This is a genomic window from Candidatus Planktophila lacus (genome assembly GCF_002288385.1).
Classification (GTDB): domain Bacteria; phylum Actinomycetota; class Actinomycetes; order Nanopelagicales; family Nanopelagicaceae; genus Planktophila; species Planktophila lacus_D.
The window spans coordinates 627,645-685,315 of the sequence record NZ_CP016783.1; the positions used below are offsets into that span (position 1 = coordinate 627,645).

General features: G+C 49.0%; 55 protein-coding genes and 3 rRNA genes (1 of these 58 only partly in view). 50 read left to right on the forward strand and 8 right to left on the reverse strand.

What is annotated here, in order from left to right; translation table 11 throughout:
• The first annotated feature begins 59 nt into the window (after positions 1-59).
• Genes A1sIIB60_RS03125 through A1sIIB60_RS03165 form a run of 9 tightly spaced genes read left to right on the forward strand, consistent with a single transcriptional unit; the run spans position 60 to position 8,327 of the window.
• The gene (locus A1sIIB60_RS03125) at positions 60-794 is read left to right on the forward strand and encodes a helix-turn-helix transcriptional regulator (RefSeq protein WP_223298727.1); all 735 of its coding nucleotides are present in this window, start codon (positions 60-62) and stop codon (positions 792-794) included.
• Entirely contained in the window at positions 791-2,200 is a 1,410-nt protein-coding gene (gene sufB / locus A1sIIB60_RS03130; protein ID WP_095689091.1) for a Fe-S cluster assembly protein SufB, read from the forward strand. The genes A1sIIB60_RS03125 and sufB overlap by 4 nt, the downstream gene beginning before the upstream one ends.
• Positions 2,200-3,291: a Fe-S cluster assembly protein SufD gene (sufD, locus tag A1sIIB60_RS03135; protein WP_095689092.1), complete on the forward strand. Its 1,092-nt coding sequence runs from the start codon at positions 2,200-2,202 to the stop codon at positions 3,289-3,291. The genes sufB and sufD overlap by 1 nt, the downstream gene beginning before the upstream one ends.
• On the forward strand, positions 3,292-3,588 hold the full coding sequence (locus A1sIIB60_RS03140; protein WP_095689093.1) for a non-heme iron oxygenase ferredoxin subunit: 297 nt from the start codon (positions 3,292-3,294) through the stop codon (positions 3,586-3,588).
• A 12-nt stretch (positions 3,589-3,600) separates the two neighbouring features.
• Positions 3,601-4,353 carry a Fe-S cluster assembly ATPase SufC gene (gene sufC / locus A1sIIB60_RS03145; RefSeq protein WP_095689094.1) on the forward strand — a complete coding sequence of 251 codons (753 nt, stop codon included), beginning with the start codon at positions 3,601-3,603 and terminating at the stop codon, positions 4,351-4,353.
• Between the two features lie 20 nt (positions 4,354-4,373).
• Positions 4,374-5,618 (forward strand): cysteine desulfurase, encoded by a 1,245-nt coding sequence (locus A1sIIB60_RS03150; RefSeq protein WP_095689095.1) that lies wholly within the window; start codon positions 4,374-4,376, stop codon positions 5,616-5,618.
• Positions 5,618-6,058, forward strand: a complete 441-nt coding sequence (gene sufU, locus A1sIIB60_RS03155; RefSeq protein ID WP_095689096.1) for a Fe-S cluster assembly sulfur transfer protein SufU — start codon at positions 5,618-5,620, stop codon at positions 6,056-6,058. Before A1sIIB60_RS03150 ends, sufU begins: the two co-directional genes overlap by 1 nt.
• A 39-nt stretch (positions 6,059-6,097) precedes the next feature.
• A complete protein-coding gene (locus tag A1sIIB60_RS03160; protein WP_095689097.1) occupies positions 6,098-6,409 on the forward strand; it encodes a metal-sulfur cluster assembly factor in 312 nt (103 codons plus the stop codon).
• A 49-nt stretch (positions 6,410-6,458) separates the two neighbouring features.
• Positions 6,459-8,327: an ABC transporter ATP-binding protein gene (locus A1sIIB60_RS03165; protein ID WP_095689098.1), complete on the forward strand. Its 1,869-nt coding sequence runs from the start codon at positions 6,459-6,461 to the stop codon at positions 8,325-8,327.
• Here A1sIIB60_RS03165 and A1sIIB60_RS03170 read toward each other — a convergent pair.
• Both A1sIIB60_RS03170 and A1sIIB60_RS03175 read right to left on the reverse strand, forming a co-directional pair.
• Positions 8,268-9,014: an SURF1 family protein gene (locus A1sIIB60_RS03170; RefSeq protein WP_095689099.1), complete on the reverse strand. Its 747-nt coding sequence runs from the start codon at positions 9,012-9,014 to the stop codon at positions 8,268-8,270. The two genes, A1sIIB60_RS03165 and A1sIIB60_RS03170, sit on opposite strands and share 60 nt — an antisense overlap.
• A 39-nt stretch (positions 9,015-9,053) precedes the next feature.
• Entirely contained in the window at positions 9,054-9,347 is a 294-nt protein-coding gene (locus A1sIIB60_RS03175; RefSeq protein WP_095671059.1) for a DUF3099 domain-containing protein, read from the reverse strand.
• Between the two features lie 82 nt (positions 9,348-9,429).
• Between A1sIIB60_RS03175 and fabG the strand changes: the two genes are divergently transcribed.
• From fabG to A1sIIB60_RS03310, 28 genes are all read left to right on the forward strand, one after another.
• Positions 9,430-10,146, forward strand: a complete 717-nt coding sequence (fabG, locus tag A1sIIB60_RS03180) for a 3-oxoacyl-ACP reductase FabG (RefSeq protein WP_095689100.1) — start codon at positions 9,430-9,432, stop codon at positions 10,144-10,146.
• Entirely contained in the window at positions 10,147-10,914 is a 768-nt protein-coding gene (fabI, locus tag A1sIIB60_RS03185; RefSeq protein WP_095689101.1) for an enoyl-ACP reductase FabI, read from the forward strand. It abuts the gene before it with no gap.
• A 266-nt stretch (positions 10,915-11,180) separates the two neighbouring features.
• Positions 11,181-11,771: a translation initiation factor IF-3 gene (gene infC / locus A1sIIB60_RS03190; RefSeq protein WP_095671062.1), complete on the forward strand. Its 591-nt coding sequence runs from the start codon at positions 11,181-11,183 to the stop codon at positions 11,769-11,771.
• A gap of 64 nt (positions 11,772-11,835) precedes the next feature.
• The gene (gene rpmI / locus A1sIIB60_RS03195; RefSeq protein WP_095671063.1) at positions 11,836-12,033 is read left to right on the forward strand and encodes a 50S ribosomal protein L35; all 198 of its coding nucleotides are present in this window, start codon (positions 11,836-11,838) and stop codon (positions 12,031-12,033) included.
• 14 nt (positions 12,034-12,047) lie between these two features.
• Positions 12,048-12,407: a 50S ribosomal protein L20 gene (rplT, locus tag A1sIIB60_RS03200; RefSeq protein ID WP_095671064.1), complete on the forward strand. Its 360-nt coding sequence runs from the start codon at positions 12,048-12,050 to the stop codon at positions 12,405-12,407.
• Positions 12,408-12,450: 43 nt separating this feature from the next.
• Positions 12,451-13,230, forward strand: a complete 780-nt coding sequence (locus tag A1sIIB60_RS03205; protein ID WP_095689102.1) for a TrmH family RNA methyltransferase — start codon at positions 12,451-12,453, stop codon at positions 13,228-13,230.
• 57 nt (positions 13,231-13,287) lie between these two features.
• Positions 13,288-14,295, forward strand: coding sequence for a phenylalanine--tRNA ligase subunit alpha (gene pheS, locus A1sIIB60_RS03210; RefSeq protein ID WP_095689103.1), 1,008 nt, complete (start codon positions 13,288-13,290; stop codon positions 14,293-14,295).
• Between the two features lies 1 nt (position 14,296).
• On the forward strand, positions 14,297-16,753 hold the full coding sequence (gene pheT / locus A1sIIB60_RS03215; protein WP_095689104.1) for a phenylalanine--tRNA ligase subunit beta: 2,457 nt from the start codon (positions 14,297-14,299) through the stop codon (positions 16,751-16,753).
• Between the two features lie 60 nt (positions 16,754-16,813).
• Entirely contained in the window at positions 16,814-17,833 is a 1,020-nt protein-coding gene (argC, locus tag A1sIIB60_RS03220) for an N-acetyl-gamma-glutamyl-phosphate reductase (RefSeq protein ID WP_095689105.1), read from the forward strand.
• Entirely contained in the window at positions 17,830-18,972 is a 1,143-nt protein-coding gene (gene argJ / locus A1sIIB60_RS03225) for a bifunctional glutamate N-acetyltransferase/amino-acid acetyltransferase ArgJ (RefSeq protein WP_095689106.1), read from the forward strand. The genes argC and argJ overlap by 4 nt, the downstream gene beginning before the upstream one ends.
• Entirely contained in the window at positions 18,969-19,754 is a 786-nt protein-coding gene (argB, locus tag A1sIIB60_RS03230) for an acetylglutamate kinase (protein ID WP_095689107.1), read from the forward strand. Before argJ ends, argB begins: the two co-directional genes overlap by 4 nt.
• Positions 19,751-20,932 carry an acetylornithine transaminase gene (locus A1sIIB60_RS03235; protein ID WP_095689108.1) on the forward strand — a complete coding sequence of 394 codons (1,182 nt, stop codon included), beginning with the start codon at positions 19,751-19,753 and terminating at the stop codon, positions 20,930-20,932. Before argB ends, A1sIIB60_RS03235 begins: the two co-directional genes overlap by 4 nt.
• Positions 20,925-21,434 (forward strand): arginine repressor, encoded by a 510-nt coding sequence (gene argR, locus A1sIIB60_RS03240; RefSeq protein WP_095689109.1) that lies wholly within the window; start codon positions 20,925-20,927, stop codon positions 21,432-21,434. Before A1sIIB60_RS03235 ends, argR begins: the two co-directional genes overlap by 8 nt.
• Positions 21,434-22,861 (forward strand): argininosuccinate lyase, encoded by a 1,428-nt coding sequence (gene argH, locus A1sIIB60_RS03245; protein WP_095689110.1) that lies wholly within the window; start codon positions 21,434-21,436, stop codon positions 22,859-22,861. The genes argR and argH overlap by 1 nt, the downstream gene beginning before the upstream one ends.
• Positions 22,862-22,869: 8 nt before the next feature.
• Positions 22,870-24,150 carry a tyrosine--tRNA ligase gene (gene tyrS, locus A1sIIB60_RS03250; RefSeq protein WP_095689111.1) on the forward strand — a complete coding sequence of 427 codons (1,281 nt, stop codon included), beginning with the start codon at positions 22,870-22,872 and terminating at the stop codon, positions 24,148-24,150.
• 480 nt (positions 24,151-24,630) lie between these two features.
• Positions 24,631-26,143: ribosomal RNA gene (locus tag A1sIIB60_RS03255) — 16S ribosomal RNA — on the forward strand.
• Positions 26,144-26,444: 301 nt separating this feature from the next.
• Positions 26,445-29,536: ribosomal RNA gene (locus A1sIIB60_RS03260) — 23S ribosomal RNA — on the forward strand.
• 135 nt (positions 29,537-29,671) lie between these two features.
• Positions 29,672-29,788: ribosomal RNA gene (gene rrf, locus A1sIIB60_RS03265) — 5S ribosomal RNA — on the forward strand.
• The 16S, 23S and 5S rRNA genes sit together here, the layout of an rRNA operon.
• Positions 29,789-29,918: 130 nt before the next feature.
• Entirely contained in the window at positions 29,919-30,887 is a 969-nt protein-coding gene (locus A1sIIB60_RS03270; RefSeq protein WP_223298728.1) for a tetratricopeptide repeat protein, read from the forward strand.
• 105 nt (positions 30,888-30,992) lie between these two features.
• Positions 30,993-31,325, forward strand: coding sequence for a single-stranded DNA-binding protein (locus A1sIIB60_RS03275; protein WP_095689112.1), 333 nt, complete (start codon positions 30,993-30,995; stop codon positions 31,323-31,325).
• Between the two features lie 43 nt (positions 31,326-31,368).
• Positions 31,369-31,716 (forward strand): hypothetical protein, encoded by a 348-nt coding sequence (locus tag A1sIIB60_RS03280; RefSeq protein WP_095689113.1) that lies wholly within the window; start codon positions 31,369-31,371, stop codon positions 31,714-31,716.
• Positions 31,716-31,883 carry a hypothetical protein gene (locus A1sIIB60_RS07275; protein WP_190279226.1) on the forward strand — a complete coding sequence of 56 codons (168 nt, stop codon included), beginning with the start codon at positions 31,716-31,718 and terminating at the stop codon, positions 31,881-31,883. The genes A1sIIB60_RS03280 and A1sIIB60_RS07275 overlap by 1 nt, the downstream gene beginning before the upstream one ends.
• Positions 31,884-31,918: 35 nt before the next feature.
• On the forward strand, positions 31,919-32,707 hold the full coding sequence (locus A1sIIB60_RS03285; RefSeq protein ID WP_095689114.1) for a TlyA family RNA methyltransferase: 789 nt from the start codon (positions 31,919-31,921) through the stop codon (positions 32,705-32,707).
• Positions 32,707-33,561, forward strand: a complete 855-nt coding sequence (locus A1sIIB60_RS03290) for an NAD kinase (RefSeq protein WP_095677316.1) — start codon at positions 32,707-32,709, stop codon at positions 33,559-33,561. Before A1sIIB60_RS03285 ends, A1sIIB60_RS03290 begins: the two co-directional genes overlap by 1 nt.
• On the forward strand, positions 33,554-35,287 hold the full coding sequence (gene recN / locus A1sIIB60_RS03295) for a DNA repair protein RecN (RefSeq protein ID WP_095677317.1): 1,734 nt from the start codon (positions 33,554-33,556) through the stop codon (positions 35,285-35,287). Before A1sIIB60_RS03290 ends, recN begins: the two co-directional genes overlap by 8 nt.
• A 17-nt stretch (positions 35,288-35,304) precedes the next feature.
• Positions 35,305-36,939 carry a CTP synthase gene (locus A1sIIB60_RS03300; protein WP_095689115.1) on the forward strand — a complete coding sequence of 545 codons (1,635 nt, stop codon included), beginning with the start codon at positions 35,305-35,307 and terminating at the stop codon, positions 36,937-36,939.
• A 2-nt stretch (positions 36,940-36,941) separates the two neighbouring features.
• On the forward strand, positions 36,942-38,030 hold the full coding sequence (gene ald / locus A1sIIB60_RS03305) for an alanine dehydrogenase (protein WP_095689116.1): 1,089 nt from the start codon (positions 36,942-36,944) through the stop codon (positions 38,028-38,030).
• The gene (locus tag A1sIIB60_RS03310) at positions 38,020-38,943 is read left to right on the forward strand and encodes a site-specific tyrosine recombinase XerD (RefSeq protein ID WP_095689117.1); all 924 of its coding nucleotides are present in this window, start codon (positions 38,020-38,022) and stop codon (positions 38,941-38,943) included. Before ald ends, A1sIIB60_RS03310 begins: the two co-directional genes overlap by 11 nt.
• On the opposite strand, the gene A1sIIB60_RS03315 is transcribed toward A1sIIB60_RS03310, so the two are convergent.
• The gene (locus tag A1sIIB60_RS03315) at positions 38,940-39,350 is read right to left on the reverse strand and encodes a hypothetical protein (RefSeq protein ID WP_095671083.1); all 411 of its coding nucleotides are present in this window, start codon (positions 39,348-39,350) and stop codon (positions 38,940-38,942) included. The two genes, A1sIIB60_RS03310 and A1sIIB60_RS03315, sit on opposite strands and share 4 nt — an antisense overlap.
• A complete protein-coding gene (locus A1sIIB60_RS03320) occupies positions 39,347-40,231 on the reverse strand; it encodes a ParA family protein (RefSeq protein WP_095689118.1) in 885 nt (294 codons plus the stop codon). The genes A1sIIB60_RS03315 and A1sIIB60_RS03320 overlap by 4 nt, the downstream gene beginning before the upstream one ends.
• Positions 40,232-40,350: 119 nt before the next feature.
• Between A1sIIB60_RS03320 and A1sIIB60_RS03325 the strand changes: the two genes are divergently transcribed.
• From A1sIIB60_RS03325 to gcvP, 13 genes are all read left to right on the forward strand, one after another.
• On the forward strand, positions 40,351-41,259 hold the full coding sequence (locus tag A1sIIB60_RS03325; RefSeq protein WP_095689621.1) for a segregation and condensation protein A: 909 nt from the start codon (positions 40,351-40,353) through the stop codon (positions 41,257-41,259).
• A complete protein-coding gene (gene scpB / locus A1sIIB60_RS03330) occupies positions 41,252-41,803 on the forward strand; it encodes an SMC-Scp complex subunit ScpB (RefSeq protein WP_095689119.1) in 552 nt (183 codons plus the stop codon). The genes A1sIIB60_RS03325 and scpB overlap by 8 nt, the downstream gene beginning before the upstream one ends.
• A 149-nt stretch (positions 41,804-41,952) precedes the next feature.
• Positions 41,953-42,666, forward strand: coding sequence for a pseudouridine synthase (locus A1sIIB60_RS03335; protein WP_095689120.1), 714 nt, complete (start codon positions 41,953-41,955; stop codon positions 42,664-42,666).
• A gap of 281 nt (positions 42,667-42,947) precedes the next feature.
• A complete protein-coding gene (gene aroH, locus A1sIIB60_RS03340) occupies positions 42,948-43,313 on the forward strand; it encodes a chorismate mutase (RefSeq protein WP_095689121.1) in 366 nt (121 codons plus the stop codon).
• A gap of 12 nt (positions 43,314-43,325) precedes the next feature.
• Positions 43,326-44,408, forward strand: a complete 1,083-nt coding sequence (locus tag A1sIIB60_RS03345) for a prephenate dehydrogenase (RefSeq protein WP_095689122.1) — start codon at positions 43,326-43,328, stop codon at positions 44,406-44,408.
• A 76-nt stretch (positions 44,409-44,484) separates the two neighbouring features.
• Positions 44,485-46,437, forward strand: coding sequence for a ribosome biogenesis GTPase Der (gene der / locus A1sIIB60_RS03350; RefSeq protein WP_095689123.1), 1,953 nt, complete (start codon positions 44,485-44,487; stop codon positions 46,435-46,437).
• On the forward strand, positions 46,437-47,009 hold the full coding sequence (locus A1sIIB60_RS03355; RefSeq protein ID WP_223298730.1) for a CDP-alcohol phosphatidyltransferase family protein: 573 nt from the start codon (positions 46,437-46,439) through the stop codon (positions 47,007-47,009). Before der ends, A1sIIB60_RS03355 begins: the two co-directional genes overlap by 1 nt.
• Positions 47,010-47,038: 29 nt before the next feature.
• Entirely contained in the window at positions 47,039-47,413 is a 375-nt protein-coding gene (gene gcvH / locus A1sIIB60_RS03360) for a glycine cleavage system protein GcvH (RefSeq protein WP_095689124.1), read from the forward strand.
• Positions 47,414-47,525: 112 nt separating this feature from the next.
• Entirely contained in the window at positions 47,526-47,987 is a 462-nt protein-coding gene (locus A1sIIB60_RS03365; protein ID WP_095689125.1) for an FHA domain-containing protein, read from the forward strand.
• A gap of 71 nt (positions 47,988-48,058) precedes the next feature.
• Positions 48,059-48,778, forward strand: a complete 720-nt coding sequence (ftsR, locus tag A1sIIB60_RS03370) for a transcriptional regulator FtsR (RefSeq protein WP_095689126.1) — start codon at positions 48,059-48,061, stop codon at positions 48,776-48,778.
• A 29-nt stretch (positions 48,779-48,807) separates the two neighbouring features.
• Positions 48,808-49,338, forward strand: coding sequence for a bifunctional nuclease family protein (locus A1sIIB60_RS03375; protein WP_095689623.1), 531 nt, complete (start codon positions 48,808-48,810; stop codon positions 49,336-49,338).
• A gap of 128 nt (positions 49,339-49,466) precedes the next feature.
• Entirely contained in the window at positions 49,467-49,988 is a 522-nt protein-coding gene (locus tag A1sIIB60_RS03380; RefSeq protein WP_095671092.1) for a MerR family transcriptional regulator, read from the forward strand.
• Positions 49,989-50,118: 130 nt separating this feature from the next.
• Positions 50,119-52,926, forward strand: a complete 2,808-nt coding sequence (gene gcvP / locus A1sIIB60_RS03385; protein ID WP_420021914.1) for an aminomethyl-transferring glycine dehydrogenase — start codon at positions 50,119-50,121, stop codon at positions 52,924-52,926.
• Between the two features lie 38 nt (positions 52,927-52,964).
• Here gcvP and A1sIIB60_RS03390 read toward each other — a convergent pair whose 3' ends face one another.
• The 4 genes in view from A1sIIB60_RS03390 to A1sIIB60_RS03405 are tightly spaced (each overlapping or abutting the next) and all read right to left on the reverse strand, a layout consistent with a single transcriptional unit that may run on beyond the window.
• The gene (locus A1sIIB60_RS03390; protein WP_095689128.1) at positions 52,965-53,720 is read right to left on the reverse strand and encodes a polyprenol monophosphomannose synthase; all 756 of its coding nucleotides are present in this window, start codon (positions 53,718-53,720) and stop codon (positions 52,965-52,967) included.
• On the reverse strand, positions 53,717-55,102 hold the full coding sequence (lnt, locus tag A1sIIB60_RS03395; protein WP_095689129.1) for an apolipoprotein N-acyltransferase: 1,386 nt from the start codon (positions 55,100-55,102) through the stop codon (positions 53,717-53,719). Before lnt ends, A1sIIB60_RS03390 begins: the two co-directional genes overlap by 4 nt.
• A complete protein-coding gene (locus A1sIIB60_RS03400) occupies positions 55,096-55,998 on the reverse strand; it encodes a 5'-3' exonuclease (RefSeq protein ID WP_095689130.1) in 903 nt (300 codons plus the stop codon). The genes lnt and A1sIIB60_RS03400 overlap by 7 nt, the downstream gene beginning before the upstream one ends.
• Positions 55,995-57,671 carry the 3' portion of a DEAD/DEAH box helicase gene (locus A1sIIB60_RS03405; RefSeq protein WP_095689131.1) on the reverse strand. Its footprint extends 732 nt past the window's final position, so the window shows 1,677 of its 2,409 coding nt (coding positions 733-2,409); its start codon lies beyond the right edge, outside the window — the gene reads right to left on this strand; it ends in the stop codon at positions 55,995-55,997. Before A1sIIB60_RS03405 ends, A1sIIB60_RS03400 begins: the two co-directional genes overlap by 4 nt.

Here is a 57,671-nt window from a genome sequence, read left to right on the forward strand (position 1 = left end):
GCGGTCAAAGTCACGCCGTAGAAGTGGCGAGATGGCATGAATTAAGACACAATAGTGTTGTGAAAATCAAGGAACGTCCGAGCGCCGTGGTGGGAGATGATCCGCGTACCCGCGATGCCGTCGCCCGCTCAATCCTTGAAAATGGACCGTCAACCGCTGTTGCCTTGGGCGAGCGCTTAGGTCTTACTCCAGCGGGAATTCGCCGCCACTTAGATCTCCTTGTCGCAGATGGAATTCTCGAAGCGCGTGATCCACGAGTTGCACCATCACGCGGGCGTGGTCGACCATCCAAAGTTTTCGTGATGACAGATAACGGACGCGAGAAGTTCGAACATTCTTACGATGATTTAGCGGTAGCTGCCTTGAAATTTATGTCTGCACAATCTGGTGAGCATCTCGTTAGCGCTTTTGCACAATCACGTGCCGATGACATGGTTCGCAAAGCTGCCGGAACTATGGCAAAGAGCGAAGATAAAGTTACGGCGCTCGCTGAGTTCTTAACCGAACAAGGTTATGCCGCAAGTGTTGGCCCTCGTGGGACAGGTGAAGAACTTTGTCAGCATCATTGCCCGATTGCGCACGTCGCCGCAGAGTTTCCCCAACTATGTGAAGCCGAGACAGAGGCGCTTTCAAATCTGCTCGGAACTCACGTACAACGTTTAGCCACGATCGCCCATGGCGATGGTGTTTGCACTACTTACATCCCTCAACTTAACAAGCAAGTTATAAAGCAAGATATAAAGCAAAACCTAAAACGAAGCACTCAAGCAACAGCCGGAAAGGCGCAAAAATGACAACAGCACATCCAGAGCTCGAAGGTCTTGGAAACTACGAATACGGTTGGTCAGATGGCAACGATGCTGGCGCAAACTCAAAACGTGGTATTAACGAAGATGTTGTTCGCGATATCTCTTCCAAGAAGGACGAACCACAATGGATGCTAGATCTACGCCTTAAGGGCTTGTCACTCTTTGAAAAGAAGCCAATGCCTTCATGGGGTTCAGACCTTTCCGGAATCTTCTTCGACACCATCAAATACTTCGTCCGCTCAACCGAGAAGCAGGCGGCAACTTGGGATGATCTACCTGAAGAAATCAAGAACACTTACGATCGCTTGGGTATCCCAGAAGCAGAAAAGCAACGCTTAGTCTCTGGCGTGGCAGCGCAGTACGAATCAGAAGTTGTTTATCACTCAATCCGTGAAGATCTAGAAGCACAAGGCGTGATCTTCCTTGATACCGATAGCGGGCTAAAGCAGCACCCAGAACTCTTCAAAGAGTATTTCGGTTCAGTAATTCCAGTTGGCGATAATAAGTTTGCAGCACTGAACACTTCTGTATGGTCTGGTGGTTCATTCATCTATGTACCAAAGGGAGTTCACGTAGACATTCCTTTGCAGGCATATTTCCGCATCAACACCGAAAACATGGGTCAGTTTGAGCGCACCTTGATCATTGCCGATGAAGATTCATACATCCACTATGTAGAAGGATGCACAGCGCCAATCTATAAATCAGATTCTCTACACTCAGCTGTAGTTGAGATCATCGTAAAGAAGGGTGCACGCGTTCGTTACACCACGATTCAAAACTGGTCTAACAACGTTTACAACCTCGTAACCAAGCGCGCTACCTGCGCTGAAGGTGCAACGATGGAATGGGTCGATGGAAATATTGGCTCTAAGGTAACCATGAAGTACCCAGCAGTTATGTTGATGGGTCCTCATGCCAAGGGTGAAACACTCTCCCTTGCATTTGCGGGAGCCGGACAACATCAAGATTCTGGTGCAAAGATGGTGCACGCAGCTCCTTACACATCTTCATCCGTAATCTCTAAATCTGTTGCACGTGGCGGCGGTCGTACTTCCTACCGTGGTCTCGTACAGGTTCAAGAAGGCGCACATCACTCAAAGAGCACCGTAAAGTGCGATGCGCTCTTGGTTGACACAATTTCACGTTCTGACACATACCCATATGTCGATATCCGCGAAGACGATGTTTCAATGGGACACGAAGCAACAGTTTCGAAGATCAGTGATGATCAACTCTTCTACCTAATGTCACGTGGACTTACTGAAGATGAGGCTATGGCGATGATCGTTCGTGGCTTTATCGAACCAATCGCTCGCGAACTTCCTATGGAGTATGCACTTGAGTTAAACCGACTAATCGAACTTCAGATGGAAGGTGCTGTCGGTTAATGTCAACACTTACCACTAACTACTTAACGCCGACCGGGCGTGAAGAAGCCTGGCGCTTTACCCCGCTAAAGCGTTTAGGTGGACTTCATGATGGCACTGCAGTAATTGCAGATCGCAAATCACTTTCACTTAAAGGTGCTGCAGCAGATGGCGTGAGCTTCGAAAGAATCTCGCGCGAACTGGCTGCACCCCTAACGGAAAGCGATGATGCCGTCGTTGGACGTATCCGCGAAAACGCAGCAGATGTCGCCGTTCTAACCATCAAGGCGAATACTGAAGTTGCGGCTCCTATCTTCTTAAATCGCAGCTCTGGCGCAACAGATTCTGCTGAACTTTCACGAGTTCAGATCCGCATCGAAAACCACGCCAAGGCAACAGTGATTATCGAGAACTCAGGCGACACTCATCTGGCAGAAGATCTAGAAATCTCAGTTGCACCTGGTGCCAACCTGACTCTAGTTTCACTTCAAGAGTGGGATGGAAAGACTATTCATGCTGGACGCCACCATGCAATTGTCGATCGTGATGCAACTTTTAAATCAATCGTTGTAACCGTTGGCGGTTCACTGGTTCGCTTACTTCCAACAGTTGACTTCATCGCACCTGGCGCATCTTGCGAGCTATTAGGCGTTTACTTTGCAACATCTGGTCAGTTCTTCGAACACCGTATGTTTGTTGATCACAAAGTTCCTAACGCAAAATCTCGCGTTAACTACAAGGGTGCACTTGCTGGGGATGGAGCGCATACCGTCTGGATCGGCGATGTATTTATCCGCGCTGCGGCAGAGGGCACTGATACCTACGAGCTCAACCGCAATCTCTTGCTCTCTGATGGAGCGCGCGCAGACTCGGTTCCAAACTTAGAGATCGAAACTGGCGAGATCGTTGGCGCAGGACATGCCAGCACAACTGGTCGCTTTGATGACGAACAACTCTTCTACTTGATGTCACGAGGGATTAACGCGGCTGATGCACGTCGCTTAGTTGTTCGCGGTTTCTTCAATGAGATCGTCTCTGAAATCGGCGTTGAAGAGACTCAAGAGCGCCTTATGGATCGTATCGATGGCGAACTTGCTAAGGCTGGTTCATAAATGAGCGATCTAAAACTTAGTGATCTAACTACAGGCAAGCCCGTCAAGATCGAGAAAGACGGGCGCACAATCTGCGTTGCACGTGTTGGCGATGAAGTCTTCGCCGTTGATGACACTTGCTCGCACTCAGATGCCTCTCTGTCGGAAGGTGATGTCACAGATTTCAAGATCGAATGCTGGTTGCACGGCGCAGAGTTCGATCTACGTACCGGTGAAGCGTTAACTCCGCCAGCAGTTGCACCACTAAAGACTTATTCAGTAAGCGTTGACGGAGACTCCGTCACGGTAGATGCGTAGCGAGGAAAGTTGATGAGCACTCTAGAAATCCGCGGACTTAAAGTCTCTGTTGAAACCGAAAGCGGTTCAGTAGAAATTCTCAAAGGCGTAGACCTTACTATTAAATCAGGTGAAACCCACGCGATCATGGGACCAAACGGTTCAGGTAAATCAACGCTTGCCTACTCAATTGCGGGGCATCCTAAGTACACAATCACCAGTGGCACAGTCACGTTAGATGGTGCAGATGTTCTTGAGATGACCGTCGATGAGCGGGCTAAGGCCGGTCTTTTCTTGGCGATGCAATATCCAGTAGAAGTTCCTGGCGTATCTGTCTCTAACTTCCTGCGCACTGCAGCAACTGCACTACGCGGTGAAGCGCCTAAGTTACGTACTTGGGTCGGCGAAGTTAAAGGCGCGATGGAAGCGTTAAGCATGGATCCATCATTTGCACAACGCAATGTCAACGAAGGTTTCTCTGGCGGAGAGAAGAAGCGCCACGAAATTATGCAGCTAGAACTACTCAAGCCAAAGATGGCGATTCTCGATGAGACAGATTCAGGCCTAGACGTTGATGCACTTCGCATCGTCTCTGAGGGCGTCAACCGCGCGAAGGCTGCCAATGATCTGGGCGTTCTATTGATCACGCACTACACCCGAATCCTGCGCTACATCAAGCCTGATTTCGTTCACGTATTCGCCAACGGCAAGATCGTTGAACAAGGTGGACCAGAACTTGCAGATAAGCTCGAAGCAAATGGCTACGCGGAGTATGTAACTGCGTAATTTCGCAATTACTTATATACATGTCATTTGATGCAGTCGCTATCCGCGCGGATTTTCCGATCTTTGATCGCAAGATCCGCGATGGAAAGCGTCTGGTCTATCTAGATAGCGGTGCAACAAGCCAGAAACCGAACGTTGTTATCGATGCGGAGAGCAATTTCTACCGCTTACATAACGCTGCCGCTCATCGCGGTGCTCACCAGTTAGCTGAAGAAGCTACTGAAGGTATTGAGTCTGCACGGCGGATTGTTGCTGACTTCCTTGGTGGGAAAGAAGATGAGATCGTCTTCACGAAAAGTTCAACGGAGGCGCTCAACCTCTTGGCCTATTCGATCGGCGCTGCACCTGTTGGAAATAAGTTCCATCTAAAAGCTGGTGATGAGATCGTGATTTCCGAGATGGAACATCACGCCAATTTGATTCCTTGGCAACAACTAGCAGCGCGCACAGGTGCGGTTCTTAAATGGTTTGAGGTAACTCCTGAGGGACGCTTAGATCTCTCAAATATCGATTCTGTGATTACGACGAAGACCAAGATTGTTGCGCTAACTCACCAATCAAATGTTCTCGGAACTATTGTTCCATTGGATGATCTGGTAAAGCGCACCCACGATGTAGGCGCCGTTTTCATCCTCGATGCTTGTCAATCAGTGCCGCATATGCCAGTTAACGTGGCAGATCTAGATATCGATTTCTTAGCCTTCTCTGGCCATAAAGCAGTTGGACCAACTGGAGTTGGAGTTCTCTGGGGAAGAGCGAAGTTGCTAGATGAACTTCCGCCATTCCTATTTGGCGGATCGATGATCGAGTCAGTGACTATGACTGAAGCAACTTGGGCACCAGCACCTCGTAAATTTGAACCAGGCGTTCCAAATATGGCGCAGATTGTTGGTTTAGGGGTCGCACTCAAGTACTTAACAAAGATTGGAATGGGTGCGATCCATAAACATGAAATCGAACTCACTAAATATGCGCTAGATGCAATGTCTGGTATTGATTCACTTCGTATTCTCGGCCCTCTAAATACGGATATGCGTGGGGGAGCGGTTTCCTTCACACTCGGTGAAATTCATCCGCATGACTTAGGACAATTTTTAGATGATGCGGGAATCGCAGTTCGCACGGGACATCACTGCGCCTGGCCGCTAACTCGCAAGATGAACGTTGCCGCTACAACCCGTGCAAGTTTCTATCTCTACAACACCACCGAAGATATCGATCAACTTTGTCAATCGATCCTTGCTGCGCAGAAATACTTTGGCTAATGCAACTCGATAACCTTTATCAAGAAGTGATCCTTGATCACTACAAGAACCCGCAGAACAAGAAGCTATCAGCGACTTACGACGCACAGGTTCACCACGTAAACCCTTCATGTGGCGATGAGATCGATCTAAATATCACCGTTAAAGATGGTGCAGTGGCAGCAATCACTTGGGATGGCGTTGGTTGTTCGATCTCTCAAGCCAGCGTCTCGGTTCTCACAGACCTGCTAATCGGTAAGAGCATTTCAGATGCTTACCGAATATTTGATGAGTTTGTCGCTCTAATGCAGAGTAAAGGTGCGGTGACTGGAGATGAAGATCTCCTGGAAGATGCAGTCGCCTTTGCTGGCGTCTCTAAATATCCCGCACGAATCAAATGTGCCCTGTTGGGCTGGATGGCATTTAAAGATGCCAGCGTTCAAGCCCAATCCAAGGGCTAGTAAGATCTAACCAGAGCAATCTACAAAATGGAGAAAATAATGGCTGCAACAGTTGATGATGTAACAGAGGCGATGAAGGATGTCGTCGATCCCGAGCTCGGAATCAATGTTGTGGATCTTGGCCTTATCTACGATGTAATGGTCGACGATAACAATATCGCCGTACTAAATATGACTCTGACATCTGCGGCTTGTCCATTGCAGGATGTAATCGAAGATCAAACTCGTCAAGCACTCGCACCTCATACTACGGATGTAAAGATCAACTGGGTATGGATGCCGCCTTGGGGTCCAGATAAGATTTCAGATGATGGGCGCGAACAACTACGTGCGCTTGGTTTTACCGTCTAACCTAAATTAGCGTTAGCGATCTAGCAAGTTATTTGATCGGAAGCTTTTTATGTCAATGCATGCTGGCTGGATGGCGCTTCGCACTTTAAGTTCTGATCAATCTGTAAAAAACGCCAAGTTAAAGCCCGGCACGTTAAAGCGAATATTTGCCTATGCGATCCCATACAAATCGGTCTTTGCGCTCTTTCTAATCTGTTTAATTGCCGACGCGGTTCTAACCGTGGCCACCCCGCTTCTGCTTCGCGAACTTATCGATAACGGAGTAATTCCCAAAGATCGCTCAGTCGTAACAACTATGGCGATAGCGGTTGCGCTCCTTGCTATCGCCAGCGCTCTGGTAAATATCGTCGTACGTTGGATTTCAGCGAAGATCGGCGAAGGTCTTATCTATGATCTTCGCTCTCAAGTCTTTCGCCATGTTCAAGAGCAGTCGATCGCATTCTTTACGCGCACTCAGACTGGTGCGTTAATTTCCCGAATTAACTCCGATGTTATTGGAGCCCAACGCGCATTTACATCCACATTTTCCGGAATCATCAGCAATGTTCTGACCCTGGTCTTGGTAGTTGGAACTATGTTGGCGCTTAGTTGGCAGATCACCGTAGCCTCGCTTCTCCTGCTGCCAATTTTCTTAGCTCCAACAAAGTGGATCGGTTCGCGCTTACAGGGCTACACCCGAGATTCATTCGAAGTAAATGCCCAAATGTCATCGACGATGACCGAACGTTTCAACGTATCCGGGGCGCTCTTGGTAAAGCTTTATGGTGATCTGAATCAGGAATCAAAAGAGTTTAAGACCAAAGCACGTAAAGTCGCCGATATCGGTATCTCAATGGCGATGCTCAACACCTTCTTCTTCATTGCGTTGATAAGTATTGCTGCTCTTGCCACTGCAATTGCTTATGGCATCGGCGGACATCTAGCGATTGATGGTTCGATAACCGTTGGAAGTTTGATTGCAATAACCACTTTGCTCGCTCGGCTTTACGGTCCACTGGTTGCTCTGGCCACAGTGCGCGTGGATGTTATGGGCGCACTGGTCTCTTTCGAGCGAGTCTTTGAAGTCTTAGATCTCGAGCCAATGGTTAAAGAGATTGCAGCACCGAAGAAGCTGGAAAGTAAGACTCCCGCAATTACTTTTAGCGAAGTGCGCTTTACCTATCCGAAAGCACAAGAGATCTCTCTTGCCTCCCTTGAAGCCGCTTCTCTACCTGAGGTAAAGGACTCTGAAGAGATTCTCAAAGGAATCTCATTTGAAGTAAGACCTGGAACGGTAACAGCGCTAGTTGGTCCGTCGGGTGCAGGTAAGACAACTATCAGCGCGCTACTTCCAAGACTTTACGATGTTACAGGTGGCTCTATTTCGATTGATGGTGAAGATATCCGTAACTTCACCCTTAATTCACTTCGTGGATCTATTGGTGTTGTTATGCAAGATTCACATCTTTTCCACGCAACAATTACCGAAAATCTAAGATATGCAAAGAGCGATGCCACACTCGATGAGATGAAGGTCGCTTGTGAAGCAGCGCAGATTTGGGATCTAGTCTCATCTCTTCCAAACGGATTAGAAACTATGGTTGGAGAGCGCGGCCACCGTTTATCAGGCGGCGAAAAACAACGTTTGGCAATTGCGCGGTTACTGTTGAAATCTCCAAGCATCGTAATTCTGGATGAAGCAACCGCTCACCTTGATTCTGAAAATGAAGAGTTAGTTCAAAAGGCGCTAGCGCAAGCGTTATATGGACGCACCAGTATTGTGATTGCGCATCGCTTGAGCACCGTCATGGGCGCAGATCAGATAATCGTTCTTGAAAATGGATCCATCGCCGAACACGGAAAACATGAGGAGCTAGTGCTAACTGGTGGGCTCTATTCCGAGCTCTTTGCTCGTCAAGATTTGACCACGCCTAATTAAGATTCTGCCGTAGATAATTAGCCCGGCGAAGAAGATCCATTGCAGCGAGTAAGCAATATGTGGCCCATCGCTTAGTTCAGGCACTTGCGCAGGCACAGCTGGAGTTAGTGATGGTTGCGAACCGCTCAGTAAATCTAAGTAGAAACCTTCGGATGTCGAATCTGATTGGGCATTTAACTTCGAGATCATTCCTGCGCCACTTGCAGGAAGTGCGAAGAAAGCGCCTTGTGGAAGTGATCTATCTAAGCGCAGTCGTGCAGTTAGAGAAACTGCACCGGTCGGGGCAGTAGAGACAACTGGTGCGGTAGCTGCATCCTTGCCAGCTTTTACCCATCCACGATCAACCCAGAAAGACCGGCCATCGCTTGCGGTAAATCTAGTTAGTACCTCATAGCCATAGACGCCTTCAAAGTATCGATTCTTAAGCAGAATTTGATTGGTTGAATCGAAAGAACCTTCTACCGTAACCGTGCGCCACTCGTACTTTACAAAATTATCTTTTATCTCATTCAATTCGACTGGAGTAAGAGTTAACTGCGCCTCAATACCTTGGTTACGATCTTGGCGATCTATACCGCGCTGAAACTGCCACTGACTGGCCCAGAGACATCCCAAGATTAGTAATAGCGCGAGAAGATGCTTTAGAAAAGTATTAGATTCCTTCTCTGAAGAGCGCTCACTAGACATGTATTGAGTCTAGCCAATCGATAATTCTAGAAAGATTATTTACTCTAGGGATTTCGCTTTATCTGAAACCAAGCCAGAGCCCGGCGCAAAAGACTCACGACCAGCATTTGCGATGACTACTGCAAAATATGGAAGCGTTACTGCGCCTAGGAGTGCAAACCAGCGATAAGGACTAGGCAGAATCACCGTCAGAATGAAGCAAAAGGTACGGATCATCATTGAATAGAAGTAGCGACGTTGACGTCCTGCTTGATCACGAGTCAGTGATGCAGGAGCGGCGGTGATGTCATAAACCGCAGGAGCCTTACTTGCTGACTTGCGTCGGATCGCCATAGCCCAAGAGTAAGGCGCATCTCCGTGGCGCGCCCGCCGAAAACGGCAAGTTACGCGTAAGTAGCAGGGTAAGTTTTGTCATATGTCCGAGGAATCAAAAGCAATCGCTCTGGTCACCGGCGGAAATCGCGGTATTGGATTAGCGATCGCGCAATCACTTCAAGAAGATGGCCATCACGTAGTAGTCACCTATCGCAGTGGCAGCGCACCAGCAGGATTTAGCGCAGTGCAGATGGATGTGACTTCCTCCGAAAGCGTTGATGCCGCCTTTGCTGAAATTGAGTCGCAATGGGGGTTTCCTGAAATTATCGTTGCCAACGCTGGCATAACTAAAGATGGTTTGGTTATGCGAATGTCAGATGAAGATTTTGAGAGCGTTATCAACGCCAATTTAACTGGCGCCTTCCGCGTAGCAAGACGAGCGACCAAGGGTCTGCTTAAGTTAAAGCGCGGACGACTTATCTTTATTGGCTCAGTAGTCGGGGGAGTCGGAGCCGCTGGCCAGGTTAACTATTCGGCAAGTAAATCCGGTCTGCTTGGCATGGCTCGTTCTTTTGCACGCGAACTTGGTTCCCGCGGTATTACCGCAAATGTGATCGCTCCAGGATTTGTCGAAACAGATATGACTGCAGCCCTTGATGAGAAACGACGTACTGAAATCGCCGCTTCTGTGCCGCTCGGTCGTTTCTGCTCCGCAGATGAGATCGCAAAAGTTGTTAGCTTTGTGGCATCACCTGCAAGTGGTTACATCACAGGCGCTTTGATTCCAGTAGATGGTGGATTAGGAATGGGACATTAAATGGGAATTCTTCAAGGTAAAAATATTCTGGTTACTGGCGTATTAACAGATGGCTCGATCGCTTTCCATATTGCCAAGATTGCGCAGGAACAAGGCGCCAACGTACTGCTCTCTTCTTACGGTCGCGTAATGAGTTTGACTACTCGTATTTCAGGTCGCTTGCCGCAACCAGCTCCAGTCATTGAGCTCGACGTTACAAATCAAGAGCATCTCGATGCTCTTGCCGGTCGTGTCAAAGAACATTTCCCACATCTTGATGGCGTAGTACATTCAATTGGTTTCGCACCTGAAGCAGCGCTTGGTGGAAATTTCTTAAATACCGCTTGGGAAGATGTCGCAACTGCCGTACATGTTTCTGCGTATTCACTTAAATCTCTAACAATGGCGGCACGTCCACTGTTCAACGGTGGCGGCTCTGTTGTTGGACTGGATTTCGATGCCACTGTTGCCTGGCCAAAGTACGACTGGATGGGCGTTGCAAAGGCAGCGCTTGAGTCGACATCTCGTTACTTAGCCCGCGATTTAGGCGCTGAAAATATTCGCGTTAACTTGGTTGCAGCAGGTCCGATTCGCACCATGGCTGCAAAGTCGATCCCGGGCTTTGATGAATTTGAAAAGGTCTGGAATGAACGCTCTCCACTGGAATGGGATGTAACTGACCCAGTTCCTGCCGCCCAGGCTGTCGTGGCTCTACTTTCTGACTGGTTCCCGAAAACAACGGGCGAAATCGTGCATGTAGACGGCGGTTTGCACGCGATGGGCGCTTAAAGGTAAAGTACGCCTCAGACCAGTGGCTTTGGCTACTGCAAGAGGAGCTCACCGCTCCCACCTTCTCGGCCCTAGAACTAGTACTAAATGTAACTAGAGGAGTTGGCTGGTTTGTCGAAAGTAAGCCGCCTTACGGGCGCGTTTTCCTTTCCTTAGCGGTGCGCGATTTCTGCGGTAAACCCTCAAGCTACTAAAGTCAAAATCGACAGAACAACGTTCAAAAGAGAACAGCGTTCAAGAAGTAGCAAACCAACTAAGGAGCACAAATCACAACTGAACCGCGCATCAATGACCGTATCCGCACACCTCAAATTCGTCTCATCGGCCACACCGGTGATCAAGTTGGAGTTGTAGATATTGAAGTAGCGCTACAGATGGCAGATGAAATTGGTTTAGATCTCGTAGAGATCGCACCAGAGGCAAATCCACCTGTATGCAAAATCATGGACTTCGGCAAGTACAAGTACGAAATTGCTCAGAAGGCTCGTGAAGCTCGTCAGAACCAGACCCACATTGTGGTGAAGGAAGTGCGATTGACACCAAAGATTGAAAATCACGATTACGAAACTAAACGTAACGCAATTGTGAAATTCCTAAAGGGTGGCGACAAGGTAAAGATCACGATGAAGTTCCGCGGACGCGAACAAACTCGCCCCGAGCTTGGTTTTAAATTGCTACAACGTCTTGCAGAAGATGTTGCAGAAGTTGCTTTTGTTGAGTTCGCCCCTAAGCAAGAGGGTCGAAATATGACGATGGTGCTGGGACCGACGAAGAAGAAGACTGAAGCGGTTGCAGAGCAGAAGGCAGCGCGCGCAGCCAAGGAAAAGGCAGCGCTCGAGGCGGCAGAAGAGAAGTAAAGAGTTTTTCTAGTTTCAAAAGTTTTTCAAGTTTTATAAGACGACGAAGTACAGGAGAAGATAAATGCCAAAGATGAAGACCCACAGTGGCGCGAAGAAGACTTTTCGCGTAACCGGTTCAGGAAAGATCATGCACGAGCGTGCAGGCAAGCGCCACCTTTTGGAGCGTAAGTCATCTCGCGTAACTCGTCGTTTGAGTACCGAACAAGCAGCAAAGCCAACCGTCGCAATGACAGCCAAGCGCATGCTTGGCCTTAAGTAAGGAGTGTGAATTAAATGAGAGTAAAACGTGGAGTTCACGCTGCTAAGAAGCGTCGCACAACCCTTGAACGCGCTAGCGGATACCGCGGTCAGCGTTCCCGTCTTTTCACAAAGGCGAAAGAGCAAGTCACTCACTCAATGGTTTACGCGTTTAACGACCGTAAAGATAAGAAGGGTGATTTCCGTCAGCTATGGATTCAGCGTATTAACGCTGCAGCCCGCGAAAACGGAATGACTTACAACCGTTTCATCCAAGGCCTAAAGGCTGCTGGCGTTGAAGTTGATCGTCGCGTTCTATCCGACATCGCTACAAATGATCCAGCAACATTTAAGACCCTTGTTGATCTAGCTCGCAAGAACCTAGTCAGCGCTTAGTTCTTCCAGGCTATTTGTTGCTAATTTAATTAAATATATAAATATGATTGAGAGCCTTCACTCGCCGCATATCGCGCGGGTGAAGGCTCTTATTTCATCCCGCGGCAATAAAGAGCGCGGAGAGCATGGAGAATTTATCGCCGAAGGCCTGCAATGCGCCCGCGAAGCGTTAGCAGCAGCGTCTGGTCCAAAGATTAAAACTCTCTTTTTAACTGAGAGTGGCCAATCGCGCATCGATACCGCCGGTTTGGATACATCAAGCGTCGAAACAATTTTGGTTAGCGAGCCGGTAATGGCTGCAATGTCCTCAACGATTACACCGCAAGGAATCCTTAGCGTCTGTGAAATCGGGCGTAATGAATTTTCTGATCTAAAGTTGAGCGGTAGTTCAAGATTTATTTATCTACATGAAATTCAAGATCCAGGAAATGCTGGAACAATTCTGCGCAGTGCCGACGCTATGGGTATTGATGCGGTGATCACATCCCCCGGAAGCGTCGATATGTATTCGCCAAAGGTAGTTCGCGCAACTGCGGGATCGCTCTGGCATATTCCGCTTTATTCGGGAATCACTCTTTCAACACTCTCCGAGAAATTCCCAACCATTACCAAGTTGGCGCTATCCGCGCAGGGAAAGACTTCGCTTTTAGAACTTGAAAAAGTTGGAGATTGTGTAGCGATATTCGGAAATGAAGCGCGCGGCATTGATACCTTGATTAGCGGCGATGTTATTGCAGTAAATATTCCAATGAAAGGCAACGCCGAGAGCCTCAATCTTTCCGCGGCAGCCTCAATTGTTATGTTCCATCTCGCTACTCTTTAATCGGATCTTCGTTCAAATATCCCGCATCTTTGAAAGGTCACAGGTTAAGATTTCGCTATGAGCCCCGCAGAAATCGAAAAATGGGTTAGCGATGCCGCCAAGGCTTTCGCCGCTGCGGGCGACCTCGATTCTTTAAAAAGTGCACGCCTTGCCCATCTCGGCGATAAAGCTCCGATCTCACTCGCCAGTCGCGGTTTAGGTTCACTCGCTCCAGGGGAAAAGGCCAGTGCCGGCAAGTTAATCGGTGAGGCAAAGGCAGCGATCGCGGCATCACTTGAAAAAGCAACCGAAAAGCTAGAGGCAGAACGTGACGCCAAAGTTTTGCTGGAAGAAGTTGTAGACATAACTCTTCCGGTAAATCGCGCACATCGCGGGGGATTACATCCAATTACGATTATCAAGAACGAGATTAGCGATTTCTTTATCGAACAAGGTTACGCAGTTGAAGAAGGACCAGAACTTGAATCTGGCTGGCTCAACTTTGATGCTTTAAATATCCCGGCAGATCATCCAGCACGCACGATGCAAGATACTTTCTACATTGAACCTGTTGAATCGGGAATGGTTCTTCGCACCCAAACCTCACCAGTGCAGATTCGTTCCATGCTTGAACATCAACCTCCTATCTACATGATCTGCCCTGGTCGCACATTTCGCGCCGACGAACTCGATGCGACGCACAGTCCGGTATTCCACCAAGTCGAAGGTTTGGTAGTTGATAAGGGCATCACCATGGCGCACCTTAAGGGAACTCTCGATAACTTTGCCCAAGCGATGTTTGGACCCGATGTAACAACGCGTTTACGTCCATCCTTCTTCCCATTTACTGAGCCAAGTGCAGAGGTAGATATCTTCTTCAACGGTCGCTGGATCGAATGGGGCGGTTGCGGCATGGTAAATCCAAAAGTTCTCGCGACTTGTGGCATCGATACAGATGTATACAGCGGTTTTGCATTCGGCATGGGGCTTGAACGCACACTTATGGTTCGTCACAACGTCACCGATATGCACGACATAGTCGAAGGCGATCTTCGCTTTACGCGCCAGTTCGGAGTAGGACTCTAATATGCGCGCACCTCTATCTTGGATCCGTGAGTTTGTAGATATTCCAGCAAAGATTTCAGCCGAAGAGATCTCTAACGGCCTGATCCGGGTTGGCTTTGAAGTTGAAGAGATCATCGAAGCGGGCGCTGATTTAACGGGTCCACTGACCTTTGCCAAAGTTTTAACTATTGAAGAGATAACCGAGTTTAAGAAGCCAATTCGTTATGTGGGAATCGATTGCGGAGAGAAGGAAACTCGCTACGTAATCTGCGGCGCCACTAACTTCGCGGTTGGCGACATAGTCGTTGCCGCTCTCCCTGGCGCAGTCTTGCCGGGAGATTTCAAAATCGGAGCGCGCGAGACATACGGAAAAACTTCCAATGGCATGATCTGTTCTTCACGCGAACTCGGCTTAGGTGATGATCACTCAGGAATCATGGTCTTTGCCGAAGGCGAAGTTGAGATCGGCGCAGATGCAATCGCAGTTCTCGAAATTAACGACACAATTTTTGATGTTGCCGTTAATCCGGATCGTGGTTACGCGCTAAGTATTCGCGGTATAGCTCGCGAGGTAGCTGGCTCGCTAGGTCTGACTTTCAAAGACCCGGTAGATGCACTTCGTGCTTTGAAGTTTGAAGAGACTGGCAAAGGCGTTGCTGCAAAGATTGAAGATCCTGCAACAGCATCGGTCTTCTACCTCCGCACGCTTTCAAATTTCGATCCATCTGCAACCACTCCGATTTGGATGCGACGTCGCATCGAGAAGATGGGAATGCGCTCAATCTCACTCGTTGTTGATGTAACTAACTATGTAATGCTTGAACTAGGTCAACCACTTCACGCATTTGATAAGGCGAAGATCTCAGGTGGCCTAACCATCAAGCGCGCTGGTAAGGCACAACCATTTACAACTCTTGATGGTCAAGTTCGTCACCTCGATCCTGAAGATTTGATGGTCTGTGACGATAAGCAACCGTTGGCACTTGCAGGCACGATGGGCGGACAGTCTTCTGAGATATCCGAGAATACAACTGAAATTGCACTTGAAGCAGTTCGCTTTGATCCGGTATTAATCGCTAAGAACTCTCGTCGCCATAAACTTTCCTCTGAAGCATCGCGTCGACTTGAGCGCAGCGTGGATCCATCGCTTGCTGAGTTTGCATCAGCGCGCTTTGTTCAGCTCTTAACTGCGCATAGTTCTGCAAAGCATGTTGCAACAGTTGTTGCTGGCGAACCAAAGTACGCGCCTGTTGTGAAACTCGATCCGACCTATATTTCAAAGATTCTAGGGCTAGAAGTTGCACCTACTGAAATCGCGCGCGTTCTGCGCGTAATTGGCTGCGATGTAGATGAAAAGTCATTTACCGTTGATCCTCCATCTTGGCGTTCAGACTTGTTAACACCTGCAGATTTGTCTGAAGAGGTAGCCCGCATGATCGGATACGACAAGATTCCATCTATCCTCCCACCGCGTCCAAATCACGCCAGCCTTACGCCAACGCAGAAACGTCGTCGATCTATCTCTGCAATGCTCGCTGCACGCGGTTTGGCAGAAGTTCAAACTTTCCCATTTACCAATCAAGAGACCATCGATCAGATGGGATTCGTTGGAGAACGCGCTTCCACGTATCGCATCGCAAATCCAATGTCTGAAGAGTTCCCGCTAATGCGTGTTCACTTAGTACCAGGCCTTGTCGAAGTAGCGGCGCGAAATATCAGCCGAGGTGCAAAAGATTTCGCGATCTTTGAGATGGGTTCCATCTTCCGCAGCGCGCAGAAACTCGTTCCAGCTGTTTCGCCGGTGATCGGAAGTCGTCCTGATGCCAAGACCATTGCAGCGATTTATGCCAGCGTTCCTCCACAAGCTTTTCACGTTGCTGGACTGCTTGTAGGAAAGGTTGAGAACGAAGATTGGCAAGGCAAAGCGCGTGCTTACAACTGGCAAGACGCTATCGCTTACGCTCAAGATATCTTGCAACTCTGCAACCTCGAATGGTCGATTAAACGTTCGGACTTTGCGCCATGGCATCCTGGTCGCTGCGCAGAATTAATCGTTGATGGCAAGGCAGTTGCACATGCCGGTGAGATTCACCCACGCATCATTGCTAAGTACGGTTTACCAGAACGCAGCGTTGCCTTTGCAGTTGGACTAAGTGCTTTGCCAGAATCTGAAATTGTTCGTCCAATGCGCGTTGGCACAATGCCGGCCGCAGTTCAAGACGTAGCTTTGATTGTCGATCAATCTGTCACGGCACTTGATGTGGAAAAGGCGCTGCGCAGCGGTGCAGGAGATCTCCTCGAGTCAATCGCACTCTTTGATCGCTACGACAAGATAGGTGATGGCAAGATTTCGCTCGCTTTCACGCTAACTTTCCGCGCACCTGATCGCACCCTTACAGGGGCCGAGGTTTCAGAAATGCGCGAAGCAGCGGTAGTTGCCGCCGAAAAGGCCACTGGCGCAGTTCTTCGTACAGCATAATCGAGGTTTCGATCCTGCATAAATATGCGCTAACCTGCATATTTATGCTATTCTCATTGCATGAAAATCGGAGTTATTGGAGCTAGTGGCTACGCCGGGGGAGAACTCCTGCGCTTGCTGGCTGGGCACCCTGAGTTTGAAGTTTGCTGCGTTACGGCTCATAGCAACGCTGGCGAAGAAATCACTTCGGTCCATCCGCAGTTAACCACTTACGCCGGTCAAAGTTTTTCATCATTCAAGGCGAGTGATTTTGAAAGCTGCGAACTTATTTTCCTTGCGCTGCCACATGGCGAGAGCGCCACAGTTATCGCATCCCTTAGTCCAATAGCAAAGATTGTCGACCTCGGTGCTGACTATCGCTTAGAAGACAGTTACAAGTGGGAAAAGTATTACGGTGGTGCTCACGCCGGGACATGGACATACGGTGCACCTGAACTCCCTGGAGCTCGTACTGCAATCGCTAAGGCGACAAGAGTGGCTAATCCTGGTTGCTACGCCACAGCGATTGCTTTAGGTACCGCACCTGCTGCAAAGATTGCAGATCTGAGTGATGTCGTAGTTATTGCAGCATCCGGAACAACAGGTGCAGGTCGTAGCGCGAAAATTAATCTGATTGCAAGTGAAGTTATGGGAAGCCTAACTTCCTATAAATTCGGGGGAGTCCACCAGCACACTCCTGAAATCGAAGAATCGATAACCCGCGCTACGGGCACGGCGGTAAAGATCTCCTTCACACCAATTCTTGCGCCAATGCCGCGGGGAATTCTGGCAACCATCACCATGAAGATTAACTCTGCAATGACGACTGAGGCAGCCCACAAGATATTTACCGAAGCATATGAAGGTGAAGAATTCGTAAATGTGCTCCCACTTGGGCAAATGCCACAAACATCTTCAGTTCTTGGAAGTAACTATGTTTCGATGCAAGTGGCAGTGGATGAACACACCAATCGTTTAGTCGTTAGCGTGGCAATCGATAACTTGGTTAAGGGCGCTGCCGGGCAAGCAATCCAGAACGCCAACATCATCTGCGGACTTCCTGAAAACCTTGGGCTAACCGGCATGGGTCTTGGGGTATGAAACTGCCTAAAGGCTTTACCGCCGCTTCCTGTGCTGCGGGGCTGAAGAGTTCTGGCGCTTTGGATCTAACGCTGATTGTAAATAAAGGTCCTAAATTTGATGCGGCAGCGGTTTACACATCAAACCAAGTTGTGGCTGCGCCAGTTATTTGGAGCAAGCAAGTAACCAAAGAAAAGATTGTTCGTGCAGCAATTCTTAACTCAGGTGGTGCTAACGCCTGCACAGGGCCACAAGGCTTTGCTGACACCCATAGAACAGCAGAACACGTTGGCGAAGTACTCGGCATTTCATCTGGCGAAGTAGTTGTCTGCTCGACTGGCTTGATTGGCGAGCTACTGCCGATGGAGAAGATTATTTCTGGCATAGATCAGATTTCCAAAGCGCTCTCAACCGATTCGTTGCAAGATGTAGCTAGTGCAATTATGACAACCGATAGCGTTTCCAAGATTGCCAACTTTAAGAACGACCACTTCGAAATATCCGGAGTCGCCAAGGGAGCCGGAATGCTGGCGCCCGCTCTGGCGACCATGCTTTCGGTTGTGATGACAGATGCTCTTTTGCCAGATAACGCGCAAGAGATATTCCAAAGAGTCTGCGATCGCACCTACAATCGAATCGATTCTGATGGTTGCACATCAACTAACGACACTGTGTTGCTGATGGGTTCTGGCGCCAGCGGATATGGTCCGAGCGAGCCTGAACTAGAGAGCGCGCTGATGGAGATCTGTGGTTCTTTGTCACAACAACTAATTGCAGATGCTGAGGGATCAACAAAGACTGTGGCGATCGAGATCAAGAACGCTACTTCTGAAAGTGATGCTGTAGAAGTGGCCCGAGCATGTGCCCGTAATAATTTATTGAAATGTGCGATCTTCGGTGGAGATCCAAACTGGGGTCGAGTCCTGGCCGCTGTCGGAACTGCCCGAGCTCACTTAAATCCGCTAGATATTGATGTCACTCTTAACGGGGTACAAGTCGCAAGATCTAGCGCACCGTTCGAGGATCGCAATAAAGTTTCATTTGCGGATCGCCTGGTAACAATTCAAGTTGATCTCAAGGTTGGTAACTTCAGCGCAACTGTCTTCACCAATGATCTCTCCCATGACTATGTTCACGAGAACTCGGCCTACGCAACATGATCGTCGTTAAATTCGGTGGCCACGCCATGAAGGATGAAAATGGTGGTTTCGCTAAAGCAATCGCAGCAGCGCAAGAGAGCGGTGTGAAGATAGTTGTTGTCCACGGTGGGGGACCGCAGATCGATGCAGCCCTTAAGGAGGAAGAGATTGCTTCGGAATTTATTGGCGGATTCCGCGTCACCACCCCTGAAATCTTTGAAGTAGTTGAAAGAGTCTTAGTAAACGAAGTTGGCCCAGAAGTTGTTAATTCGCTTCGCAGCGCTGGAGTTAACGCTGTCGCGCTATCTGGCCGTACCAGTGAATGCTTGATCGCCGAACTGCTTCGCAAATTAGTTGATGGCTCGCCAGTTGATCTAGGTTTAGTTGGAGTAATCACTGCAGTCAATCCACAGGCGATCAACAGCGCTCTAAAGGGCGGGCAAGTTCCAGTGATCTCACCGATTGCCACCGATGAAAACTTTAAAGGTGGTCTTAACGTCAATGCCGATCTCGCAGCAGCTGCGATCGCAGGCGCGCTCAGTGCTGAAAGTTTGATCATCATGACCGATGTTGCCGGCATCTATCGCGCATGGCCTGATACTTCATCTCTGATTTCAGCTATCTCTTATGCTGAACTAGATGCAATGAAATCAACATTTGCCGAAGGCATGGCACCAAAAGTTAAAGCATGTCTAGATGCGATAGATGGCGGAGCAAGTGCAGTAAGGATTATCGATGGAACCGATCCATCGGCCTTCGCAATGGCGTTAGGTAACTCTGGCGGAACGTTGGTGACTAAATGAGCCCAGTTAAGAAATCGACAGTGACTACTTGGAACGATGTAATGCAGTTGAATTACGGCGTTCCAGAAATCAATTTAGTCTCAGGAAAAGGCCTAGTAGTAACTGATTCAGAGAAGAAGAAGTATCTAGATTTCCTCGGCGGCATCGCCACAAATATTCTCGGCCACGCCCATCCTGCAATAGTTAAGGCGGTTTCCACACAAGTTGCAAAACTTGGCCATGTTAGCAATTTCTATAGCCATCCATCAGGTCTTGCTCTAGCTAAGAAGTTGCAGGAGATGACCGGAGATAACACAGCAAGAGTTTTCTTCTGTAATTCAGGAGCAGAGGCGAATGAAGCCGCACTCAAACTTTCGCGGAAAACTGGAAAGACGCGAATTGTTGCAACAACTGGGGCATTCCACGGTCGCACCATGGGAGCACTTTCACTGACTGGCCAAGAAAGCAAGCGCGCACCGTTTCGACCTTTACTCAAAGATATTAAGCACGTGCCATTCGGTGATATCTCAGCGATGTACAAAGCAGTCTCTAAGAAAACGGCGATGGTCATTGTTGAGCCAATTCTCGGTGAGGCAGGGGTTGTAACGCCACCAGACGGATATTTAAAGCAGTTGCGGTCACTTTGTGATCAGCACGGTGCGCTTCTAGTTTTCGATTGTGTACAGACCGGCATGGGGCGAACTGGTAATTGGTTTGGATATGAGCACGAGAACGTTCGCCCTGATGTCATCACTCTCGCAAAAGGTATTGGTGGCGGTCTTCCGCTCGGTGCGATGATCACTCTCGGCAGCAAGACTCCACAATTTGCTCCAGGTGAACATGGAACAACTTTCGGCGGAAACCCAATTGCCGCTGCCGCTGGCTTAGCTGCTATCTCTGTAATCGAGAAGAACCGATTAATGACGCAGGCCAAGAGTTTTGAGAAACGCTTGAAGATAAAGATCTCAGCGATACGTGGCGTGCGCGAAGTTCGGGGTAGAGGTTTACTTATTGGAATCGCAGTTGATGGTGAGTATGCAAAAGAGTTAGCCGCTCAGTTAGCAAAAAATGGGTTCTTGGTAAATTCTCCAAATCTAGAAACTATACGAATTGCTCCGGCGTTAATTGTCACCAAGGCTCAGATCGATAAATTTATTGTGGCTTTCGCAAAGGCGATGAAAGAGGTAACTAATGGCTAAGGTGTTGAATTCAAGCTCGGTTTCTGCGCGCCGCGCGAAGGCGATTGCATTAATCAAGGCAGGTGTTGTTCATTCGCAATCTGATTTGGTTAAGTTACTGAAGAAGGCCGGCTTCGATGTCACGCAGGCAACTGCAAGTCGCGATCTAGAAGAGCTTGGCGCCGTTCGTTCGCGTAGCGGGTCTGGCGAATTGATCTATCAACTTGGAACAACCGCTGATGGCTCGATCGCGCGATCTATGCCACTTCCTTCGGACCTGATTCTCTCGGTCGAATCATCTGGCAACCTTGCCGTAGTTCGCACACCACCTGGTGGAGCCCAATTTTTAGCAAGTTCACTCGATAACTCAGGCCTTGAAAACATCATCGGCACTATCGCCGGTGACGACACGGTTTTAGTTGTATCGAAGAAGGCCACCGGTGGAGCCGATCTTGCGAAAGAATTACTCAGCTTCGGCGCAGGCGCAAAACGCGGATCTGCAAAACGAAAGGCGAAGAAATAATGGCTCTCTGGGGTGGACGCTTCTCTGACGCACCAGATGATGCGGTCTTTGCGCTTTCACGTAGCGTTGACTTCGATTGGCGGCTAGCGCCTTACGATCTGCGTTCATCGCTAGCGCATCTGCGAGTGCTTAAATCTTCAGGGCTTCTGAAAGAGGATGTTGTGAGCCAGATTGAAAGCGCTATTCGTGAATTAATCGATGAAGTGGCTATCGGTAAATTCGTAGCCATCGAAGACGATGAAGATGTTCATAGCGCGCTAGAACGTGGCCTAACCGAGAAGATTGGTGATGTTGGGGGAGCGCTGCGCGCAGGTAGATCACGCAATGATCAGGTTGCGACAGATCTAAAACTTTTCGCAATCGATCATATGATGGAAATTTCTCAGATGATCATGGAACTTCAAAAGTCGCTTGCAGCAAAGGCCGCAGAGTATGGCGATGCGCCTGCGCCTGGGTTTACTCATATGCAGCATGCGCAACCGATTCTCTTTGGTCACGAATTAGCAAAACATATACACGCCTTTGCTCGCGACCTCGATCGAATTCAAGATTGGTTAAAGCGCACATCGGTAAGCCCACTTGGTTCGGGAGCTCTCGCTGGATCAGGGCTTGGCTTAAGGCCAGAAGTAACGGCGAAGGATCTAGGTTTCGCGTCACCTTCTGCAAATAGCATCGATGGCGTATCCGATCGCGACTTCGTTGCCGAAGCGCTCTTTATTATTTCAATGGTTGGCGTTCATTTATCTCGTATCGGAGAAGAGTGGTGTATCTGGGCAACATCTGAATTTGGATGGGCGAAGGTCGCCGATGCTTACTCAACTGGATCATCGATCATGCCGCAGAAGAAGAATCCCGATATGGCAGAACTAGCTCGCGGCAAAGCTGGTCGCTTAATTGGAAATTTAACTGGAGTCTTGGCAATGCTTAAGGGACTTCCATTTGCTTACAACCGCGATCTTCAAGAAGATAAAGAACCGCTATTTGATTCGATCGATACTTTGATCCTTGTTCTACCTGCAGTTACAGGCATGGTTGCCACAACAACTTTTGATCGAGCCAAGATGTTGGCTGCTGCGCCACAAGGTTTCTCACTTGCAACTGAGATTGCTGATTTCTTAGTACGCGCAAATGTTCCATTCGCATCAGCCCATGAAGCAGCGGGCAAGTGCGTCGCACTTTGTGAGGAAAAGAAAGTTGAACTCCACGAGTTAAGCGATCAGGATTTTGTTGGGGTCCATCCGCAACTAACTCCTGAGATCCGCACGGTACTTACCGTTGAAGGCGCGATCGCATCTCGCACAACCGTTGGCGCGACGGGTGGCACTGCTTTGGCGGCGCAATTAGCATCAGCGAATTCCGACATAAAAGCTGCTGAAAAGAAATTATCCGACCAAATGAGTGCATTCTCAGCGATGATGGGGGAGTGAACCCGAAAATGGCTACGCAATCAAAGGCGCTAATCGACGATCTAAAGTGGCGCGGTCTCTTCTCGCAATCAACAGATGAAGCAGCCCTTATCCAGGCGCTATCAAAACCGACGACTCTCTACATCGGTTTCGATCCGACCGCCCCTAGTTTGCACGTCGGAAACCTCGTTGTTCTGCTGGCCCTGCGCCGCTTTCAACTAGCGGGCCATATTCCAATCGCCCTTGTCGGGGGAGCCACCGGTTTAATCGGGGATCCAAGTGGAAAGAACGAAGAACGCAGCCTCAACACAACCGATGTAGTTGCAGCTTGGGTAGAACGTATCCGCGTACAGGTCTCAAAGTACTTAGATTTCGACGCCAAAGATAACGCGGCAATTGTCGCCAATAACCTTGATTGGACATCACCACTTTCTGCGATCGAATTCCTGCGCGATGTAGGAAAGCACTTCAGCGTCAACCAGATGCTTGCTAAGGATTCAGTTTCATCACGTCTTGAAGCAGGTGGTATTTCATACACTGAATTTTCCTATCAAGTACTTCAATCATTTGATTTCCTTGAACTTTTCCGCCGCCACAACTGCACGCTCCAATTAGGCGGCTCAGATCAATGGGGAAATATAACTGCAGGTCTAGATCTAATCCGGCGCGTTGAATCAGGCAGCGCACATGCTTTAACAATCCCGCTACTCGCTAAGGCTGATGGTTCTAAGTTTGGAAAAACTGCAGGGGGTGCAATCTGGCTAGATCCAGAGATGACTTCTCCTTATGCGTTCTTCCAATACTGGTTGAACACTGACGATAAAGATGTCATCAACTTCTTAAAGGTTTTCTCTTTCAAATCTCGCGAAGAGATAGAAGCGCTTGAAAAATCACACTCTGAAAACCCTGGCGCACGTGAGGCGCATCGCGCACTTGCTCGCGAACTAACGTCACTCGTTCATAGCGCTCAAATTTGCGATCGCGTAGAAGCAGCAGCGCGTGCGCTCTTTGGACAAGGCGAACTTTCAGAGTTAGATGAGGCAACTTTGACGGCCGCACTTGCAGAACTTCCTCGCACAACTGTTAAGAGCGGCGAACCGATTCCAACATGGGTAGATCTCCTTGCAGCAACTGGTGTCGTCGATTCAAAGTCTGCCGCCCGCCGAATCGTTAAAGAGGGTGGGGCGTATTTGAATAACGCCAAGATCTCTGGCGAAGACTTTGCCCCCTCAAAAAGTGACTTTTTATGCGGTAAATATGCAGTTTTACGTAAAGGAAAGCGTGACCTTGCAGCGGTAGAGCTGCTCTAAAAGCCACGCGGGCTAGCGTTTTCGCACGTTTTTACGCACAAATATGCAAATTTTTGCTATTTAGAGGCTATGACCAATGCCACTGGTAATCGGGCTAGGCCGATTTGACCCTCACGCTGCGCACGCCTATAGTTACGCTCCTTGCTGTGTGAACGGACGATTAGGCCGTACAGCATCTTCCTTATTTAGCCCCATTTAGGCCGGTTTGACCGTGCCTGCGTGGATGGACTAGATTTGGCAGTCTGCCCTGAAAATCGGCCAAAAGCCGAAAAGCAGTGCGCATCCGTACCTTGAGAACTCAACAGCGTGCCATAAGTCAATGCCAGAGAATGGTGTTAATTCGCCATTCTCTAAATAAATACTTCAATGAAGTATCTGTAAAACACTGTTAATTCAGTGCTTTGCAATACTCGTTGATTTCCTTTGGTAAAGACAAAATAAACGACAGTTTGTTTGTCTCGTAAGCCATGAACAAAACTTTCTATGGAGAGTTTGATCCTGGCTCAGGACGAACGCTGGCGGCGTGCTTAACACATGCAAGTCGAGCGATGAGATCACTTCGGTGAAGGATTAGCGGCGAACGGGTGAGGAACACGTGAAGAATCTGCCTTCAACTCTGGGATAACTCCGGGAAACCGGGGCTAATACCGGATATGAGCCTTGATCGCATGATCGGGGCTGGAAAGTTTTTCGGTTGAAGATGACTTCGCGGCCTATCAGCTTGTTGGTGAGGTAATGGCTCACCAAGGCGACGACGGGTAGCCGGCCTGAGAGGGCGACCGGCCACACTGGGACTGAGACACGGCCCAGACTCCTACGGGAGGCAGCAGTGGGGAATATTGGGCAATGGACGAAAGTCTGACCCAGCGACGCCGCGTGCGGGATGAAGGCCTTCGGGTTGTAAACCGCTTTCAGCAGGGAATAAGCGCAAGTGAAGGTACCTGCAGAAGAAGCACCGGCTAACTATGTGCCAGCAGCCGCGGTAATACATAGGGTGCAAGCGTTGTCCGGAATTATTGGGCGTAAAGAGCTCGTAGGTGGTTTGTTACGTCGGTTGTGAAATTCAGGGGCTCAACCCCTGACTTGCAGCCGATACGGGCAAGCTAGAGTTTGGTAGGGGAGACTGGAATTCCTGGTGTAGCGGTGGAATGCGCAGATATCAGGAGGAACACCGATGGCGAAGGCAGGTCTCTGGGCCAATACTGACACTGAGGAGCGAAAGCGTGGGGAGCGAACAGGATTAGATACCCTGGTAGTCCACGCCGTAAACGGTGGGCGCTAGTTGTGCGAACCTTCCACGGTTTGTGCGACGCAGCTAACGCATTAAGCGCCCCGCCTGGGGAGTACGATCGCAAGATTAAAACTCAAAGGAATTGACGGGGCCCCGCACAAGCAGCGGAGCATGCGGCTTAATTCGACGCAACGCGAAGAACCTTACCAAGGCTTGACATATACAGGAATATGGCAGAGATGTCATAGCCGCAAGGTCTGTATACAGGTGGTGCATGGTTGTCGTCAGCTCGTGTCGTGAGATGTTGGGTTAAGTCCCGCAACGAGCGCAACCCTCGTTCTGTGTTGCCAGCATTAAGTTGGGGACTCACAGGAGACTGCCGGGGTTAACTCGGAGGAAGGTGGGGATGACGTCAAATCATCATGCCCCTTATGTCTTGGGCTGCACGCATGCTACAATGGCTGGTACAAACGGCTGCGATACCGCAAGGTGGAGCGAATCCGATAAAGCCAGTCTCAGTTCGGATTGGGGTCTGCAACTCGACCCCATGAAGTCGGAGTTGCTAGTAATCGTAGATCAGCAACGCTACGGTGAATACGTTCCCGGGGCTTGTACACACCGCCCGTCACATCACGAAAGTCGGTAACACCCAAAGTCAGTGGCCCAACCGCAAGGAGGGAGCTGCCAAAGGTGGGATCGGTGATTGGGATGAAGTCGTAACAAGGTAGCCGTACCGGAAGGTGCGGCTGGATCACCTCCTTTCTAAGGAGCATCTGAACTCAAAAATATTGAGAAATCAGGCTCATATGTGGAGCATTGACTTAGGTTTATCTAAGAATTCATGTCAGTACAACTTGATTTGTTGAAAAACAATGATGGAGTGGAAAGCCCCTGAATTTCGAATATCAACTAGGCACGTTGTTGGGTCCTGAGGGGACGGCTAGCGCCAAACCTCTGGACTTAATAAGAAGAGATACTGGATAGATTTATCTAACCAAGTCTCAACTCTTATTGAGTACCGCCCGTATTTTGAGAACTACACAGTGGACGCGAGCATCTTTGTGGAAAAATTATTAAGCGCACATGGCGGATGCCTTGGCATCAGAAGCCGATGAAGGACGTAGTAGGCTGCGATAAGCCTCGGGGAGCTGTCAAACGAGCTTTGATCCGAGGATTTCCGAATGGGGAAACCCAGCCAGAGTAATGTCTGGTTATTTCTGCCTGAATATATAGGGCAGATAAAGGGAACGTGGGGAAGTGAAACATCTCAGTACCCACAGGAAGAGAAAACAACCGTGATTCCGTTAGTAGTGGCGAGCGAAAACGGAAGAGGCCAAACCAATACTGTGCCAAGCCGGCAGGCGTTGCAGTATCGGTGTTGTGGGACCAGTTAGGTTGGACTGCCGTTCAACCAAAGAGTCAAAAACTAGCTAAGTAGATGAATGGCGTGGGAAAGCCAGTCATAGAGGGTGAGAACCCCGTAGTCGAAACTTAGTTAACTCTTTATTGGTATCCCAAGTAATACCGAACTCGAGGAATTCGGTATGAATCTGGCGGGACCACCCGCTAAGCCTAAATACTCTCTGATGACCGATAGCGGACTAGTACCGTGAGGGAAAGGTGAAAAGAACCCCGTAAGGGGAGTGAAATAGAATCTGAAACCGTGTGCGTACAAGCCGTTGGAGCGACGTAAGTTGTGACAGCGTGCCTTTTGAAGAATGAGTCTACGAGTTAGTGTCGTGTTGCAAGGTTAACCCGTCGAGGGGAAGCCGTAGCGAAAGCGAGTCTGAATAGGGCGATTAAGTAGCACGATCTAGACCCGAAGCGAGGTGATCTACGCATGGCCAGGTTGAAGCGCGGGTAAGACCGCGTGGAGGACCGAACCCACTAATGTTGAAAAATTAGGGGATGAGCTGTGTGTAGGGGTGAAAGGCCAATCAAACTTCGTGATAGCTGGTTCTCTCCGAAATGCATTTAGGTGCAGCGTTGCGTGTTTCTTACCGGAGGTAGAGCTACTGGATGGTCGAGGGGTCCTACAAGATTACCAACATCAGCCAAACTCCGAATGCCGGTAAGTGAGAGCGCAGCAGTGAGACTGTGGGGGATAAGCTTCATGGTCGAGAGGGAAACAACCCAGAATAGCAACTAAGGTCCCAAAGCCTGTGCTAAGTGGAAAAGGATGTGAAGTCGCATAGACAACCAGGAGGTTGGCTTAGAAGCAGCCACCCTTAAAAGAGTGCGTAATAGCTCACTGGTCAAGTGATTTCGCGCCGACAATGTAACGGGGCTCAAGCACAGCACCGAAGTTCTATCATTCAAGCATTATCCCGGTCGTAAGATCCAGGAGCTTGGATGGGTAGGAGAGCGTTGTGTGACTGGTGAAGCGGCAGAGGAATCTAGCCGTGGAAGTCACACAAGTGAGAATGTAGACATGAGTAGCGAGAGAGGGGTGAGAAACCCCTCCGCCGAAAGACCAAGGGTTCCTGGGCCAGGCTAATCCGCCCAGGGTAAGTCGGGACCTAAGGCGAGGCCGTCAGGCGTAGTCGATGGACAACTGGTTGATATTCCAGTACCCGCTTAAAATCGCCCATAGCGAATGTACTAATGCTAAGACCCATAATCAGGCTGGCTTCGGTCAGACCTGAGGTTGCGTCGAACCGGTGTACTAGTAGCTAAGCAATGGTGTGACGCAGGAAGGTAGTTCATCCCGGGCGATGGTTGTCCCGGGGTAAGGTCGTAGGGCGTTACGTAGGCAAATCCGCGTAACACATGCCTGAGAACTGATGCCGAGCCGTAAGGCGAAGTGAATGATCCTATGCTGCCAAGAAAAGCATCTAGCAAGATTTTAAGTAGCCCGTACCCGAAACCGACACAGGTGGTCAGGTAGAGAATACCAAGGCGATCGAGATAATTATGGATAAGGAACTCGGCAAAATGCCCCCGTAACTTCGGGAGAAGGGGGGCCCTTTGACGTGTAGGAGTTTTCCTCCGAAGCGTTGGAAGGCCGCAGAGACCAGGCTCAAGCGACTGTTTACCAAAAACACAGGTCCGTGCGAAGTAGCAATACGATGTATACGGACTGACGCCTGCCCGGTGCTGGAAGGTTAAGGGGACTGGTTAGCCGCAAGGCGAAGCTGAGAACTTAAGCCCCAGTAAACGGCGGTGGTAACTATAACCATCCTAAGGTAGCGAAATTCCTTGTCGGGTAAGTTCCGACCTGCACGAATGGCGTAACGACTTGAGCGCTGTCTCATCCGTAAACTCGGCGAAATTGCATTACGAGTAAAGATGCTCGTTACGCGCAGAAAGACGGAAAGACCCCGGGACCTTTACTATATCTTGATATTGGTGTTCGGAACGGTTTGTGTAGCATAGGTGGGAGACTTTGAAGCGGGCACGCCAGTGTTTGTGGAGTCATCGTTGAAATACCACTCTGATCGTTTTGAACTTCTAACCTCGGTCCGTAATCCGGATCAGGGACAGTGTCTGGTGGGTAGTTTGACTGGGGCGGTCGCCTCCTAAAAAGTAACGGAGGCGCTCAAAGGTTCCCTCAACCTGGTTGGCAATCAGGTGTCGAGTGTAAGTGCACAAGGGAGCTTAACTGTGAGACAGACATGTCGAGCAGGTGCGAAAGCAGGAACTAGTGATCCGGCGGTGGCTTGTGGAAGCGCCGTCGCTCAACGGATAAAAGGTACCCCGGGGATAACAGGCTGATCTTGCCCAAGAGTCCATATCGACGGCAAGGTTTGGCACCTCGATGTCGGCTCGTCTCATCCTGGGGCTGGAGTAGGTCCCAAGGGTTGGGCTGTTCGCCCATTAAAGAGGCACGCGAGCTGGGTTCAGAACGTCGTGAGACAGTTCGGTCCCTATCTTCTGTGCGCGTAAGAAACTTGAGAAGGGCTAACCCTAGTACGAGAGGACCGGGTTGGACGAACCTCTGGTGTGTCGGTTGTTCCGCCAGGAGCACCGCCGATTAGCTACGTTCGGAAGGGATAACCGCTGAAAGCATCTAAGCGGGAAGCTCGCTTCAAGATTAGGTTTCTCATTGGTTTACCAAGTAAGGCCCCCAGCTAGACTACTGGGTTGATAGGGTGGAAGTGGAAGAGCCGTAAGGCTTGGAGCTGACCACTACTAATAGGCCGAGGATTTAACTACAAAGTTGCTACGCGTCCACTGTGTGGTTCTCGAGATACGGTCGAGAACCACGAAATAGAGAGAGTTCTGACATCTATAAACGATGGCTTCAGAATTCGATCTAATTCAAAGGTTTTGTCGAAATCTCAATAGCGTTTCGGCGACCATAGCGAGAGGGAAACACCCGGTCCCATTCCGAACCCGGAAGTTAAGCCTCTCAGCGTCGATGGTACTGCAAGGGTGACCTTGTGGGAGAGTAGAACGTCGCCGGACTTCTTTTATAAAAAGGGGCACTTTCACGAGTGCCCCTTTTTTATTTGCGTTTGGTTTATTTGTCGACTGGTTTATTTCCCTAACGGTTTCATCGCTAGAATTATCTAAAATCTAAATAGAGGAGAACGAAATGGATGAGAGAAAACCACGCGCCAATTCTGGCCGTCCATCCAGCCGTCCCTCTTCCTCTGATCGTCCTTCTTCAAGTGGACGCCCATCGAGCCGACCAAGTTCAGATCGTCCAAGCTCAGGTCGCCCATCATCTTCTTCATCCTCAAGATCATCTGGTCCAAATCGCGAACGTCGCCGTGAAGATCTTCCGGCTCGTGGTGGTTCATCCGATCGTGGTGGTGCAACCCGTCAGGTATCGCAAGGGCGTGAAGCCAGTGATCCACGCGGGTTTCGTCCCAAACCTTTAGAACGTGATCAATCAAGACTTCGCCCCAGAATTTTCGAACCAGATATTCCAGAAGAAATTACTGGTGAAGAGTTAGAGAAGAGCGTTCGCGCAGAGTTGTTAAGTTTGTCTGCAGAGAATGCAAAAGTCGTTGCACGGCATTTAGTTTCGATAAATATTCACATGGATTCGGATCCAGAACTTGCACATAAACATGGAATTGCGGCTGCACATCATGCTGGTCGCCTAGCTGTTGTTCGCGAGAGCGCTGGTTATGCTGCATATCGCGCTGGTTATTACGAGATTGCGCTAAAGGAGCTTCGCGCTGCGCACCGAATTTCTGGTGATGTATCTATGTGGCCGGTAATGGCAGATTGCGAAAGAGGTCTAGGAAGGCCGCTAAAAGCCCTGAATTTGGCTGGTTCTGAGGAGGTTAAGCGTCTTGCGAAACCAGAAGAAATTGAAATGCGCATTGTTGCATCAGGTGCGCGTCGTGATCTTGGCGAGTTAGATGCTGCCGTTATCACACTGACGTGTAAAGAGCTAAAGACCGAGGACGAAGAGTGGGCAGTTCGCCTTCGCTATGCATATGCCGATGCCCTTGAGGTTGCCGGTCGTAAAGCAGAAGCTCGCGAGTGGTTTAAGAAGTGTGCAGATATTGATCATGATGAATTCACTGACGCCTTGATGCGCGCTCAGTAATTCACTTATCCACACCTAACCTCAAACAACTCCTCTTCTGTCACAGCCTTAGTTCACTATCTCCTCCTTGCGCAATCGCGTACTTTTTACAATAGGGAGTAAGAGATGGTTAAGAAAGTTGTTGAAGAAGAAGTTATCGATCACTCGCTGAATGATTTGCTTTTACGGGGGAGAGTCTCGGCCGAGGCGACAACGAAAGAACTTCCGAGCGGTGACAAAGTTGTCGAGTTTCGTTTGATTGTTACTCGCGCAGAACGCGAGGGCGTTGACACTTTAGATATCGCAGCCTGGAGCGCTAAGTCACGTAAAACAGCGTTAACGCTTAAGGCAGACCAGTGGGTAGAGATTTCTGGCAGTATCCATCGCCGCTTTTGGCACTCCCCGGGTGGTTTGGCATCTCGTTGGCAGGTTGAAGCGATCGAGATTTCTCGCCTTTAAGGCGTAAAAGGCCTACTTCCCGCTTATTGGATAGGCTAGAGACATGGCTAAATCCTCGAACGATCTCTTCTCAACGCTTCGTACTTACATCTCGAAGGTAACTGAAGGAGAGAAATCTCCTGCAGAAGTTGCTGCAGCTCTAAATGGTTGGGCGCGCGAGAGCGCAGATGCCCTTAAATCAAAGATCCATGAAGAAGTCGAAGCGAGCGTTGCGAAGATGGGATTTGTAAAACGTGATGAGTTCGATCGTTTAGCGGCACAGGTTGCTGCAATGAAGAGCGAAGCCTCAACAAAGAAGGCTTCTGCAAAGAAGACTGCACCTAAGAAACCAGTAGCAAAAAAATCTGCTGCGAAGAAGAGCGCTCCAAAGAAGAAGGCGGTTAAGAAGTAATGTCGAATGAATTCAACACTACAGAAGAGTCCGCTCCTTCACTAGTAGAAGAAGTGAAGATCGAACTCAGCGAGATCGATACTGCCGATCTAACAGAACACGCTGCACGTTTTGATGCTCTCCATGGCAAGTTGCAAGAAGCGCTTAACTCAATCGATGGCCTCTAAAGGCTTAATCGAAGTACTTAAAGAAAGTAAATGAGATGAAGACTCGCTTAGATGCTGAACTGGTTCGTCGCGAACTAGCTCGCTCACGCGAGCACGCAGCCGATCTAATCGAATCTCGTTCGGTATTAGTTGGAGGAATCCCAGCAACAAAGCCGGCAACACAGGTAGATGCCGAAACTTCGATAACAATTCAAGGCGACCGTGATGACTTTGTTTCTCGTGGAGGTCATAAATTGGCGGGGGCTTTAGAAGTTTTTAAGGACGTTGTTGTAGAAGGAAAGAATTGTCTCGATGCGGGTGCGTCCACTGGTGGTTTCACCGATGTACTTCTACGCCAAGGCGCAAAGTTGGTCGTTGCAGTAGATGTTGGATACGGGCAGTTGGCTTGGGAACTTCGCCAAGATCCTCGCGTGAAGATCCTGGATCGCACAAATATCCGCCATCTAACCGGCGATATGGTCGGTGAAGAAATCGATTTGGTCGTTGCAGATCTCTCCTTTATCTCACTCTCGCTAGTACTTCCTGCACTCGCTGCAGTTTCGAAACCGAACGCTGATTTTGTTTTAATGGTTAAGCCACAATTTGAAGTTGGACGCGAAAAGTTAGGTGCGGGTGGCGTGGTACGCGACCCTGAACTTCGTAAGGCTGCCGTGCTAGATGTAGCTGAATCTGCTTATGACGTTGGCCTAGGCACCATGGGAATTGCCGCTTCACCACTTCCAGGTCCTGCCGGAAACGTTGAATACTTCTTATGGCTGCGTCGCGGAGCACCAGCAATTGATAAAGCCTCTGTCGATCAAGCGATTGCGATGGGACCTGCCTAATGTCACGTCACGCAATATTTGTCGTCAACGCATCGCGCGCAGAAGCAGTGGCTGCAACAAAAGAGATCTCACAAATCCTTCTTAAAGATGGCTTCACACTTTCAACTCCATCAGAAATTTCGATCCTTGGAATTTCTCAACATCCAGCTGAAGATCTTCCAAAGGCTGAAGTTGTTCTAGTTCTCGGGGGAGATGGCACGATCCTTCGTGGTTCTGAAATCGCGCGCCGCCAAGATATTCCAATTCTTGGCATCAACCTTGGCCATGTTGGATTTATGGCAGAAGTTGAAAAACCTGCGCTCTCTGAGATTGCAGCAAGCGTTATCGCCAAAGATTATGTAACTGAAAACCGCATGGTTTTAAAGTATTCGGTAGAGCGAGCCGGAAAAGTTGTAGATACAGGTTGGGCGCTTAACGAAGTTACCGTCGAACGCAACGGAACAACGATGGTTGAACTCTTTGTGCAGATCGATGGACGCCCGCTCTCTCGCTGGGGCTGCGATGGACTCATCTGCTCAACGCCAACTGGTTCAACTGCATATGCATTTAGCGCAGGCGGTCCAGTTCTTTGGCCCGAAATCGATGCGCTCGTACTTCTACCAATTTCAGCGCACGCCCTCTTTTCTCGTCCAATGGTTGTTTCACCAAAATCTGAAATTATCGTAGATATCGAATCCAGCGATGCGCTTCTATCATCGGATTCGCTACGTAAATTTCCTCTCCAATTGTCGGATCGCATCTTGATTACTCGTGATTCATCGGTGATCAAGCTTTCACATATCAAACCAACGCTCTTTACTGATCGATTGGTGGCTAAATTTAAACTTCCCATTGAAGGTTGGCGCGGTGAGTGATCGTTCTCATCTAGAGGAAATCTCAATTCGCTCGATCGGCGTTATCGATCAATCTTCACTTGAATTAAGCCCCGGTTTAAATGTTTTAACTGGCGAAACTGGCGCTGGAAAGACAATGATTCTCACCGCTCTTCAATTAGTTCTTGGCGGAAAGAGCGATAGCTCGTTAGTACGTCACGGTAGTGAACGGTTATTGGCCTCAGCGCGGTTCTCCGTTAATAAGACAATCGCCGAAATCGCAATCGAGTCCGGCGCCGATGTTGAAGATGGAACCCTGATTTTAACTCGTACTGTAAATGCCGATGGAAAAAGCAAGGCAGTTGCTGGTGGTGCAAACGTTCCAGCAGCAACGCTTTCCTCACTTGCCGATCATTTAGTTGAGATTCATGGACAAGCGGCGAATCATCAAATTGTTAAGCCAGCAAGACAGCGTGAACTACTTGATCGATTTATTGGTAGCGATCTTTCCAAGGCACTTCAGCGCTATCAGTTAACTTTCAACGAATATAACGATCTAAAGGCGCGCATTAAAGCGATGCGCGAGAGCGTTAGTAAGCGCGATTCTCAGATAGCAGAGTTGCAGGAATTCTCATCAGCCTGGGTAAAGCTCAAAGCGGTACGTGGTGAAGTAGCCTCAACGAACGATCAAATTTCTCGTCTTTCTAGCGTTGAGGATCTGAGAGTTGCAACAGATGGCGCAAGCCAAGCCATAGCAAATGAAGAAGAAGGTTCGCTAACTTCACTGGGTGCAGCACGTCGTTTCCTAGATGTCGCGAAAGGTAAAGATGGAAAGTTGGATGAGATTGCATCTCGTATCGCAGAAGGCTTCTTCCTAATTGATGATGCAGCACGTGACCTATCTTCTTATCTCGCATCACTTGAAGCAGACCCCGGGCAACTCGACACATTGCAGGCTCGTAAAGCTGAACTTGCAGCCTTCCTAAAGAAGTGGGGCTCTTCAGCCGATCCCGACGAAGATTTAGTTCAACTAGCGGCTAAGGCAAAGAACGCAAAGATTGAGATCGAGGATCTAACGGGTGGCGATGAACGTATCGCGGAGTTAGATAAGGAACTTGGCGATATCAAGAAGAAACTCTTGTCGGCGGCAGAGAAGTTGACCCAAGTTCGCGCTGCGGGGGCAAGCAAACTTTCGCAAGCAGTCTCCGAAGAAATTCATCAACTTTCGATGCCGCACACTCAATATTCAGTTTCTGTTAACTCACCAGATTACAAAGGCGCACTCAGGGAATCTGATTTCACGCTACTTGGTTGTGATGAAGTTTCAATGCAGATCCAAGGCCATAAAGATGGTCCGCTAATTGCACTGGGCAAGGGCGCAAGCGGCGGCGAAATGTCACGCATTATGTTGGCCCTAGAAGTTGTCCTTGCTGCAACACATCCGGTTGGTACTTATATCTTCGATGAAGTCGATGCAGGCGTTGGCGGTAAAGCGGCGATCGAAGTCGGTCGCAGACTCGCTGCTCTTGCACAACACACACAAGTTATCGTTGTCACACATCTGCCACAGGTTGCAGCTTGGGCCGATAGCCACTTCGTTGTTAAGAAGAGTAGCGATGGAACTGTAACCGCCTCAGATGTTCAGGCTTTAGATGCCGCATCCCGCGTTGAAGAGATAGCAAGAATGCTCGCAGGTCTTGAAGAGTCGACAAGTGCGCGCGAACACGCCGCCGAGCTACTGGCGATGCGGGGCCAAGCCCGAAAGTAGTGATAAGTTTGTCTTCCATGGGCCAAGCGCATGTGACTAAACATATTTTCGTAACCGGTGGAGTAGCTTCAAGTCTCGGTAAAGGGCTCACCGCCTCAAGTCTTGGCAGGCTATTAGTTGCCCGTGGTATTCGCGTAACCATGGAGAAGCTTGATCCATACCTAAACGTCGACCCCGGCACCATGAACCCATTTCAGCACGGTGAAGTTTTCGTTACCGATGATGGCGCTGAAACAGATCTCGATATTGGCCACTACGAACGTTTTCTAGATCGCAACTTGCAGGGCTCAGCGAATGTAACAACAGGTCAGATTTACTCCCGCGTTATTGCGCGCGAGCGACGTGGTGAATACCTAGGTGAGACGGTTCAAGTAATTCCCCATATCACCAATGAGATTAAAGAACGTATGCACGCCATGTCATCTCCTGATGTAGATGTTGTTATCACTGAAATCGGCGGAACAGTAGGAGATATCGAATCCCAGCCATTCTTAGAAGCAGCACGTCAAATGCGTCAAGAAGTTGGACGCGATAACGTCTTCTACTTACATATCTCACTTGTGCCTTATATCGGTCCATCAGGTGAGTTAAAGACGAAACCAACTCAACACTCAGTTGCTGCACTACGCAGTATCGGTATCGCACCCGATGCAGTGGTACTTCGCTCTGATCGTGAAATTCCAATCGGCATAAAGAAGAAGATTTCACTTATGTGTGACGTTGATGTAGAAGCGGTCGTCGCGGCGGTAGATGCACCATCTATCTATGACATTCCAAAGGTGCTCTTCTCTGAAGGGCTGGATGCTTACGTTGTACGTCGTTTATCTCTAGGTGGACATGAAGTTCAATGGGGCGAATGGGATGACTTACTTGAAAAAGTTCATCATCCAAAGCATCAAGTAAAAGTTGCTCTCGTTGGAAAATACATCGATCTACCTGATGCTTATCTCTCTGTTTCCGAAGCGCTGCGCGCTGGTGGTTTTGCGAATAATGCAAAGGTTTCAATAATTTGGATACCTAGCGATGACTGTGAAACACCAGAAGGTGCGAAGAAGGCCCTTGGCGAAGTAGATGCGATCTGCGTTCCTGGAGGTTTCGGTGTACGTGGAATCGAAGGCAAGTTAGGCGCGCTTAAATTTGCTCGCGAAAACAAGATTCCAACTCTCGGACTCTGCTTAGGTTTGCAGTGCATGGTCATCGAAGCAGCGCGCAATTTAGCTGGAATTAAAGATGCTAACTCTGCAGAATTTTCTCCAGAATCTGGCACACATGTCATTGCAACTATGGATGATCAGAAGGAGATAGTTTCTGGTCAAGCAGATATGGGTGGCACGATGCGTCTTGGTCTCTACACGGCAACTCTAAAACCAGGTTCGATTGTCGCAAAGACTTATGGTGCAGAAGAGATTTCCGAACGCCATCGCCATCGTTATGAAGTAAATAATCAATATCGAGATCAGATTTCTAGTGCTGGCCTTACTTTCTCAGGAATGTATAAGGAACGCGACCTCGTGGAGTTTGTAGAACTTCCTTCTGAGGTACATCCTTACTACGTGGGAACTCAAGCCCACCCTGAGTTGCGCTCTAGACCTACGCGTCCTCATCCGCTATTTATTGGTCTAATTGCGGCAGCGATTAAATCGAGAGGCTAAAAATGTTAGTTGGCGTTCCTAAAGAGATTAAGGTCCACGAATCTAGGGTCGCTCTAACTCCCGAAGGCGTTTTTGAATTTACCCGCAGTGGCCACGAAGTAGTTGTTGAAAAAGGCGCCGGAGTTGGATCATCAATTAGCGATGCGGATTTCGTTGCAGCGGGTGCACGCATCGAGGCAGATATTGAAAAAATCTGGAGTGAATCAGATTTGATTTTGAAGGTAAAAGAGCCGATAGAGGTTGAATATCCGAGACTTCGCTCAGGTCAGATCCTCTTTACCTACCTGCACTTAGCAGCGAGCAAGCCTTGCACCGACGCATTGTTAAAGAGTGGCACCACTGCTATCGCTTATGAAACTGTGGAAGTTAATGGAACGTTGCCGTTGCTTGCTCCGATGAGCGAAGTTGCTGGACGTCTATCTGTTCAAGTTGGGGCGTATGCCTTGCAGAAACCAAACGGTGGACGTGGCGTGCTATTAGGCGGTGTTCCCGGAGTAGCCCCCGGAAAAGTTGTTGTTATCGGCGGGGGAGTAGCAGGACTAAACGCTGCAGTTATTGCGATGGGCATGGGAGCTGATGTAACTGTTCTCGATCGTTCGCTTCCGCGATTGGCCTATATCGATTCGCTCTATAACGGACGAATCAAAACTTTAGCTTCGACTCTGCATGCCATCGATCGTGAGATCAAGAACGCTGATCTAGTTGTTGGTGCAGTGCTAGTACATGGCGCGAAGGCGCCAAAGTTGGTAACTAACGCCCAAGTGGCGCAGATGAAACCTGGTTCCGTATTAGTTGATATCGCCATAGATCAAGGTGGATGCTTCGAAGATTCCAAACCAACGACTCATGCTGAACCAACTTTTAGCGTTCATGGGTCAGTCTTTTACTGCGTGGCAAATATGCCAGGTGCTGTTCCAGTTGCTTCAACATATGCGCTAACAAATGCGACGCTGCCTTACGCGCTAGCGATTGCAAATAAGGGTTGGGAGCGGGCAATTGAGGAAGATCCAGCGCTCGATCGTGGGCTAAATGTTCATGCCGGAAAGATTCGCTATAACGCAGTAGCCCTGGCTCACGGTTATGAAGTTTGATAACGCGCTCCAATCCTTTCTCGATCACTTAACTATTGAACGTGGTTTATCGAGTAACTCAATCTCGGCATACAGAAGAGATCTCGCTAAATTCTCCGATTTTCTTGATAAAGAAAAGTTGGATTTTGAACGCTTGAGCGAAGATGAAATTATCAGTTTCGAAGTTTGGCTTAAGGGTTTAGGAAGGGCAGTTACTAGCATCAATCGCAATATCTCGGCGTTAAAGAGTTTCTACAAATATCTAGCGCAAGAGTTTTCAACAAATAATCCTGTTAGCGCAGTGTTAAGTTCAAAAGTTCCGCGCCGCCTACCTAAGGCGCTCACCATCAAGGAGATAACTTCACTAATTGATTCGACAAAGCGTGAAGGTGATCCAATTTCGCTTCGTGACCACGCAATTATTGAACTCCTCTATGGCACGGGAGCACGTGTAAGTGAGATCGTCGGAATCGATATCAACGATTTTGCACAGAGTGATGTGGAAGGCAATCCCATAACAACTCTGAAGTTGAGAGGTAAAGGATCAAAAGAGCGGATCGTGCCCCTTGGAAGTTTTGCAAAGACTGCTCTTGATGAGTACTTAGTCCGAATTAGACCGAACCTATTAAGTAAAAGTAAATCAGCCAGGGCTGAGACCGCGCTTTTCTTAAATCAACGGGGGAGCCGCCTATCCAGGCAGAGCGCTTGGCAGATGATTTCGGATGCTGCAGATTCAACTGGCTTATCCGGCAAAGTTTCACCGCACGTCTTTAGACATTCCTACGCCACACATTTGTTAGATGGTGGCGCTGATATTCGCGTGGTGCAAGAGCTACTGGGACATGCATCTGTAACTACGACGCAGATTTATACCCTGATCACGATAGATAAAGTGCGCGAAGCTTATGCAACCGCGCACCCGCGCGCTAATTAAATTCCGCGGAGTCTACGAGCAAGAATTGATTGATCGCCTTTAGCTTCAAGATCAGCAACGATTACCGCGATTGATTCACGAACAATGCGACCACGATCTACTGCCAGACCAAGGTCACCACGCAAGGTGAGGCGCGCTTGATCGAGATCAAAGAGTTCATCTGGAGAAAGATAAACAGTAATTTTCTCATCATGCTTTTCGCGACCAGATGGTGAACGATCAACTGTTGTAACGCGACGACGTGGCGTTGAACGAACGCCCTTTTTTGTCTTCGGATTTGTTGGAGCAACGCCAATAGCCTTGCTTACTTCTTGGGCCTCTTCAACAACTTGGCGTACTGCGCTAAGTGCTGGTGTATTCGCGCGGAAGAGTTCATCCGCTCCAGGCAAGCTTGCTCTACGGGTCATCGTGCGCCTCCTCGGGCAATTAGTTCACGGGCTAATCTGCGATAAGAAGCAGCGCCCCCTGATGATGATGCATAACTAGTAATTGGTTCACCGGCAACAGTTGTTTCAGAGAAGCGAATAGTTTTCGCGATAATTGTTTCGAAGACATCTTCGGGATACTTCTCTAAAATTGCAGTTAAAACTTCGCGGTTGTGAAGCGTCTTCTTCTCGTACATCGTCGCAAGGATTCCGATGAGATTTAGATCAGGGTTAAGGAAGCTCTTAACCTTCTCAATGTTTCCCTTGAGTTCAATAAATCCGTGAAGTGCGAAATATTCACATTGCAGCGGAACGATAACTTCATCTGATGCAACAAGTGCGTTGATCGTTAACTGGCCCATCGTAGGTTGGCAGTCGATCAAGATAACGTCGTAACGATCCTTTAGGCGACCAAGTGCGCGCTTTAAATACTGCTGCCCACCGATTTCAGCACCGAGCGTTGTTTCAGCGGTACCCAAATCGCGGTTAGCAGGAAGGAAATCTAGATTTGCAACAGATGATTTAAGAACGATCTCATCGATATTCGCATCCGGTGTCATCAACGCGTAATAAACAGTGTTCTCTAGTGGAAGTGCGTGTGCATTTACTCCAAGACCTAGAGATAAACCGCCTTGTGGGTCGAAGTCAACGAGAAGGACTCGGCGACCAAGTTCTGCAATGGCTGCACCCAGATTGATAGTTGTAGTTGTCTTACCTACGCCGCCCTTTTGATTAAAGATCGAGATGATCTTGGCTGGCTGGCCCTCAACTGGTGCTGGTGGAACACGGAAATTCTGGGGTTCGCGCCCGAGAAGAGTGGCGGTAGTTGCCACATCATCATCAAATGTCGATTTAGCGTTCAAGCGAGAAACCTCTTTCTGTTGGCGCGACTCTACGCTCCATGCGCAGATTTGAGCAAGTAAAGAAGTAAGGTTCGCAGGTGGATATCGAGATAAGCCCTGCAGATATAAAAGCAGCGGATATGAGCGGGGGCTCTGACGTATCGATCGAGAGTTCCCCTTTCAACGTCCACCTAGATAACTTTGATGGCCCGTTTGATCTACTGCTCCAGCTGATCTCGCGCCACAAGATGGATATCACCGAGGTCTCGCTGAGCATCGTTACCGATGAATTTATCTCCTTTATCCGGGCCCTTGAGGCCTCCGGTGAAGGCTGGCGCTTGGACCAGGCCACAGAATTCTTGGTAATCGCTGCCACCCTGCTTGATCTAAAGGCGGCTCGCCTCTTGCCTAGCGGTGAGATCGAGGATGAAGAAGACCTAGCCCTGCTCGAAGCCCGCGACATCCTCTTTGCTCGCCTGCTCCAATACCGCGCCTTTAAGGAGATCGCAGCGACCTTCGCCGCTCGCATCGAAGCCGCTGATAAGTCATTTGCCCGCGTCGTCGCCCTAGATCCCGCTCTTTCTGCGCTTCTGCCTGAGGTCTTGATCGGGGTAGGCGCACCGCGCTTTGCAGCGATCGCTGAGCGTGTACTCACGCCTAAAACCCCACCAGTGGTTGCCGTAGAACACCTCCACACCAGCCTGGTGAGCGTGGCTGAGGAGTCCAAGTTGGTTGTTGAGGCCCTTCGCAAGTCCCGCACTCTAAGTTTCCGAAACCTCTGCTCAGATGCCGACTCGACCCTAGTCATCGTCGCCAGGTTCCTAGCCCTGCTCGACCTCTATCGCCAAGGCGCGCTCCGTTTTGAGCAGGTAATTGCCCTCGGTGAGCTCCAGATCAGCTGGACCGGCTCAGATGAGGGCGAGGTCGCCGCCTCAGATGAGTTCGATATCCCGGTCTCTCTGCTCGATGACGAAGCCAGCGATGAACCAGAGGACGAAACCCCAGATTTAAGCGTAGTAAATGAGACAGAAGGTGGAGAAAATGTCTAATCCCGAACTCGAGCGTTCCATCGAGGCGATCCTGATGGTCGTAGATGAGCCAGTTACCGAGATAACCCTGGCCTCAGTTCTAGAACGTACCGTCGATGAGGTCGTTGAAGCGCTCGAACACCTAACCGGTTCATATGAAGGTCGTGGCTTCTCACTGAAGGCGATCAACGGGGGTTGGCGCTTCTATAGCCACCCAGAATGTTCGGCGGTGGTGGAGAAGTTTGTTCTCGATGGCCAGCAGAACCGCCTTACTCAGGCAGCGCTGGAGACCCTAGCTGTCATCGCCTACCGCCAGCCTGTATCTCGCGCCCGCGTCTCAGCCATTCGCGGTGTAAATGTTGAAGCGGTAATGAAGACCTTGGTGACCCGTGGGCTGGTAGAGGAGGCAGGGCTAGAGCCTGAGACTGGGGCGATCTTGTATAAGACCACAAGCTACTTCTTGGAAAGACTTGGACTTAACTCACTCGGTGATCTACCTGCACTGGCTCCTTATCTGCCGGATCTCGATCGCCTTGATGAGATCTTGGAATCACTCACCGACTAAGCTGCTTTTACGCTCAGGCTGGCCTTTGCTTTGACCCCTGTACCTGCTTTGGCGTAGACTGACGTCTCAACTTCCCCTTGATGGTCTAGCAGTTGAAGGCCATCTTTCTGGGGGAGCGCCCCTAATGACTGTCGAGAATGGATAGCCAAATGGCCGAAATGCGCCTGAATAAAATAATCGCCGACGCTGGAATCACGAGCCGTCGCGGAGCCGATGAGTTGATCATGGATGGTCGAGTAAGCGTGGACGGATTCATCTGTCGTGAGCTCGGAGCCAAGTTCGACCCACAAATGGTAAAAGTCATGGTTGATGGTGAGACAATTACGAGATCTTTGACTAAGTCTTATCTTGTACTTCATAAACCAAAAGGTGTTCTGTCTACGATGTTCGACCCGGAAGGTCGCCCCTCATTAGCCGACTTTATTGACCTCAGAAAAGAGCGCCTTTTCCACGTTGGACGCCTTGATAAGGACTCCGAAGGGTTAATCCTGCTTACCAATGATGGGGATTTAACTTTTAGAGCTACCCACCCATCTTTTGGGCTGGAAAAGACCTACATTATCGAATTTGATGGAAAGCTCCCGGTTGGGGCTGAGAAGACCCTTTTGAAAGGAATCGAGCTTGAGGATGGAATTGGCCGGGTTCTCTCATTTAAACAGTTGAGCCCCCAGTGGCTAGAAGTCACAATCCACGAAGGCAGGTACCACATTATCCGCCGGCTAATGGAGGCAGTCGATGTCACCGTCCTGCGATTGATCCGAACCAACTTCGGACCTATCTCCTTGGGGGATACCCCTGAAGGAAGATGGCGAGATCTAAATGCGGGCGAATTAGCAAACCTACAAAAGGCTTTAGATCTTTAAGGTTTTATCTATAGTCTGCCTACAAAGATATAAAACTATTTATCTATATAAATGCTCGAGTCCTCTTTTTTAACTATTTATCGATATTTTAATGCGGATTAAGGGGTATTTTAATCCCTTAATAACGATTTATCGATATTAATGAAATCCGGTGGTGCAGCTAGCGCGAGGATCTAACCGAAGAGCGCGAGAACGAATATCGTAAAAGCGTTTACTAGATATATCGATAAAACGCGATATATATAACGACCTGTTGAACTTTCTGCGGGTACTATTGGCCAATGTCTACGGTTAGAGCGATACGCGGAGCGGTTCAGGCAGAGGCCAATACCGCCGAGGCGATAGACGCTGCCACCAAAGAACTCTTGGCAGAGATGCTCAGCGCCAACACCCTTACCGCCGAAGACTTCATCTCGGTGATCTTCACGGTTAGCCCTGACCTAAATGCAGCTTTTCCAGCAAGCTCAGCTCGTGAGCTTGGATTTACCGATGTCCCGCTCATCTGTGCGGTCGAAATTGGGGTTCCAGGCTCGCTCGAGCGCACCATCCGCATCATGGCTCACGTTGAAAGTGGGCTAAAAAAGTCAGAAATCAACCATATCTACCTAGGCGGAGCAAAGGTTTTACGCCGAGATATAGCTCAGTAGGGCGCTCCACTGATGGCAACTAGCGAAGGTAAAGCCTTTTCCTCAATCCGGATTATCGGGTCTGGTCTGATCGGAACTTCGATCGGCTTGGCTCTAGCTGCCCGCGGAGTTCAAGTAGAGATGCTCGACCTGGATCAAAAGGCCCAGAAATTAGCACAAGATCTGATCGCCTCAGAGATATCAGGAGCGCCAGAGGTAATCCTCTTCGCAATCCCTGCCAGCGCACTCGCTGAGACCTTAGAACGAGAATTTGCACTCAACCCAGGATCTAAATTTATAGATATTGCTAGCGTTAAAACTAAACCTCAAGTGGAGGTATCAAGAATTAGCGGTGGTTCATCGCGCTTCCTCGCCACACACCCAATGGCTGGTCGTGAAGTCGGGGGAGCAGCCAGTGCTCGCGCCGATTTATTCGAAGGTCGCACCTGGATCTACTGCCCAACCTTTGCGGATGGAGCGCAGGTTGACTCAGATGTCCTGGAGACCGGTCTCTGGTTGATCAACTCTTTAGGAGCTACGCCAATATCTAAGTCAGCCTCCCGCCATGATTCTGCGGTGGCACTTGTTTCGCATCTGCCACAGATCGTTGCCTCTCTTCTGGCCGCCCAACTCAAGGGGGCTAAGAGCGAAGATTTAGATCTTGCAGGCGCTGGTCTTCGCGATACAACGCGGATCGCTGCCTCGGATCCAGAGCTATGGCAAGAAATCATCTCCAGCAACGCGCAAGAAATTTTACCGCTATTAATAAATCTACAAAACGATCTTGGATCCCTCATTCAATCGCTCGATGATCCTGTGAAAGTTGGTTCATTTATCGCAGCCGGTAACGAAGGTCGCTCAAAGATCCCAGGCAAACATGGTGGAAAGGCTCGCGAATACACACAGTTGCCAGTGGTTATCGAAGATAAGCCGGGACAACTTGCAGCGTTATTTGATGAGTGCGCAAAAGCTTCGGTAAACGTTGAAGATTTAACAATCGAGCACTCACCTGGTCAGTTCACGGGCTTAATAACTCTTGCTCTATCGGCTAGTGATGCTTCCATCTTGCAGAAACATCTCGAAGAGTCGGGATGGAACGTTCACGCTCCAAGATAGACTAGTGGTTAGTAACTATCACTATTAGTTTTCAATGCAGTACACCGCGCAGGGCAATGATGGGATGTAAGTAGAAATGATCGTTGTAGCCATCGATGGACCAAGCGGCGCGGGAAAGTCCAGCACATCAAAACTTGTTGCACAACGAGCAGGTTGGAATTATTTAGATACTGGCGCTTTGTACCGTGCGGTCGCATGGTTAGCGCTAAGAGAAAATATTAGCTCTGCAGAAGATATTCTCGCTGCGCTTAGCGATAACACAATTCACTTCATCGCAGATCCAAAAGACCCAAAGGTTTTTGTTGGTGATGTAGATGTGTCAACAGATATTAGAAGTGAGAAAGTCACTGAGAGCGTAAGTGCAATTAGCGCACTGCCAGAAATTCGCGCCACACTTCTATCTTTACAACGCAGATTGATAAATAGCGCAGAGCGCGGAATCGTTGTTGAAGGCCGCGATATCGGAACCGTTGTTGCACCAGATGCACCGTTGAAGATTTATCTACAAGCAGATATCGCCGCTCGCGCCGCAAGAAGGTCTAGCGAAATAGCCGCACCGGTTTCCAGCGTCTCGGAATCACTAAACCAACGCGATGAAATTGATTCGAATCGCGCAGTATCTCCTTTAGCTAAAGCATCTGACGCAGTTTTAATTGACTCTACAGAACTGGATTTAGAAGAAACGGTAGAACGCGTCTGGGAGTTATTGAAAGAGCGTTCCCTGCTCGGTCTTCCAATCGTTGCAATTTTAGGTCGACCTAACGTTGGTAAATCAACTTTGATCAACCGTTTTATTGGACGTCGCGAAGCGATTGTTGAAGATACTCCCGGTGTTACACGCGATCGTGTTCAATACGAATGCGAATGGGGCGGACGTCGTTTCATAATTATGGATACTGGCGGTTGGGAATCAAAGCCGGATGGAATTTCTGTGCAAGTTAGCGCATCTGCAGAACTTGCGATGCAAGAGGCGGATGTTCTTGCATTTGTAGTTGATGCACACGTTGGCGCACTAGATGAAGACGACATTTTGGTTCAGGAGCTTCGCAAAATTAAGAAACCAATGGTTCTTATCGCAAATAAAGTAGATAGCGATGTAGATGAGGCGGATGCACACGCGCTCTGGAACCTTGGTCTTGGTGAACCTCGATTCGTATCTGCACTCCATGGTCGTGGTAGCGGAGATCTTCTTGATTACATCGTGCGCGAGATGCCCGAAGTTGGCGGTGCGCAAACTCAGGATGGCTATCGCAAAATCGCTCTGATTGGTCGACCAAATGTTGGTAAATCAAGTTTGTTAAATGCGCTTGCGGGGGAAAATCGTTCGATCGTTGATGAAGTCGCTGGAACAACTCGTGATCCAGTAGATGAGTTAATTGAATTCGGGGGATCGATCTGGCGCTTTATCGATACTGCAGGTTTGCGCAAGCGCGCTAACCAAGCCAGCGGCACTGACTATTACGCAACGCTTCGCACCCAGAGCGCTCTGGAACGTTGTGAATGTGCGGTAGTTGTTCTAGATGCTTCGCTGCCAATTTCTGAGCAGGATCTACGCGTCATCACCATGGTTGAAGAAGCGGGCAAGGCGATGGTGATCGTGATGAATAAATGGGATCTCGTCGATGAAGACCGCCGCGATCAGTTAGATAAAGAGATCGATCGCCACCTGGATCAAGTCGAATGGGCGCAGCGAGTAAATGTTGCCGCCAAGACCGGTTGGCACCGTGATCGTTTAGCGCCAGCGCTTCGCACCGCGATCGATAGTTGGGAACGTCGCGTTCCAACCGCAAAACTCAACTCGTTCTTGGGCGCCCTTATCGGTGCGACTCCGCCGCCAGTTCGCGGTGGAAAGCAACCAAAGATTTACTACGCAACCCAAGCGGGTATCGCGCCACCGAAGTTCGTTATCTTCTCCAGCGGATGGATCGAGCCTTCTTATCGCCGCTTTATCGAGCGTCGCCTGCGTGAAGAGTTCGGCTTCCCAGGCACGCCGGTGATGGTCGCGATTCGAGTAAAAGAGCGCGATTAATGACGATTATGAAGAAGCTTTCCCTAGTCACCGTTCCAAATGCGCTCACCTTTCTGCGCGCCCTCGGGATTCCACTCTTTATCTACCTAGCTATCTCACTTGAGGCAGATGGTTGGGCGATTCTGACCTTGGCTATTGGGGGAGCCACCGATTACTTCGACGGCAAGATCGCCCGTGCTTGGGGCCAAGAATCGCGCTTTGGTGAATTAGCAGATCCCGCAATTGATCGTTTATATATCGTTGCAACTCTCATCGTTCTCTACCTGCGCGATGCGATTCCGTTGTGGGTGATCGTTGTTCTAGTTGTACGTGACTTGGTCCTGGCGGTTGCAACTTTGGCGCTGACTGCAAAGTCTCTACCTCCGCTTAAGGTTACTTACCTCGGGAAAGCGGCAACCTTCAACCTGCTCTATGCATTTCCATTTCTCTTACTCGCGCTAAATCCAAATTGGTATGGAACTCTCGCCTATATCTTCGGTTGGAGCTTTGCGATCTGGGGCATTGCTCTCTACCTCTTTACGGGTGTTACTTATCTCGGCTCTGCGGTTACATCTCTTCGTAAATCGCGATAGTTTTCTCCCATCAATCAGGGGGAGTTCTAGTGTCATCTATTCCAGATAACTTGCAATACACAAAAGAGCACGAATGGGTTTTGGCGACGGGCAATACATTCCGTATGGGAATTACTGATTATGCTCAAGGCGCGCTCGGTGACATCGTCTATGTGCAGTTGCCTAAGGTTGGCGAGAGCGTTGTTGCAGATAAAGTTTGCGGTGAAGTTGAATCTACGAAGAGCGTCTCTGAAATCTTCGCCCCAGTTTCAGGAAAGATCGTTGCGATCAACGAAGCGCTCAATAACGCGCCAGAGACGATCAACTCAGATCCTTACGGTGCAGGTTGGTTGGCCGAGATTGAAGTAGCGGCTCCTCCAGCCGGCTTACTCTCTGCCGATGATTATCGTCAAATCACCGCATAGAAATCGGGAATTTTTCGTACTTTTTACCGCTTGATTTCTTTCTTTTCTCACCCTAAGGTCAGCCTCAGGTTGAAGTTGAACCTCAAGGAAAGCAAAGTGAAGGGGGAGCGATATGAATAAACCAGATAGCAACGGCGAACTCACAAGCACCCTCCACCTCGGACTCCGCTCGGTCGTAGATGGTTCCCCGGAGAGCGCTCTTAACGCCCTTCTCTCATCTGCCAGCGATGCAGACCGCTTAGCAATTACAGCAATCATCGAAGGTCCAGCAGACCGAGCGATGGTCGTCATCCATCGCGGTCCGTCAAAGGGCGCGAGATTTCTAATCGATAGCGGTGAAGTTGCAATTGGTCGATCAGTTGATTCACCGATCTTCTTAGACGATGTAACGGTCTCAAGAAAGCATGCGGTTATTGTTAAAGATGAGCAGAAATTCAGCATCAAAGATCAGGGAAGCCTCAACGGAACATATCTAAACAATCAGTCGGTTCTTAACTCACCCTTAACTACAGGTGATGAGATCCAGATCGGTAAATTTCATATGCTCTTCGTGGCGCCAAATAAAAGTAAGTAGTAAGAAAGCTAAAAAAGAAAAGTTTTAAAGAGAATTTATCAACCGCTTAACTAGCAGTAGGGGAGATTAACGTGAGCGTTCCAGCACGCGCGTATTTGAGTATCGGGGAAGTTCTAACAAAGCTCCGTGGAGATTTTCCGGATATAACGATCTCTAAGATCCGCTTCCTTGAATCTGAAGGCTTGATCGAACCCCAGAGAACGCCTTCGGGATACCGCAAATTCACTGCTGCAGACCTGGATCGTCTTCGTTATGTGCTTCTCTTGCAGCGCGATCAGTACCTTCCACTACGCGTTATAAAAGAGAATTTAGAAGCCCTTGACCGTGGACTTGATCCTGCTCCTGCTGGAGGAGTTGCATCCCCTCGTCCAACTCTTACAACCGTTGATAACTCAGCATCACCTGAATCATTCGGTGCATCTTCAGACCTACGTCTTTCTCGTGAAGAGTTGCTTAAGGCAAGCGGCCTAGTTGATGATCAGCTAGTAGAACTCGAGTCATACGGATTCATCGCGCTACGCGGTCGTCATTACGATGCCGATGCGCTAGCTGTTGCCAAGGCAGTGGCTGAGATGGCTGGATTTGGAATCGAAGCGCGCCACCTGCGTTCATTCAAATCTGCCGCAGATCGCGAGATCGGCTTGATCGAACAAGTGATCACTCCGATTAACCGCCAGAAGTCTTCAGACTCAAAGGCGCGCGCTGAAGAAGTTCAGAAGCAGATCGCATCGCTCTCAATTCGTTTACATGCCGGGCTAGTTCGCGCCGGTCTTAATCGCCCTCGCCAGTAATTGTTCGGGGTAGGTAAGGCGATCTGATGTTGGTAAATATGGAGGTTGTTGGCGTTCGCATTGAGATGCCCTCTAATCAACCGATCGTTTTATTAAAAGAGATCGAAGGCTCACGTTTCCTGCCGATCTGGGTCGGAGCTGTTGAAGCTACTGCGATCGCTTTTGCTCAACAAGGAATGGCGGCACAACGCCCGCTGACCCACGATCTGATCGCCAACCTCTTGGAGGTCGCAGATCTAACGATGACCGCGGTACACATCACCGAATTAAAGGATGGGATCTTCTACGCCGAGATTCAGATCCGTGATAGCCAGTCCGCACTTCTGAAGGTTTCAGCTAGACCTTCAGATGCGATCGCGATCGCGCTTCGCACCAAGAGCAATATCTTGGCCGACTCAGACCTTCTGGATCTGGTCGGCATCGATATCCCAGAACGCCTCCTCGAAGTCGAGGGCGTTGAAGATATAACCGGAGCCAAGGAAGGCGCGGCGACCGACCTAGATTTAGAGCGTTTCCGTGAATTCCTCGACCAGATCAACCCGGAGGACTTTGCAGGGTAGGGGCCAGAAGTCTCACCCTCTACTTGAGGTTTGCCTCGTGTCGGTCGTTGTTTACAGCTCTCTCCGCTCGTAGCCTTAGCCCAGAAGAGAAACCCATCCAAGCTTCCCCGAGCAGAATCGAGAACGACGTGACCTCCCCAGTTACGCACGATGGCCAGAATGAAATCGGATATCGCGGTGCAACAGCATGTTCAGCCGCTGGAATTTCTTATCGCCAATTAGATTATTGGGCACGTACCGGTTTGCTTGAACCAAGTGTTCGCACTGCAAGTGGTTCCGGAACAGCGCGACTCTATGGTTTCCGCGACATTCTCGTTCTAAAGATCGTTAAGCGTTTATTGGATGCAGGTGTATCTCTACAAAACATTCGAACTGCCGTAAATCATTTGCGCAGCCGAGGAGTTACAGAGTTAGAAAGCATCACCTTAATGAGCGATGGCGCATCAATCTATGAATGTGCGAGCCCAGATGAAATCATCGACTTGCTGCAAGGCGGTCAAGGCGTTTTTGGTATCGCAGTGGGTAAGGTTTGGCATGAGGTTGAGGGTTCATTGGCATCGCTGCAAGGCGAGTTCAATGGCGAGATCGTTACAGCAGGTGGTGAAAGTAACGACGAGCTCTCATTACGTCGAAAGGCGAAAGGCGCCTAAAAGACATATTCTTCCCCAATATCTTGCTAGCTAGATAGTTAGGAACTTAATCGGGGGAGTTGCTTTGACTTTAGAACATGGCGCATTTGTTGATCGCCACATAGGTCCAACGCACGCAAATGAAGTTGCGATGCTTGAGCAACTTGGTTTTAAATCACTCGATACATTCATTTCTGCTGTCGTGCCTTCTGCAATTGCGATGAAAGAACCGCTGGAAAAGCATCTGCCAAGTGCGGTCACTGAAGTTGAAGCGATCAAATTACTTCGCCAGATGGCTTCCGAGAACCAGGTCTTTACCTCACTTATTGGAACCGGTTATTACGGAACAGTTACACCAGCGGTCATTAAGCGAAACGTTTTAGAAAATCCTGCTTGGTACACCGCTTACACACCGTACCAACCAGAGATTTCGCAAGGACGCTTAGAAGCGCTCTTTGCTTTTCAAACCGTAGTCTGCGATCTCACCGGCTTAACTATTGCTAACGCATCGATGCTCGATGAAGGCACTGCCGCAGCTGAGGCTATGACTCTAGCCCGCCGTAATTTCAAGGGATCAGACGATGCGGTATTTGTAATTGATTCATCACTTCACCCACAGAGTAAGGCGGTTGTGATTACACGCGCTAAGCCACTCAGAATCAAAGTGGTTGAAGTAGATATCAAGTCAGCTGCTGATATTTCTGGCATCGAGTACTTCGGAGTTCTCGTTCAATATCCAAACACTTTTGGTGAAATCAAAGACTATTCAGATTTAGCAGAAGTAATTCATAGTAAAGACGCCTACTTAATTGCAGCAACAGATCTCTTAGCTCTGACCTTACTGAAGGCTCCGGGGGAGTGGGGCGCAGATGTTGCCATCGGTAGCGCACAACGCTTCGGAGTCCCGATGGGATTTGGTGGACCACATGCCGGCTTTATGTCAGTGCGGGCTGGTTTAGAGCGTTCTCTTCCCGGTCGCTTAATTGGGCAGAGCGTTGATGTTCATGGAAATCCAGCATTTCGTTTAGCGCTGCAAACTCGCGAACAACATATCCGCCGTGATAAAGCCACAAGCAATATTTGTACCGCCCAAGTTCTCCTTGCCAATATGAGCGCCTTCTACGCGATGTGGCATGGCCCGGTAGGCCTCAAGAAGATCGCAAACCGTGTTCATAACCTGACACATATCTTCGCAACTGCACTTACTTCAAAGGGTTTCAAGATCGCTAATGAAAGCTACTTTGACACGTTAACGATCAACGTCGAATCCGCCGATAAGTTCATAAAGAGCGCGGAAGATTTGCAGATTAACTTGCGTAAGATTTCGCAGACCCAAGTCGGTATCTCTTTCGATGAAACAACCACGGTTGATCTCTTGAACCTATTAGCAACGATCTTCGGAATCTCAATTGATCTGGCGGCGCAGGGGAGTGGTATTCCTAAGTTCGCGGTCAGAGAAAGTTCTTACCTGGCACATCCTGTCTTTAATACCTATCACTCCGAAACTTCGATGATGCGTTACTTGCGCATGCTCTCAGATCGCGACCTTGCGCTTGATCGCACGATGATTCCGCTTGGTTCTTGCACCATGAAGTTAAATGCGGCAACCGAAATGGAAGCGGTTACTTGGCCTGAATTCTCAGCGCTGCACCCATTCTCACCTGCCAACCAAAGCGCAGGATCTCGCCGAATGATTAAGGAGTTATCTGATTGGTTGGTTGCAATCACTGGTTACGACGCAGTCTCACTGCAACCAAATGCTGGTAGCCAAGGGGAATTCGCTGGGTTGCTCGCGATCCGCAATTACCATGATTCGCGTGGCGATAACCATCGCACTATCTGCTTGATTCCATCGAGCGCTCATGGCACCAATGCCGCAAGTGCAGTAATGGCAGGCATGCAGGTGGTCGTTGTCTCTTGCGATGAACTGGGCAACGTTTCAGTTGCAGATATCAAAGAAAAGATCGCAGAACATGGTGCAAACCTCGCAGCTCTAATGGTGACTTACCCATCTACGCATGGCGTATTTGAATCTGCGATCGGTGAAATCTGCGAGTTGGTACATACAGCAGGTGGCCAGGTTTACGTTGATGGAGCGAATTTGAATGCTCTTGTTGGTCTTGCGCAACCTGGAAAATTTGGTGCAGATGTTTCCCACTTAAATCTTCACAAAACTTTCTGTATTCCACATGGCGGTGGGGGACCAGGAGTAGGTCCAGTTATCGCTCGTGCGCACTTAGCGCCATTCTTGCCAAATCATCCACTTGATGAAACTGCAGGACCAGCAACAGGTCCCGGTCCAATTTCTGCTGCACCATTTGGTTCAGCAAGTATCTTGCCGATCTCTTGGAGTTATATCCGAATGATGGGGGGAGCAGGGCTAACTCATGCAACTCAAGTCGCAATCTTGTCTGCTAATTACATGGCAAAGAAGTTAGCGCCTTACTATCCGATCTTGTATACCGCTGAAAGCGGACTAATCGCTCACGAGTGCATCTTGGATCTTCGCGAGATCACCAAGGTCAGCGGTGTAACAGTTGATGACATCGCAAAGCGTTTAATGGATTTTGGTTTCCATGCACCAACGATGAGCTTCCCAGTTCCTGGCACTTTAATGATTGAGCCAACTGAATCTGAAGATGTCCGCGAAATGGACCGCTTTATCACCGCTATGGTTGAGATCCACCGCGAGATTTCCGAGATAACTGTTGGGGCTATTGCGGTGGAAGATTCAGCGCTTCGCCATGCACCTCATACAGCTGGCGCAGTCGTAGATAGCCAGTGGGATCGCCGCTATTCACGCGAAATGGGAGCCTTTCCAGCGCCTGCTGGCGGCCTTATAAGCGGTGAACTGATCGGAACTGTCGGAAAGTACTGGCCGAGCGTTGGTCGTATCGATGGTGCTTACGGTGATCGCAACCTTGTCTGCTCATGCGCACCGATCGAGTCGTACGCCTAATTAGCGCCTAAATTCCGCGGGGTAGGGCTAATTTAGTATTACTTAACATAATGTAACTTATCGGCGTTAGGTCTTAGTATGCGTGAGATGCCCCAGCGGGTCGTCTGCAGCAATGCCTCAATAACTATCGCCTGCGACATCTTAGAAACGCCATTTATCCGCTCTACAAAGGTAATTGGAACTTCTATCTCTTTTGCACCAGCAAGATGCGCCGCAAGTGCCATCTCAATTTGGTAGCAATAACCAGTTGCTTGCATATCGCTAAGTTTTAAAGCTTTGAGTAGATCAACGCTGTAAACCCGGAAACCGCCAGTTAAGTCATTTAGCGGGATTCCAAGGGCCAATTTGGCATAGGCAGTGCCAGCTCGTGATAGATATTGACGCCGCTTTGGCCAATTAACAACCGATCCGCCAGGTATCCATCTCGTTCCAAGAACAATCAATTTTCCTGGTTCGATCGCAGCAATCATCTTTTCTAAATCGACTACTCGGTGTGATCCATCGGCATCCATAGTTATTACATGGGTGTAACTCGAATCAGCGAGAACTTGTAAAAAACCGGCGCGATAAGCAGCACCTAATCCGCCTTTACCGGGCCTGCGAAGTATGGATACCCAAGATAAATCTAATTTATCGACAATATTTGCAGTGCCATCTGGCGAATTATCATCGATAACGATGACATCAAAATTACTACTTTTACTTGCACGAAATTCGGCTAACTTATCAAGTAGCTCAACGATAGAAACAGCCTCGTTGTAGGTTGGAATCAGAAGTGCAATCTTGATAGTCATCGCGAAACCTTTCTGCGAATTCCAAGTGCGAGGATTAGAGAAGATATTAGTACGAGAAGGGGAGCCACTCCCCCTAGACGATCAGATAACGTCTGATAGTTCGAAATTTTAAGATCTCCAGAGATCGAAGTTGAAATGTTTTCAGTTGTTTGAGATCTCACAGCGCCATTATTGTCGATAAATGCAGATATACCAACGGTAGAAACGCTGAGAATCTCGCGAGAATGTTCAACAGCGCGGATTCTAGTAATCGCTAATTGCTGGGCGCTTTCGGCGGTATTTGCAAAGGTCGCGCTATTTGTTTGAACAATAATCGCGCCAGACTGATTCGCGCTCTCTCGAACCAAGCCATCATTAATGATCTCGTAGCAAATAATTGGGGCGACTTGATACCCACCAATTTCATGCGATACAAATGTCTGACCAGTTTTAAAATCATTAACCGACTTGGCATATGGTGATACAAACTCAGCAATTTTGCGCAGTGGCATGTACTCACCAAAAGGGGTTAAGTAGCGCTTAATGTATGACGATTGCACCTGTCCAGAGGTGTCATACATGACAGAAGCATTTTCTGGCGATCCTTGTTCTGTAAGAACTACACCTGCAATCAGCGGGGTAGCTATCTCTTCAACCAAAGTTTTAATATCTGCGAGAACTTCAGGATAGTTTCGCGGATCAATATCAATGGCATTTTCTGGCCAAATAACTGCATCGTACTTCTGCTTCACAAGTTGGCGCGTAGTGTCGCGATGCAGGTAAAAGACCGCCTTGGCTCGCGAGTTGAACTCAAGACCAACTGAAGGTGTATTTCCCTGAATCGCTATTAATGAAATCTTCTCGGAAGAGGTTGGATTATTCGGTAAGAAGGTTACAATTAGGAAACCGACTACAACGAGTACGAGTGCTCGGGCTTTAAGGCGATTCAGTGCCAGCGCAGAGAGTAAGGTCGCAAAGCTAAGTAGCAGTACTCCCCCGATTGAAACCAGCGGAAGCAGTGGAGATTCAACTTGGCTAAATGCGATTCTTGTCCAAGCAAATCCACCAAATGGAAAACGTGCCCGCAACTCTTCACAGATCAAAAAGGTAAAGAGAACCCAACGTAGCGAGCTTGTTTTGCGGTAGATCCATCCAACTGGAAGATAGAAAGCGGCTTGTAGCAGAGTTAATAAGAGCCAAGGCAGCGCTCCAACGTATTTACTACTCCAGTGGAGCACTATTCCGTTAAGAATTGCGCCAAAGATAAATGACGCTAGTACAGGTCTTCTATTCTTCGATAGCGCTCGAAAGAAAAGCGCGTAACCAACGAGCGCGAGATACCAAAGCCCTATCGGCTCAAACGCTGCACTTACAAGAAGCGCAGAAATTAGCGGGATCACCATTTGAGTGCAGAGATTAACCGATCAACGCTTGCGCCAAGTCCATAGCGTTCCTTGATTTCATAAATCTTCGAAAGATCAGCTGGTTTCTGCGGCATCGAGATATCAAGTTTTGGAAGGGCGACATCTCTTGCGCAGTTGACCAAAGTAGGTGCGATCTTTAAATAATCTGCGCCTTCAATTATCTTCTTAGCAAGAGCAGGCTTTAGGGATGGGTGCGCGTCACGAGCTCCTTGCTGGGCTTCATCGACGTCTGCAAAGTTGTTTGCAATCAGCGCTGCGCCTTTCTCACCAATTCCCTTAACGCCTGGAAGTCCGTCTGAAGGATCGCCTCTAAACATCGCAAATAAGGCGTAACGATCACCGGGAATCGCATACTTGCGAGATATCCACGCTTTATCGACTAAATCGTGCTGAGATAAACCCTTTGCTAAATAGACGACTTTTACATCACGTTTGTCATCGACCAACTGAAAGAGATCTCGATCTCCAGTAACAATTCGAGTTGGGCCAGGTTCTTTAACCGCAAAGGTCGCCATAACATCATCGGCCTCATAGTCATCTACGCCGACCATCGGAATTCCAAATTCATCAAGAAGATCTAGCAAGATCGGAATCTGTGGTGTCAATAAATCTGGTTCTTCTTCGCCTTCGCCATCTTCTTCCAGGCGGTTAGCTTTGTAATCCGGAAAAATATCTACTCGCCATGAAGGGCGCCAATCGCCTTCAATACAAGCCACAATACGATTTGGTGAGTACATGCCAATAAGACGTGCTGTCATATCGAGGTAGCCGCGTATCGCATTTACGGGCGTTCCATCAGGTGCCAACAAGGTATCTGGCATCCCGTAGTAAGCGCGATACCAAAGAGAAGCGCTATCAAGCAGCATTAAAGTCATAGGTCATCCACCATATATGAAACTACGCCGCGATCTAAACGCTTGATCGCCTCTCGACAAACTGGACGTAACTTCTCGCTGGCACCGGCGATCTGCATAAGTAGATCCATCAACTGCTTAGCTGAGCGAACAAAATCTCCGACCGACATATCCGAACCCTTTAGAACGTTGGTTAACGAATTGCCTTGTGCCCAACGATAAGAGATATAGGCAAAACCGAAATCGGGTTCTTTCTGGGTTTTAACATCAAACTCGTTCTCGATATCTTCAAGTTTGGCCCAAAGTTTGGTGATCTCAACGAGTGCGTTAGTGACGTTTTGATGTGGCATTTTTGGTGCGTATTCATCGCGAGATCTTGATTGAAAGATCATGCATGAGACAACGGATAAAAGTTCCGGAGCAGATAACTCATCGAGAATTCCATTACGAATAGTCTCGGTTAAAAGAAGATCTGATTCTGCGTAAATCTTGGCGAGGATCTTGCCTTGCGGAAGTGGCTTCTCCCCCTCGATATATCCGAGATGGGTCAATACATCACAAATGCGGTCAAAAGTTTTTGCGATAACGTGGGTACGGTTCTCGACTCTTCCACGTAAGCCTTCGGATTCACGGTGCAGGCGTTCAGCGCGCTCAGCAAAGCGGGCGTGCGTTTCGCGATCGTTACATGAATGGCAGGGATGAGATCGCGTGCTGCGGCGCAGGCCGTCGATCTCATTCTCCATATGCTGACGCTGGCGATTATCAAAAGTTTTACGGCCATCACGTTTGGAGAGCAGCTTCTCTAACTCTTTAATCTCACTTCGCAATCTGGCATAACTTTCGAAGTCACCTAAGTGGCACTCGGCGCTAGCCATTAACTCAAGTCGCGCAGTTTCATTCTTCTTAATTTGCTTAACCAAGCCAACTACAGCGCGATCGGCTTGGAACTGCGCAAACGAAGATTCCAGACTCCCGTGGGCTCTCTCGCGACCGAAACGCGCAATGAGATTTATCGCCATGTTGTAGGTCGGAGTAAATGAAGAACGCAGCGGATAAGTTCTTGTAGATGCCAAGCTCGCCGCCATCGCTGAATCCACCGTTGGTGACCATTGCACGACGGCATTTCCCTCAATATCGATACCGCGTCTACCCGCACGTCCGGTTAACTGGGTGTACTCCCCCGGCGTAATTGGAACGTGCGCCTCACCATTCCATTTAGTTAATTTATCTAGGACGACTGTTCGTGCCGGCATGTTGATTCCTAGCGCAAGGGTTTCGGTAGCAAAGACTGCTTTAACTAAGCCGCGCTGAAAGAGATCTTCGATCGCGTTTTTAAATGAGGGAAGTAAACCAGCGTGATGCGCAGCGATGCCTCTTTCAAGAGCGGTGATCCATTCGCGATACCCAAGAACTTCGAGATCTTCCTCTGGCAAATTAGCGGTGTAACGCTCGGCAGTTTTGAGAATCTCAGCACGTTCTTCAGTATTTGTTAACTTAATTCCGGCCGCTAGGCACTGCTTTACTGCAGCATCGCATCCCATGCGAGAGAAGATAAAAGTAATTGCAGGCAACAAGTTTTCTCGTTGGAGCTTCTCAATTATCTCTGGTCGAGATAAACGTGATTCGGATGCTCCCCATTGTTCGCGACGATGGCGTGGAATCTTTACCTTTCGCATCGCCTCGCGTTCGGCAGC

Coding starts and splice junctions, on each gene's coding strand:
- sufB (WP_095689091.1), top strand. CDS start 791: ATGACAACAGCACATCCAGAGCTCGAAGGTCTTGGAAACTACGAATAC.
- sufD (WP_095689092.1), top strand. CDS start 2,200: ATGTCAACACTTACCACTAACTACTTAACGCCGACCGGGCGTGAAGAA.
- A1sIIB60_RS03140 (WP_095689093.1), top strand. CDS start 3,292: ATGAGCGATCTAAAACTTAGTGATCTAACTACAGGCAAGCCCGTCAAG.
- sufC (WP_095689094.1), top strand. CDS start 3,601: ATGAGCACTCTAGAAATCCGCGGACTTAAAGTCTCTGTTGAAACCGAA.
- A1sIIB60_RS03150 (WP_095689095.1), top strand. CDS start 4,374: ATGTCATTTGATGCAGTCGCTATCCGCGCGGATTTTCCGATCTTTGAT.
- sufU (WP_095689096.1), top strand. CDS start 5,618: ATGCAACTCGATAACCTTTATCAAGAAGTGATCCTTGATCACTACAAG.
- A1sIIB60_RS03160 (WP_095689097.1), top strand. CDS start 6,098: ATGGCTGCAACAGTTGATGATGTAACAGAGGCGATGAAGGATGTCGTC.
- A1sIIB60_RS03165 (WP_095689098.1), top strand. CDS start 6,459: ATGTCAATGCATGCTGGCTGGATGGCGCTTCGCACTTTAAGTTCTGAT.
- A1sIIB60_RS03170 (WP_095689099.1), bottom strand. CDS start 9,014: ATGTCTAGTGAGCGCTCTTCAGAGAAGGAATCTAATACTTTTCTAAAG.
- A1sIIB60_RS03175 (WP_095671059.1), bottom strand. CDS start 9,347: ATGGCGATCCGACGCAAGTCAGCAAGTAAGGCTCCTGCGGTTTATGAC.
- fabG (WP_095689100.1), top strand. CDS start 9,430: ATGTCCGAGGAATCAAAAGCAATCGCTCTGGTCACCGGCGGAAATCGC.
- fabI (WP_095689101.1), top strand. CDS start 10,147: ATGGGAATTCTTCAAGGTAAAAATATTCTGGTTACTGGCGTATTAACA.
- rpmI (WP_095671063.1), top strand. CDS start 11,836: ATGCCAAAGATGAAGACCCACAGTGGCGCGAAGAAGACTTTTCGCGTA.
- rplT (WP_095671064.1), top strand. CDS start 12,048: ATGAGAGTAAAACGTGGAGTTCACGCTGCTAAGAAGCGTCGCACAACC.
- A1sIIB60_RS03205 (WP_095689102.1), top strand. CDS start 12,451: ATGATTGAGAGCCTTCACTCGCCGCATATCGCGCGGGTGAAGGCTCTT.
- pheS (WP_095689103.1), top strand. CDS start 13,288: ATGAGCCCCGCAGAAATCGAAAAATGGGTTAGCGATGCCGCCAAGGCT.
- pheT (WP_095689104.1), top strand. CDS start 14,297: ATGCGCGCACCTCTATCTTGGATCCGTGAGTTTGTAGATATTCCAGCA.
- argC (WP_095689105.1), top strand. CDS start 16,814: ATGAAAATCGGAGTTATTGGAGCTAGTGGCTACGCCGGGGGAGAACTC.
- argJ (WP_095689106.1), top strand. CDS start 17,830: ATGAAACTGCCTAAAGGCTTTACCGCCGCTTCCTGTGCTGCGGGGCTG.
- argB (WP_095689107.1), top strand. CDS start 18,969: ATGATCGTCGTTAAATTCGGTGGCCACGCCATGAAGGATGAAAATGGT.
- A1sIIB60_RS03235 (WP_095689108.1), top strand. CDS start 19,751: ATGAGCCCAGTTAAGAAATCGACAGTGACTACTTGGAACGATGTAATG.
- argR (WP_095689109.1), top strand. CDS start 20,925: ATGGCTAAGGTGTTGAATTCAAGCTCGGTTTCTGCGCGCCGCGCGAAG.
- argH (WP_095689110.1), top strand. CDS start 21,434: ATGGCTCTCTGGGGTGGACGCTTCTCTGACGCACCAGATGATGCGGTC.
- tyrS (WP_095689111.1), top strand. CDS start 22,870: ATGGCTACGCAATCAAAGGCGCTAATCGACGATCTAAAGTGGCGCGGT.
- A1sIIB60_RS03270 (WP_223298728.1), top strand. CDS start 29,919: ATGGATGAGAGAAAACCACGCGCCAATTCTGGCCGTCCATCCAGCCGT.
- A1sIIB60_RS03275 (WP_095689112.1), top strand. CDS start 30,993: ATGGTTAAGAAAGTTGTTGAAGAAGAAGTTATCGATCACTCGCTGAAT.
- A1sIIB60_RS03280 (WP_095689113.1), top strand. CDS start 31,369: ATGGCTAAATCCTCGAACGATCTCTTCTCAACGCTTCGTACTTACATC.
- A1sIIB60_RS07275 (WP_190279226.1), top strand. CDS start 31,716: ATGTCGAATGAATTCAACACTACAGAAGAGTCCGCTCCTTCACTAGTA.
- A1sIIB60_RS03285 (WP_095689114.1), top strand. CDS start 31,919: ATGAAGACTCGCTTAGATGCTGAACTGGTTCGTCGCGAACTAGCTCGC.
- A1sIIB60_RS03290 (WP_095677316.1), top strand. CDS start 32,707: ATGTCACGTCACGCAATATTTGTCGTCAACGCATCGCGCGCAGAAGCA.
- A1sIIB60_RS03300 (WP_095689115.1), top strand. CDS start 35,305: ATGGGCCAAGCGCATGTGACTAAACATATTTTCGTAACCGGTGGAGTA.
- ald (WP_095689116.1), top strand. CDS start 36,942: ATGTTAGTTGGCGTTCCTAAAGAGATTAAGGTCCACGAATCTAGGGTC.
- A1sIIB60_RS03310 (WP_095689117.1), top strand. CDS start 38,020: ATGAAGTTTGATAACGCGCTCCAATCCTTTCTCGATCACTTAACTATT.
- A1sIIB60_RS03315 (WP_095671083.1), bottom strand. CDS start 39,350: ATGACCCGTAGAGCAAGCTTGCCTGGAGCGGATGAACTCTTCCGCGCG.
- A1sIIB60_RS03325 (WP_095689621.1), top strand. CDS start 40,351: ATGAGCGGGGGCTCTGACGTATCGATCGAGAGTTCCCCTTTCAACGTC.
- scpB (WP_095689119.1), top strand. CDS start 41,252: ATGTCTAATCCCGAACTCGAGCGTTCCATCGAGGCGATCCTGATGGTC.
- A1sIIB60_RS03335 (WP_095689120.1), top strand. CDS start 41,953: ATGGCCGAAATGCGCCTGAATAAAATAATCGCCGACGCTGGAATCACG.
- aroH (WP_095689121.1), top strand. CDS start 42,948: ATGTCTACGGTTAGAGCGATACGCGGAGCGGTTCAGGCAGAGGCCAAT.
- A1sIIB60_RS03345 (WP_095689122.1), top strand. CDS start 43,326: ATGGCAACTAGCGAAGGTAAAGCCTTTTCCTCAATCCGGATTATCGGG.
- der (WP_095689123.1), top strand. CDS start 44,485: ATGATCGTTGTAGCCATCGATGGACCAAGCGGCGCGGGAAAGTCCAGC.
- A1sIIB60_RS03355 (WP_223298730.1), top strand. CDS start 46,437: ATGACGATTATGAAGAAGCTTTCCCTAGTCACCGTTCCAAATGCGCTC.
- A1sIIB60_RS03365 (WP_095689125.1), top strand. CDS start 47,526: ATGAATAAACCAGATAGCAACGGCGAACTCACAAGCACCCTCCACCTC.
- gcvP (WP_420021914.1), top strand. CDS start 50,119: ATGCTTGAGCAACTTGGTTTTAAATCACTCGATACATTCATTTCTGCT.
- A1sIIB60_RS03390 (WP_095689128.1), bottom strand. CDS start 53,720: ATGACTATCAAGATTGCACTTCTGATTCCAACCTACAACGAGGCTGTT.
- lnt (WP_095689129.1), bottom strand. CDS start 55,102: ATGGTGATCCCGCTAATTTCTGCGCTTCTTGTAAGTGCAGCGTTTGAG.
- A1sIIB60_RS03400 (WP_095689130.1), bottom strand. CDS start 55,998: ATGACTTTAATGCTGCTTGATAGCGCTTCTCTTTGGTATCGCGCTTAC.